The sequence below is a fragment of the Pseudomonas sp. BF-RE-22 genome, assembly GCF_019956155.1.
Lineage (GTDB): Bacteria > Pseudomonadota > Gammaproteobacteria > Pseudomonadales > Pseudomonadaceae > Aquipseudomonas > Aquipseudomonas migulae.
In genome coordinates this window covers 1-48,892 of the sequence record NZ_JAHBDD010000031.1, presented here as the reverse complement: position 1 = coordinate 48,892, position 48,892 = coordinate 1, and the positions used below count along the sequence as shown (strand labels likewise).

The window sequence follows — 48,892 nt, the reverse complement described above, 5'->3', positions numbered from 1 at the left end:
ACCGAAGCAAATACCCGCCAGAAGTCAGCCGGCGCGTACTGCACAAACCCGCCCACTTCGCCCATGTCCGGCACATCGCGCAAGCCTTGCAGCTCACCGTTGGAGGTCCGTCCCGGCAGGTAATTCAGGAACGGCCCGGCGCTGAAGCCACTTGCGTTGAACGCGTCCCAGGTCAGCCCGTCATCGGTGCTCAGGCTGACATCGCCCCAGTCCAGATCGAGGTACGGCACGGGCCGGGTTTCGTAACGGCTGCCGGTTGGGTCGTGCGGCTGATAGCTGAGGCCAACCCCTGCTTCGCCGGTGATGCCGTCTGCTGAAACGTTGGCCGAAAGGCACGTCAGCGCGGCGAATAGAGCAACTGTAATCCTCGACATGAGGCAATTCCTTGAACGGGACATGCGCGCATCAATCCCCGGATCGCGCTCCCGGCGCAAGCACTCATGTTGTTTGTAGCGACCTACAAAAATTGTAGCTTCGCCGCCACGAACACACGCCATAACCCCAGCCCCGCTGGGCCAAACCCGGTTGGCACAGTCCCTGCTTTACCCCCTGTGCAGCGCAGACAGCACACCCGGCGCACACTTTTTACAAGATAGGTAACGCAGATGATTGACTGGCATATCGTGTGTGATTTCGACGGGACCATCACCCGCACCGACGTGATCGACAGCATCCTCCAACGGTTCGCCGACCCGAGCTGGGAAGCGATCGAAAACGAGTGGCTGGCGGGCGACATCGGTTCCCGTGAATGCCTCAGCCGCCAGCTCTCGCTGGTCAAGGCCACACCGTCCGAGCTGCTCGGGTTCTTCGACACGGTCGAGATCGACCCGGACTTCCCCGACTTCGTCGACCATGTGATCGGCCTCGGCGCCTCCCTCGAAGTGGTCAGCGACGGCATCGAGCAAGGCATCGCACGGATCCTGGCGCGCAACTACGTCAGCCTCTTGCCGATCCTCGCCAATCGCCTGCGCCAACTCGATCACGACAGTTGGCGCATCGACTTCCCCCATGCCAGCGACGCCTGCCGCGCCGCCTCCGGCAACTGCAAATGCAAGTCCACCCCCAGCGCCAAACGGGTGCTGGTAATCGGCGATGGCCAGTCCGACATGTGCGTGGCCGCCACCGCCGATTTCGTGTTCGCCAAGGATCGCCTGGCCGAGCACTGCGAGCGCAACGGCATCGCCTATGCGCGCTTCGACAGCTTCGCCGAACTGCCTGCGTTGCTGGCCTTGCTGCCAAGCGCCAACGCCGCCAATGCCACCTCTTTCAACGTTGAAACACAGGAACTCCTCCACCATGTCTGATATTCGAATCGCTACCGCAGAAGACCAGATCCTTCTGGATAAAGAAGCCAAATACTGCTCCTACGGCGACACCGTTCACTACATCGACCCGCCGCGTATCTTCAGCCGATGCGAAGGCTCCTACGTCTGGGACACCGAAGACCAGGCCTACCTCGATTTGCAAATGTGGTACTCGGCGGTCAACTTCGGTTACGCCAACCCGCGCCTGAACAATGCGCTGAAACAGCAGATCGATACCCTGCCGCAGATCGCCAGCCAGTACCTGCACAAAGGCAAGATCGAGCTCTCGGAAATGATCGCGGTCGACGCGAAGAAAAAATTCGGCCTCGACGGTCGCGTGCACTTCAACGTCGGTGGGTCGCAGTCCATCGAGGACTCGCTGAAAGTCGTGCGTAACGCCACCAACGGCAAGAGCCTGATGTTCGCGTTCGAGGGCGGTTACCACGGGCGTACACTCGGCGCGTCGTCGATCACCTCCAGCTACCGCTATCGCCGCCGCTACGGCCACTTCGGCGAGCGCGCCAATTTCATCCCGTTCCCGTACCACTTCCGTGGCCCGAAAGGCATGACCAAGGAAGAATACGGCAGCCATTGCGTGCAGCAATTCGCCCGCCTGTTCGAGACCGAATACAACGGCGTCTGGGACCCGAAAGTCGGCCAGAGCGAATACGCCGCGTTCTACGTCGAGCCGATCCAGGGCACCGGCGGCTACGTGATTCCGCCGATGAACTTCTACAGCGAACTCAAGCATGTGCTCGACCAGCACGGCATTCTGATGGTGGTCGACGAAATCCAGATGGGCTTCTATCGCACCGGCAAGCTGTGGTCGATCGAGCACTTCGACGTAAAACCCGACGTTATCGTCTTCGGCAAAGCGCTGACCAACGGCCTCAACCCGCTGGGCGGCATCTGGGCGAAAGAAGAGCTGATCAACCCGAAAATCTTCCCGCCAGGCTCGACCCACTCGACGTTCGCCTCCAACCCGTTGGGCACGGCGGTGGGCCTGGAAATGTTCAAGATGACCAGCGAAGTCGACTACGGCGCGATGGTCATGAACAAGGGCAAGTACTTCCTCGAAGGCTTGAAAGACTTGCAGAAACGCTACCCGATCATCGGCGACGTCGACGGCCTGGGCCTGGCGCTGCGCTGTGAAATCTGCGGCCCGGACGGTTTCACGCCAGACAAGGCCACGCTCGATTTCATGGTCGAAGAAGGCATGAAGGGCGACATCGAAATCGACGGCAAACGCCTGGGCCTGATTCTCGATGTGGGCGGTTACTACAAGAACGTCATCACCCTCGCGCCGTCGCTGGAAATCAGCTATCCGGAAATCGATTTGGGCATCGCCCTGCTCGACCGCTTGCTGCATCGGGCGATGACACGATGAACGAGCAAGAGATCGACATGGGCGAAGGCAGCGCCGGTTTCGTTCTCGGCAGCGGGGAGGTCGCGGTGTTGTTGATCCACGGCCTCACCGGCACCCCGACCGAGTTGCGTCGGGTCGCCATCGGCCTGGCCAAGGCGGGTTGCACGGTGTACGTGCCGACGCTGGCCGGACACTGCGGAGACAACGCCGACCTGCAAGCCACCGGTTGGCGTGACTGGTACGAGAGCGCACGCAATACCTTCATCGGTGTGCGGCGCAAACACGAGCACGTGTTCGTCGGCGGTTTGTCGATGGGCGCGGTGCTGTCGATGTACCTCGCCGCCGAGCATCCGGGGCAGATCGAAGGCTTGTTGCTGTATTCGACGACCCTGCGCTACGACGGCTGGAACATGCCCAAGGTCGCCGTGCTCACGCCGTTGCTGATGGCGATTCCGTTTGGCGTGCACCTGTGCCGCTTCAACGAAAAATCACCTTTTGGCATCAAGGACGAACGCTTGCGAGCAATCGTCGAGCGGCAGATGAAGGCTGGCGAGAGCAGCAATGCCGGGCTGCTGACCATGTCCGGGGTGAGTGTCCGGGAACTGCATCGACTGGTGGCGGCGGTGAAAAAACGCATGCCGCAGATCACCACGCAAACGCTGGTGCTGCACTCGCGCGAAGACGACATCACCAGCCGCTGGAACGCCGATTATGTGGAACGCAAACTCGGCGGTCCGGTGGTGAAGGTTCTGCTCGACGACTGCTACCACATGATCACCGTCGACCTGCAATACCGCCGCGTGGTGGAGCTGAGCGCGGACTTCATCCAGCAACGTTTCATTCAACAGCGCTGCGCCCCCAAACCCATGCGCCAGGACTATCGGCAACTGGCCTGACTCAAGGAAACGATGTGATCACAGCCCTTGCCTTTTCGACGATCGAGGCCATCGACCGCGATGCCTGGAATGTCTGTTTCCCTGCCGAGCTGGAGGATTGGAATTACTACCGGGCGGTTGAACGGGCCGGCATCGCAGACTTTCAATGGCGCTATCTGGCGCTGTACGAAGACGAGGTACTGATCGCGGCGGCCGTGGCGTTCACCACCGCTTACTCGCTGGACACCACGGTTCAGGGGCTGGGCAAACGCATCAGCGAACGGCTGCGCGGTGTGTGGCCGGGGCTGTTCGATGTGCGCCTGTATGCCCTCGGTTCGCCGGTGGCCGAGCAGTGCCATGTCGGGACCGCGCCGCACATCGACCCGGCCCGGCGCGTGGACCTGCTTCTGCAATTATTACGGCTGGCGCGCCACGATGCCGATCAGGCCGGGATCGGTTTACTGGCCGTCAAGGATGCCTCTCACCGCGACCCGCAATGGTTGCAGGTGTGTCAGGACGCGGGTCTGCAAAGCATGCCCGGCCTGCCCAGCGCCGAGCTGCCGATCCGTTTTGGCTCGGTGGACGCCTACCTCGGCACGCTCGGCAAATCCACCCGCAAAGACCTGCGCCGCACCCTGCGTGGCCAGGGGCCGCGCATCGAATGGCGGCGCTCGGTCGATGACCTGCTGCCGCGCATGATGGCGCTTTACGAGGCCACGCTGAGCCGCAGCGACCTGACCTTCGAGCGCCTGCCGCCCGGCTACTTCCGCCAGGTCCTGGAACACCTCGATGAACGTGCCGCGTGCGTGTTGTATTGGGTCGGCGAAGAGTTGGTGGCGTTCAACCTTGTGCTGTTCGACGAACTGCGACTGGTCGACAAGTTCTTCGCCCACGACCTGGCCCGGACCCGCGAACACAATCTCTACGTGCGCAGCTGGCTGGCCAATGTCGACTACTGTATTGAGCACGGCATCCCGATCTACGCGTGCGGCCAGGCCGGTTATGCCAGTAAGCTGCGCCTGGGTTGCTCGTTTACCGGCAACACCGTGTTTTTCCGCCATCGCAACCGCTTGCTCGACAGCCTGTTGCGCGTGGTGAAACTGTTTATCCGACCGGACCGTTCCGACCCTGCCATGGCCGCCGCGATCAGCGAGCAGCAATAAGCGAAGCACAATGACCAAAGACTCACGCACCAACGCTCGACCTTTCGCCCTCTCCGGCTGGAGCCTGCAGCGCAAACTGGTGCTGGCGTTCTGGCTGGTCAGCGTCATTCCGACGATGATCGCCGCCGAACTGGCGGCCACCACGCTGTCGCAGATTTTCGACAGCAACGTGCGCATCTGGCTGCAGGAATCGACCAAGATCGTCGAGGACGAGATCAGCGAAATCCTGCGCGACAACGCCCGGGTCGCGCAGCTGTTCCTGCGTTACACGCGCCCGCCCACCGATCGGCTGGCGAACAAACACGACAAGCTGACCACCGACATCGCCGACTCCATGGGCATCGACGTCGTGGCGCTGGTGCGCGCCAGCGATCACAAAGTGGTGTTCAGCACCGCCGCCGACGACATCGTCCGCCAGATCAGCACCGCGCCCAAGGCGGTGCTGCAAACCCTGCAAGTCGGTGGCGTGGCGACCGGCACGGTGGTCTCGACCTTCGAAACGGATCAGGACGGCGTCGAGTACAAACTGGTGATTGCCACCTACCTCGACAACAGTTTCCTCACCAGCGTGGCTGACGTGCACTCGCTGGACCTGCGCCTGTATCTGGCCAAGGCCAATGACTTCTCGGAGATTTTCTCCACCCAGCGCTTCGAGGATCATCCGGCAGCCGTGCCGGAAAAAATCGAGCAGATCCTGCGCAGCACCAAACAGCCAATCGAACAATTCACCAACCGCTACAGCGGTATCTACCGGCCGATACTCAACGAGAACGGCGAGCTGCAAGGGGTGATTTTCAGCGGCCTGCTGCGCCACTCCAGCCTGGTCGGGCTGGTCAATCAGAGCAACCTGTTCATCCTGATTTTCCTGCTCAGCTCGGCGGCGTCCCTGGCGGTCGGCTGGCTGGTTTCGCAGCGCCTGACCAAGCCGTTGCGCGGGTTGTCCAAAGGCGTACAAGCGGTGATCGCCGGGGATTATCGCCAACGCCTGCCGGTCACCGGCGGCGACGAACTGGCGGAACTGAGCAGCACCTTCAACCACATGAGCGAACGCCTCGGCGAGTTGCAGCATCTGGAATCGCAACTGCGTCGGCGTGACCGCCTGCATGCGCTGGGCGAAGTGGCGATGGGCCTGGCCCATGAAATCCGCAACCCGCTGGGCATCATCAAAACCGCCACGCAACTGCTGCACCGGCGCGCCGATTTGCCCGAAACCGACAAGCGTCATCTGGAATACGTGGTCAGCGAAGTCAGCCGGATCAACGACCTGATCACCGACTTCCTCGACTTCGCCAAACCCAGCGCACCGATGCGCTCGACCCAACTGGCCCGCCCGCTGGTGGATGAACTGGTTGGCTTCTGCGCGCCGGAGCTGGCCAGCCACAACATCGATGTACAAATCGATGATCAATCGCCCACCGCGACGCTTTACGCCGACGCGCGGCAAATCAAGCAGGCCGGCCTGAACCTGATCGTCAATGCCATCGACGCCATGCCCGACGGCGGGCGGCTGACCCTGGGCATCAGCAGCGACCGGCATTACACGGTGATCAGCATCAGCGACACCGGCCAAGGCATCGAACCGGACATGCTCGAACGGATCTTCACACCGTTCGTCACCACCAAGGCCTCGGGCACCGGGCTGGGTCTGGCCAAGGTGTTCTCGATCATGGAGAGTCATGACGGGCGCATCGAATGCGTCAGTGAAAAAGATGCCGGGGCCACATTCACCCTGTACATTCCGGCCAACGGTGAAGACTTCGACGAGGGCAGCGATGACACATAACGTACTGGTGGTCGACGACGAGCCCAAGCTCTGCGACCTGCTGGCCTCGGCGCTCAGTCAGAACGACATTGTGGTGTTCACCGCCGGCAACGGCCTGCACGCGCTCAAGGTGCTGGAGTGCGAAGACATCGACCTGGTGATCAGCGACTGGCGCATGCCCGGCATGGACGGCCCGCAACTGCTGGCGGAAATCAAAAGCCGTTTTCCGCAGTTGCCGGTGATCGTCATGACCGCCTACAGCACGGTGAAAAACGCCGTGCAGTCGATGCGCAACGGCGCCTTCGACTACATCGCCAAGCCGTTCGACATCGATGAGCTGGACATCACCGTCAACAAGGCCCTGCAATTTCGCGACATTCTCAAAGATAACCAGCGCATGCGCGCCGAGCTCGACGAACACCGGCAGATCGACAGCCTGATCGGCGACAGCCCAAGCTTTCGGCGGGTGCTGCACGCCATCGACTCGGTGCGCGAAAGCAACGCGACCATTTTGCTGACCGGCGAAAGCGGCACCGGCAAGGAAATGGTCGCCCGGGCGATCCACACCCACGGCAATCGCGCCGACAAACCTTTTGTCGCGGTGAACTGCGCGGCAATCCCCGAAGGGCTGCTGGAAAGCGAAATGTTCGGCCACCGCAAAGGCGCATTTACCGGCGCGGTGGCGGATCGCGTCGGGCGCTTCCAGCAGGCCGACAAGGGCACGCTGTTTCTCGATGAAATCGGCGAAATGCCGCTGGCCTTGCAGGCAAAAATCCTTCGGGCCTTGCAGGAGCGAGTGATCGAACCGGTGGGCGATCCCCGCGAGCGCAAGGTCGATGTGCGGGTGATCGCGGCGACCAACAAGAACCTGCTGGACGCGGTGGCCAACAAGGAGTTTCGCGAAGACCTCTACTACCGCCTCAACGTCTTCCCGATTCCGCTGCCGGCCCTGCGCGAACGGGTTGAAGACATTGCGCCGCTGGCCCGGCATTTCGCCCATACGCTGGGGGCTGCGGCCGGCAAACGCTTCAGCGGTTTCAGCCCGCAGGCGTTGCAGGCCATGGCCCGGTATTCATGGCCAGGGAATATTCGCGAACTGCAGAACTGCGTGGAACGGGCGACCATTGTCGCCTCAGGCGCGGTGATTGAAGAGGAAGACCTGCCGGCGTACCTGTTTGCTTCAAGCTCCGCCGACGGCGGCACGTTGATCGCTGAGGGCAGCGTACCGGCAGACCTGGAAGCGGCGCTGGCCGAGGTGGAAAAAACCTACATTCTGGCGGCGCTGGCACAGAGCAACGGCGTGCAGGCAGCGGCGGCGCAGTTGATCGGGATTTCCGAACGCAGCTTTTGGTATCGGTTGAAGAAGCTGGGGATTCATGTGGACAAGATTGTGCGCTGACCATCATGCCCACAAACAGCGTGGGCATGACCTGCGAGGCTAGTGCGCATAAACCTTCTGCAACTGCGCTTGCGTCAGCGCATCTTCGAACGGTACCGGGACTGATTTCACCGCGCCATAGAGGTTGCGGTAACGCCAGTAATTGCCGTTGTTGGCCAGTTGGTAACCGCGCTCGACCACGCGCTGACCATCCAGCACATACCGCAAGGTTTCCTGGGCCGCTTCCGGGGGAGCCGGCAGCATCAGGTCAGCGGCCAGCACGCGCATGGATTCATCGATGCATTCGTCGAGCACAGCGGTGACCTTCGCCAGATCCAGGCTGCCGTCGTCGATGCATTGCTTGCCGCAACGGCGTATCGGCTGACTGGCCACTTCGATGCGCATGCGGTACAGCGCCATCCCGGCAATGTCCTGAACCTGCACCTGATTGATCAGCACAAAACTGCCGCGATCGGGGGTGAGCATCAGTTTGGGTTCGATCACCAGCCGCCCGGTGACTTGCCCTTCGCCCTGCTTCAGTCCTGCCGAGTGCGATGCCTGTTGATAACGCTGTTGCAGACGTTCCTGCAACGGCACGCCGGCGAGCAGATCGGCCATTGGACGTGAATCCTTGAGCGCAACCTTTTCCGCATCGCGCTGCAAGCTGCCACTGCCCATTTGGGTATTGATCAGGCTCGCCACCAGCAGACCGGCCAACCCGGCCGTGTTGCCGGAACTCGCCACCAGGTTATGACTCGACTGTGCAGCCTCCTGCGCCGCCTTGGCGTCAATCACGGTGCTCGCACCGACAAACGCCTGGGGCAACTGCATGTCCACTTTCAGCCCGTGGGCCTGAACGTAGGACGCGGCACTCTGCGACTTGAAACCGGTCTCGGGTGCCGGTTTCTGCGCGCAACCGGCAAGCATCAGCAGGGCCAGCGCGCAGGCCCCCGTAATCGCACACTTCATTGTTCGAACGGCGTGATCATTTGCTGACGGCTATTGTCCATGGCCTGGTAGAAGGCGTTGGACAGGTTGGTGTAGGTCGGTTCATCCCACTCGCCTTGGGCGGCTTGCACTGCAGCGAACGGTTTGAACCACAGCAGTTTGTTGTCGGCCAGATCGACCACCATGCCCTGCCCGCTCACCTGCGCCATCGGCACGCTGGTCGGCACGATGCTGTAATAACTGCGGGTGGCGCCGGTGGCGAAGACATTTACCAGCAGCAGACGATCGACGCCATAAGTGGCTTTGATCGGGGTCAAATCGCGGACCGTGTAGCCTTCACGGAAACTGGTTTCCTTGTAGACCTTCAGGTCTACCGGCTCATTGATGCGCTTGACCTTATAGCCCTTGGCCTGGAGCTTGGCGACGATGGCGTCGGGCAAAGTGTTCAGGTCGCGCACTTGCCACTTTTCAACGTTGTCACTGAGTTTGCTGTTTACGCCCCGATTGATCGCGTAATCGAGAATCCCCTGGTTGCCGGTCAGAGCCAGCACCGGCTCCGGTACCACGGTGATAGCCACGCCGATGGTCGGCTCTTTGGCATCCCAGAATTGTTTATCCAGCGGAACAGGCGGTTGAACGTGGGCGCAGCCGGTGAGGGTCAGGCAGGCAAGCAGTGTCAGCGCCGCCCAAGTGCGAAAAGCATGAAAAGTCATGGATCATGTCCCTATCAATGAAAACGTTGCTGTTTTTGTCGGCAGCAACGGCTGAAACAATAGTGGCACATTGATATATTTGTTTTCAACTGGCGCCGATCAACTGACCTTTCCGCCCTTGACCTCAGTCAAGATCTGGCGGATCGCACCGACAAATGTCTCCATCGGTTGCCCGCCGCTGACTGCGTATTGCCCGTTGAACACCACCGTCGGCACCGAACTCACCCCGCGCGACAGCCACAACTGCTCTTCCTCACGCACCTCTTTGGCGAACTCGTCCGAGGCCAGGATCGCCTCGGCCCGCTGCCGGTCCAGGCCAACGCTTTGCGCGATCTGAGCCAGCTGCGCGTGGTCGGACGGATTGCCGCCCTCCGTGAAATACGCCTTGAACAACGCCTCTTTCAAATTGAACTGCAACCCTTCCAGCCCCGCCCAGTACAGCAAGCGATGCGCATCGAAGGTGTTGTAGATGCGGCTGTTGCCGTCGGTGCGAAAGGCGAACCCGACTTCGGCGCCACGCGCACGGATCATTTCGCGGTTCTTCTGCGACTGCTCCGGGGTCGAGCCGTATTTCTCGGTGATGTGTTCGGTGATGTTCTGCCCTTCCGGGCCCATCTTCGGGTTCAGCTCGAACGGCTGGAAACGGATCTCGGCCTGGACCTCGTCCCCCAGCAGATCCAGGGCACGGGTCAGGCCGTACAGCCCGACAACGCACCAAGGGCAGGACACGTCGCTGACGAAATCGATTTTCAGGGGGGTACTCATCACTCACCTCGCAGGCTGGATACGGGCCGGAAAAGTTGAACGATACACCTGTGGGTCTGAGTACATCTGCTAGAAATTGGTTGGTTGTCAGGCCGTCATCGCTGGCAAGCCAGCTCCTACAAGGTTAAGCGTGTGCACATAGATTTCGGTCAACCCGGTCTGTAGGAGCCGGCTTGCTGGCGATGGGGCCTTCAAACTCTGCGTCGTTGTCGAGGCCGCCTTCGCGGGCAAGCCTCGCTCCTACAATTACAAGGATTGGGGTTACAGGAGGTTGTGTTCGACCACCGGATCGATCTGCGCCCAATGCGAAGTGTCCTCGCGGTGAGCTTGCAAATAGGGCAGCACCGCCGCGAGCAATGGCGCTTTGAAGGCCTCCTGAAAACGATGGGCCAGCCCCGGAATCAACTTCAACTGGCTGCCACGAATATGCGCCGCCAGGTGCACGCCATGCATTACCGGCAACAGCGGATCGGCAGTGCCATGAACCACCAGCGTCGGCACCCGCAGTTGATTGAGCAGTGCCACCCGACTCGGCTCCGCGAGGATCGCCATGATCTGACGCTTCACGCCCTCGGGGTTAAACGCACGGTCATAGGACAGCGCCGCCTGATGCAGCAGCGCTTGCCGATCATCACTCACTGACGGGCTACCCAGTGCCGCCAACAAATCAGCTTGCTGCTCAAGCGCCACTTCACGATTCGGCGCGCCACGCCGCGAAAGCAGTTGCACCAGCGCCGCGTTCGGCGCCGGCAAGCCTTCGGCACCGGAACTGGTCATGATCAGCGTCAGGCTCTCAACCCGCTGCGGCGCCATGGCCGCCATGTGCTGGGCGATCATCCCGCCCATGCTCGCGCCCAGTACGTGGAATTGCTCGACGTGCAAGGCATCCATCAAACCCAGCGCATCGTCGGCCATGTCGGTCAGGGAATACGGCGCCGATACCGGCAAGCCGAGTTTGTAGCGCAGTACTTCGAAGGTCAGGTTGGCGTCGGCAGGCGATTGCCGCCAGGTGGACAGGCCGACATCGCGATTGTCATACCGGATGACCCGAAAACCCTGCTGACACAGCGCAACCACCACCTCGTCCGGCCAGTGAATCAACTGCCCGCCCAGGCCCATCACCAGCAGCAACGCCGGATCGGAGGCGCGACCGATGCTCTGGTACGCCAGGCTCACCTGCGCCAGATCGACCCGTTCGGTCGGAACATTGACATCGCATCGAGACGCCGCAAAGGACGGAAGGCCAAAGAACAACGCAGCCAGGAAGGCCGCCGTTGATAAAAATCGTGCACGCATGAAAAACACCGAAACGCAGAACCCCAGTAGAGCGCGAGTCTGATGAAGTTTGTTGAAGCGCGCTGCCACAGTTACGTGACAGTTTGATGAAGAGTGCTGAACGGTCGTATTCGTCGCGCAGGCAACGATCTGTAGGAGCCGGCTTGCCGGCGATGAACGATAACGCGGTGAGTGCTAATCATCGCGGTGCGGCCATCGCCGGCAAGCCGGCTCCTACAAGGACGGTGTCAGGCCAGCTGACTGCGCAACTGCCGCGCCGCCGCCACCATGTTCACCAATGCCGCTTCAGTCTCCGGCCACGCCCGGGTCTTCAAACCGCAATCCGGGTTCACCCACAACCGCTCTGCCGGAATGCGCTTCACGGCCTTGCTCATCAACTTGACCATCTCGGCCGTGTCCGGCACCCGTGGCGAGTGAATGTCATAGACGCCCGGACCGATGTCATTCGGGTAGTCGAACGCTTCGAAGGCTTCCAGCAATTCCATGTCCGAACGCGAGGTTTCGATGGTGATCACGTCGGCATCCATGTCGGCAATCGCCTTGATCACATCATTGAATTCGCTGTAGCACATGTGCGTGTGGATCTGGGTTTCATCGCGCACGCCGGAGGCGCTCAAGCGGAACGCTTCCACTGCCCAATCGAGGTATTCCTGCCATTGCGCCCGACGCAGTGGCAAGCCTTCGCGGAACGCGGCTTCGTCGATCTGCACGATCTTGATGCCGGCGCTTTCCAGGTCGACCACTTCATCACGCAGGGCCAACGCCAACTGCTGCGCCTGGACTTTGCGCGAAACGTCTTCACGCGGGAACGACCACATCAGCATGGTCACGGGACCGGTGAGCATGCCTTTCATGACCTTGTCGGTCTGGCTCTGCGCGTAGCTGATCCAGTCGACCGTCATGGCTTTCGGACGGCTCAGGTCTCCATAGATGACTGCCGGTTTGACGCAGCGCGAACCGTAGCTCTGGACCCAGCCGAAACGGGTGAACAGGTAGCCGTCCAACTGCTCGGCGAAGTACTCGACCATGTCGTTGCGTTCGGCTTCACCGTGTACCAGCACATCCAGCCCCAGACGTTCCTGGACTTGCACGGCATGGCGAATTTCGTGGTGCATGGCGTCGGTGTAGTCGTTGGCTGACAGCTTGCCTTGCTTGTAGGCCTGTCGCGCCAGACGAATCGAACCGGTCTGCGGGAACGAGCCGATGGTGGTGGTCGGGAATGTCGGCAGTTTCAAGCGTGCACGTTGTTGCTCGATGCGTTTGGCGAACGGCGATTGGCGTTGGCTGTCCGCTGCACTGATGGCATTGATGCGGGCTTGCACTTCGGTTTTGTGAATACGCGGCGACTCGACACGACTGGCCTGAATTGCTCGGCTTTGAGCCAGCGCGGTTTGCACTTTGGGCGATTGCGGATCGTTGAGCGCGTCGCGCAGCACGGCGATTTCGCCACACTTCTGCACCGCAAACGCCAGCCAGCTTTTCAGTTCCGGATCGAGTTTGTCTTCGCGTTCCAGGTCTACCGGGCTGTGCAGCAGCGAGCAGGAACTGCTGACCCACAGGTTGTCGCCGAAACGCTCCTGGGCCAATTGCAGTTGTGCGAGCACCGGTTCCAGTTCGCAGCGCCAGACGTTGCGGCCGTTGACCAGGCCCACCGAAAGAATCTTGTAGGTCGGCAGACGATCGAGCACGTGCAGCAGTTGGTCGGGGGCGCGCACCGCATCGATGTGCAAACCTTGTACAGGCAAGCCGACGGCCAGGCCGAGGTTGTCTTGCAGGCCACTGAAGTAGGTCGCCACCAGCTTTTTCAACGGCGAATACTGGAGGATGTGGTAGGCGCGTTCGAAGGCATTTTTCCATTCTTGCGGCAGGTCGAGGGTCAGGATCGGTTCGTCGATCTGCACCCACTCCACGCCTTGTGCGGCGAGGCGGCCGAGGATTTCACCGTAGATCGGCAGCAGGTGCTCCAGCAGGTCGAGCTTGTCGAAGTCGTTGCCTTTGGCCTTGCCCAGCCACAGGTAAGTCAGCGGGCCGATGATCACCGGTTTGACGTTGTGGCCAAGGGCCTTGGCTTCGTCGACTTCGTCGAACAGCTGTTCCCAGCTCAGCTTGAACTGCTGGTCAGCGCTGAATTCCGGGACCAGGTAGTGGTAGTTGGTGTCGAACCACTTGGTCAGTTCCTGGGCGTATTGCGCTTTGCTGTGTTCGCCACCGCAGCAAGTGGTGGTGGCGCCACGGGCCATGGCGAACAGCGTGTCGAGGGTCGGCAGGCCCCTGGCATTCTTGGCGCTGTCGAAACGCTCCGGGATCACACCGAAGGTCAGGGAATGCGTCAGGACCTGGTCGTACCAGGCGAAGTCGCCGACCGGCAGCAGGTCGATGCCGGCGTCTTTCTGTAATTGCCAGTGGGTGGCGCGCAGTTGGCGGCCGACGCTCTTCAGCGCGTCCTGATCGAGATCGCCCTTCCAGTAAGATTCGAGGGCTTTTTTCAGTTCGCGGTCAGCGCCGATGCGTGGAAAACCAAGTGTGTGGGCCAGAGCCATGGTGAGTTTCTCCTTGTAAAAGATGGCGCTATTGTCGACAGCCAACCCAACATGAGACAAACTCAACCTTTTCGTGTTGATCACAAGTTTTCCTCATGGAGCCCTCCGGTGCTTGAAATCCGTCACTTGAAGACCCTGCACGCCTTGCGCGAAGCCGATAGCCTGGTCGATGCCGCCGACCGCCTGCACCTGACGCAGTCGGCGCTGTCCCACCAGTTCAAGGAGCTGGAAGAGCGCATGGGCATGCCGCTGTTCGTGCGCAAGACCAAACCGGTGCGCTTCACCAGTGCCGGTTTGCGCCTGCTGCAACTGGCCGACGCCACCCTGCCGCTGCTGCGCGGCGCCGAGCGTGATATCGCGCGGCTGGCCGGTGGCACCGCCGGGCGCTTGCACATGGCGATCGAGTGCCACAGTTGCTTTCAGTGGCTGATGCCGACCATCGACCAGTTCCGCGATGCCTGGCCGGAAGTCGAGCTGGACCTGGCCTCGGGCTTCTCTTTCGCGCCGCTGCCGGCGTTGGCCCGTGGTGATCTGGATCTGGTGGTGACCTCCGATCCGCTGGAACTGGCCGGGATCACGTATGTGCCGTTGTTCACTTATGAAGCCATGCTCGCGGTTGCCAATCAGCACCGTTTGGCGAACAAGGCGTACATCGTTCCGGAGGATTTGCTCACGGAAACCCTGATCACTTACCCGGTGGAACGTGACCGGCTGGACATCTTCACCCGCTTCCTGGAGCCGGCCGACATCGAACCGGCCCAGGTCCGCACCTCGGAACTGACGGTGATGATGATGCAGTTGGTTGCCAGCGGTCGTGGCGTGTGCGGCATGCCGCACTGGGCGTTGCATGAATACAGTTCACGGGGCTACGTGAAGGCCAAGCGGCTGGGCGAGAAGGGATTGTTTGCGACGTTGTACGCGGCGGTTCGTGCGGACATGCTGGATGCGCCGTATATGCGCGACTTCCTGCTGACGGCAAAAGATACGTCGTTCTCGACCTTGGACGGGGTCAGCGCCGTCCGCTAGCACAACACGGACTTGTAGGAGCCGGCTTGCTGGCGATGGCGGTGTATCAGGCGCCATTGATATTGACTGATCCACCGCCATCGCCAGCAAGCCGGCTCCTACAGGGGATCGTGGTGTATTCGGATTTCGTGTCGCATATGGATCGTGGTGGATTCAGATTTCGCGTCGCATATGGATCGTGGTGTGTTCAGATCTCGCGCCACATATGAATCTTGTCGAAGTAGTCCTCGCCCACCCGCACCGCCAGCGGTTCGAGGCCGAACTGGATGAAGCCGCATCGCTGGTACAGGTTGAACGCCGCGTCATTGCCGGCGGTAACGGTCAGTTGAATCAGCCTCAAGCCCGGGTGGGTTTGCGCTTCGGCCAACGCTGCCTGCACCAGTTGATAACCGAGCCCGCGCTGGCGGACCTGACTGGACACGTACATGCCAAACAGCGTCGCCTTGTGCCGGGCCTTTTCCCGAGGATCGAAGGCAAGGCCGACGATGCCCGCCAACTTCCCCTCCTCAAACGCCCCGAACACCACATCGAGCTTGCTGGTCAGGCGCGACTCCCACCAGCTCAGCGGCATCGTGGCGCGTTCGCGCACGGTGGAGGTAAACGCCTGGGGATGCAGGTCGTAGGCTTCGAGCATCAACGCCCGATAGTCCAGGGCATGGCTGGCATCAAGCCGTTCAATCCACATGTTCACGCCGTCCGTCGTTGCTCAAGCATCAGCCGTACGGCCAGCGCCGCCAACACAAACCCCATGAAGTAACGCTGCACCGCCAGCCAGGTCGGGTTGTTGACGAACCACGACGCGATGCCGGCGGCGAACACCGCGATCAGCAGGTTGACGCTGAAACTGACGCTGATCTGGGTCAGGCCGAGGATGATGCTTTGGTTGAACACCGAACCGTGTTCAGGGGTGATGAATTGCGGAAACACCGAGAGGTAAAACACCGCGATTTTCGGGTTCAGGGCGCTGGTCAAAAAGCCCATGGTGATCAGTTTGCGCGAGGAATCCGGCGGCAACTGCTGTGCCTCGAACGGCGAACGCGCGCCCGGTTTGACCGCCTGCCAGGCCAGCCACACCAGGTACAGCGCGCCGGCCCACTTCAACACTTCATAAGCCATCGGCACCGCGAGGAACACCGCAGTCAATCCCGCTGCCGCAGCGAACAGGTGCACAAAAAAGCCCGCCACCACACCGAGCAACGAAGTGACTCCGGCCTTGCGCCCCTGGCAGATCGAACGAGAGATCAGGTAGATCATGTTCGGTCCCGGCGTCAGTACCATCAGCAACGCGGCAGCGGCGAAGATCAGCAAGTCTTGAAGCGGGATCATGGCGGTTCCTTGGCGTGAATGATCAGGCGATTGCGCTCAGCGAGGCTCGATAAAACGGCAGGATCAGGTCGCGTGTCAATGGCGCCAGCGTCACATCGCCGTCGGTGGCGGGGTCGATCCAGCGCACCTCTTCGATTTCCGCCGCAGGCGATACGTCTGAATCGATGGTCAGCAGAAAGAGTTCGGCCTGTACGACAAAACCTGGCTCGTTGGCGGCCGGTGCCGAGAACTGCCCCAGATAAGTGGCGTGCGCCGGATCGATGGCCAATCCCAACTCTTCTTCCAGCTCACGCACCAGGGCGTGAACCGGTTGTTCATGGGCTTCGATCTTGCCGCCCGGTTGCATGAAAGCTTCAGTGCCACGTTTACGCACCAGCAGCGTGCGACCGTCAGGGCCGATCAACAGGGCGGCGGCGATGTGGATGATGCGGGGGGAAGTGGCGGATGCAAGCGTCATGAGTGAGGCGTGGCCTTGGCTGAAAGGTGCAAGCATCACATGAGTGGCGGGACATCGTCACGCCGAAAAAACCTCTGGCAGAGCATACCCGCCCCTTGTAGGAGCGAGCTTGCTCGCGATGATCGTCAACGATAACGCGGTAGGCCTGGCAGCCCGCAGCGTTCTCAGGTTCATCGCGAGCAGGCTCGCTCCTACAGAGGGTCAGTGCTGAGCCTGGGGAACCTGTTCCATCTCGAGAATCGCGCCGTTCACTTCTTCCGGCACCTTCACGAAAATGCTGTATTTCGCGCCCTCCATGGCCTCGAAGGCGATCAGCTTTTCCACCAGCGGTCCGTTCAGCACCTTGCCGGCGTTGAGCAACAGCATGCCGTTGTCGGCGTTGAGGTTGCGCGCCAGGACCATCCCTGCCGCCAATTCCCGGGTGGTCATGACCTTGACCATCGGATCGGCCAGGGACACATCGCTCAGGTACGCGGCACACACCTTGATGAAATCCTCCACCATCTCGGGGTCGTAGAGTTTTCCGGCATAGCTGCGGATATACACCAGCGCCTCATCGCTGTTCATCTGCCGTTCCAGGATCAACCCGCGCTGCAACTCGATGAAATCCACTGCCAGTTTCAACAGCCGGGAACCGATCGGTATCGCCTCGCCCTTGAGCCGGTCGGGAAAACCGCTACCGTCCCAACGCTCCTGATGGTGAAGAATCAGACGGGCAGCGTCCTTCATCGGGTCGAGCGTCATCAACAGGGATTCGCTCTGCTTCGGGTAATTGCGATAACGCTCGCGATCATTGTGATGCAACAGGTCCGCGGGGGCGGTCATCATGCTGTCGGTCCAGCTCAGCTTGCCGATGTTGTAGAGCGCCGCCGCCATGGTCAGGTCGCGGCTGGTGCCTTCGTCCAGGCCATGAAGTTTGCAGTACACCCGCACCAGCTCGATGATCTGGCGGTTGGTCTGCTTGGCCGGCGGCATGCGCAGGTTGGCCAGCAGCGAGAACATTTCGGTGCCGGTGACATAGCTGTGCTTGAGCTCTTCATAGGCCAGGTCGAGCATGTCGGCGGTCTGCTGCAGCTCAGCGGTGCGGGAGGCGACGCGTTTGTCCAGGGTGATGTTGAGCAGCTTCAATTCCTGGTTCTGATCCCACGTTTCCTGGACCAGACGCAACCGTTCACGCTCGGAATGCTGATACGCGAGTGATTGTCGCAGTACCAGCAGCATTTCCTCATCGTGCCAGGGCTTGCTGATGTAACGGTGAATCTGCCCGTCATTGATGGCTTTGATAATGGCTGACGGATCGGCATAACCGGTCAACATGATGCGCACGGTATCGGGGTAATGCTGATGGATGAGGGCCAGCAGCGTGGCGCCGTCCATGTTGGGCATGCGTGCGTCACTCATCACCAGGTCGATGGGCTGCTGCGCCATGATTTCCAAGGCCTGGGCGCCGCTGGTGGCCAGCAACACGTCGTAGGGCTGGCCGCGCAACAGTCGACGCAGGCTATTGAGGATGGACTCCTCATCGTCGACCAGCAGCACTTTGGGTTTATAGGTGGACCTCGTGGGGAGTTGCTCTTCCATGGCATTACCTCGGGCGAAAACGGTTACAGCGATATGTCGGGAACCGGGCAAACATCCCCTATTGCCGGATCCTGACCTACAGGCTAGATGATTTTCGACCCACCACTGCAATGATTCGTTTCAGTCGGTTGCGCGAAGTCTGATCCGGGCGACTATGCTCACGTCACTCGGATCCATTATCTGTACGCTCGGCCAAGTGGTCAGGGAAAGGATGCCCCTTATGAACACGGTGTATCAAAACGCTGTCGGTCCCGGCATATGGCGATGAATACGCTGTTGTCGCGGACCAATCGTCGGATTCTTATCGTCGACGACACCGCTTCAATCCACGAGGACTTCATCAAGATCCTCAGCCCGCCTTCGTTTGACGACGACAGCCTGACCAGCGCTGAAAATGCCCTGTTCGGCACCACGGCGGCCATCACGTTGCAGAGCTTCATCCTAGATTCGGCGTTTCAGGGCCTTGAAGCACTGGACAAGGTCGAGACGGCCCTGGCCAACGACCTGCCTTATGCGATGGCCTTCATCGACATGCGCATGCCGCCGGGCTGGGACGGCCTGGAAACCATCGAACGGCTGTGGCAGGTCGATCCGAAGCTGCAAGTGGCGCTTTGCACGGCCTACTCCGACTATTCCTGGGAAGACATCGACGAGCGCCTGGAACTCGGCGACCGCCTGCTGATTCTCAAGAAACCGTTCGATGCCATCGAAATCCGCCAGATGGCCAGCGCGCTGACCGCCAAGTGGCAAATGACCGAAGACGCGGCGCTGAAGATGTCGCTGCTCGAACAAGCGGTCGAGGAGCGTACCCGGGAACTGTCCGATGCCAACATCATCGTGCAGAACAGCCCGACCATTCTCTATCGGTTGCGGGGCGAACCGTCGTTTCCACTGATGTACATCTCGCACAACATCACCAAATACGGGCATGTCGCGGCGAAACTGGTGGCCTCGGCCAACTGGGCCCGGGAGCTGATTCATCCTGACGATCAAGCGAAGGTCGACACGGCGATGGCGCGGGTGCTGGACCGCCATGCCGCCGGAGCGTCCATCGAGTTTCGGATGCGCACTGGCGAAGGGGCCTGGCGTTGGGTGGAAAACCGCTACATCCCGGTGCGCGACGATGAAGGCCGCCTGCTGGAAGTCGAAGGCATCATCATCGACATCACCGAGCGCAAGCTGGCCGAGGAGAAAATCTTCCTGCTGGCGCGCACCGACGGGCTGACCGGGCTGGTCAACCGCGCGACGCTGATCGAACGGCTGCACCAGGCTTTCGCCGCTGCGCGTCGTGGCGCGACCCCGTTTGCCATCTTTTATCTGGACCTGGATCACTTCAAACGCATCAACGATACCCTCGGGCACCCGGTGGGCGATCTGTTGCTGCAAGAAGTCGCCCGTCGGATCAAGGCGTGCGTACGTGAGAACGATATCGTCGCCCGCCTTGGCGGCGACGAGTTCGCGATCCTGCAACTGGACGTCAGCGACCCGACCCACTCCGCGTCCCTGGCCACCAAGGTCCGCGACGCGCTGGTGCTCCCCTACTCCCTGGCCGGCAACGATGTCCGGGTGTCGGTCAGCATCGGCATCAGCAGCTACAGCCCTGCCTGCACCAGCGCCGACGGCCTGCTGACCCAGGCCGACATGGCGCTCTATCGCTCCAAGGAAAAGGGCCGAAACCAGTACCACTTCCACTCCGAAGAGATCAATCAGGAGATGGTCGAGCGCATGACCATCGCCAGCGAATTGAGAGAGGCCATCGAGCACGATGAACTCGAACTGCGTTACTGGCCGGAAGTGGACCTGAGCAGCGGCAAGATCCTCGGGATGGAAGCGCAGGTCACCTGGAATCACCCCGGGCGCGGCTTGCTGGAAGCCTCCGCGTTCCTGCCCGCCGCCGAAAAGACCGGCACCATCATCGCCCTCGGTCACTGGGTACTCGATCGCGCCTGCCGGCAAATGCGCCAGTGGCGGGATGAAGGTGTCGCGCCACCGGTGATTGCGATCAAGCTGTCCCTGGCCCAGCTCAAGAGCGGCCCGGAACTGATTTATGACGTGCTGCGCACCACCGCGCGCTGGGAGCTCTGCGCCTGGGACCTGCGCTTCGACGTCACCGAGGCGACGCTGGCCCAGACCAAATGGACCCACAACGATGTGCTGCCGCGCCTGCGGGAGCTGGGGGTGAAGATTGCCATCGACGACTTCGGCACCGAGTATTCGTCGTTCGATTACCTCAAGACCTATCAGGTCAATCACCTGAAGCTCGCTCAACCGTTCATCGATACCGCCGCCCGCGACCCGGCCAGTGCCAACACCTTGCGCGCCATTATCAATTTCGCCCGGGAGGTAGGGATCGGAATCATCGCCGAAGGTGTCGAAACCCAGGAACAGCGCAGTTCATTGATGGCCACCGGGTCGCCGATGAACGCCCAGGGTTACTTCTTCAGCAAAGCGGTCAGCAGCCAGCAGGCCGCCGAGCTGCTGAAAGCCGGAAGCATCGTGCCGATCCGGGACAACCCGCACCGGTCCACGGAGGACAAAGGATGAAAGTGCCTTGCGTGCGGACCAACCGGCGCATCCTGATCGTCGACGACACGCCTTCGATTCATGATGACTTCCGCAAGATCCTCGGCCCCGAAACCGACGATGAACAGACCCTCGCTGGCACAGAAGCCGCACTGTTCGGCACGCCGCACACGGATCGCCTGACGTTTCAGCTCGACTCGGCGTACCAGGGCCAGGAAGCCCTCGAACTGGTCAAACACGCATTGGCTGAAGGCCGCCCCTATGCGCTGGTGTTCACCGACATGCGCATGCCGCCGGGCTGGGACGGCCTGGAAACCATCAAGCAAATGTGGCAAGCCGACCCGCACCTGGAAATCGCGCTGTGCACCGCTTTTTCGGATTACACCTGGGAAGCCATGACCGAACGACTGGAGTTCGGCGACCAGATGCTGGTGCTGAAAAAGCCCTTCGACAGCCTGGAAATCCGCCAGATGGCCAGTGCCCTGACCTGGAAATGGCAGATGGCGCAGGACGCGGCGATGAAAGTGCTGAGCCTGGAGCAAACCATCGAGGCGCGGGTTCACGAGCTGCTCAAGGTGTCGCACTTGCTGCAGTACGACGTGTTGACCGAGTTGCCCAACAGCACGTTGCTGGGTGACCGGTTGAACCAGTCGCTGGCCCTTTCACGACGCAATGACAAACAACTGGCGGTGATGTTTCTGGGGCTCGACCGCTTCAAGCGCATCAACAATGCGCTCGGCCATCCGGCCGGAGACGAGATGTTGAAACAGGTCAGTCGCAATCTGGTGGCCACCGTGCGCGAGTCGGATTCGGTGTTTCGCTATGGCTCCGACGAGTTCGTGGTCATCCTCGCCGACATTCGCCACCCTCAACAGACCAGGGGCATCGCCGAAAAACTCTTGAACGCCATTCGCATCCCCCTGCATATCGCTGGCCACGACTTGAGCGTGACCGCGAGCCTGGGCATCAGCATTTATCCCGATGATGGCCTCGAAGCGATCGAGCTGATCAAAAAAGCCGAGACCGCGATGCGCAACATCAAGGAAATCGGCCCGAATGATTTCAGCTTTTTCATCGATGAAATGAACCAGCGCGCCAGGGATCAGCAAAGTATCGAAACCGGTATTCGCCTGGCGCTGGAGCGCAACGAGTTTGTCCTGCATTACCAACCCAAACTGGACCTGAGCAGTGGTCAGGTGGTTGGCGCCGAAGCGTTGATCCGCTGGCAGAAACCGGGGCACGGGTTGATCTACCCATCGGAGTTCATCGGTGTGGCCGAAGACAGCGGTCTGATCGTGCCGCTGAGCAAATGGGTGCTGGCCGAGGCCTGCCGGCAGGCCTGCGCCTGGCAAGCCGAAGGGCTGCCAAAAATATGCATGTCGGTGAATATGTCGGCCATCGATTTCCGCCAGCGCGACTTTGTCGACGGCATCGGACTGACCCTCGAACAAACCGGCCTGGAACCGGCGTTGCTGGAACTGGAAATCACCGAAGGCGTGTTGATGCAAAACATCGACACCACCGTCACCGCCCTGACCCGACTCAAGGTCATGGGTATCCGGCTGGCCATTGATGACTTCGGCACCGGCTACTCCAGCCTCAGCTATTTGCGGCGTTTTCCCATCGACGTGTTGAAAATCGACCAGTCGTTCATTCGCGGTTTGAGCACCGACAGCAACGACGCCGCACTGGTCAGCGCCATCATCAGCCTGGGCCGCAGCCTCAAGCTGACCATCATCGCCGAAGGGGTGGAAACCCTCGAACAGCTGGATTTCCTCAAGGCCCATCGATGTGAAGAAGGCCAGGGTTACTACTTCAGCAAAGCCGTCGAACCGGACGCCTTCGCCCGATACCTTGAGTCGGTGAAACCTGCTCCATTTACCGCCACGTGAACGATGCGCAACGACACACGGGCTATCAGCCAAGGAATTATCAGATGTCGCCGTCCATTCACTACCTGCTCCTGGTGCCGCTGCTCGGGTTCTGTCTGAGCACCGTCGCCGCGCCGCTGGACGAACCCCTCAAGCCACTGCCAACGGCGCCTGCACAGAATCCTCTGCGCGTCGAACTCGGTCGCCAGTTGTTCAATGAAACACGGTTGTCGGTCAACAACACGCTGTCCTGCGCCAGCTGCCATCGACTGGAAAACGGCGGGGCCGATACCCAGGCGTTTTCCATCGGCTTCGCCGGTCAGCCAGTGACGATCAACACCCCCAGCGTGTTCAACGCCACCCTGAATTTCCGGCAGTTCTGGAACGGGCGCGCCGACACCCTGGAATCCCAGGTCCATGAAGTGGTGAAAAGCCCCAGCGAAATGGGCAGCAACTGGGAGCACGTAGTGGAAGTGCTGTCCGCAGACACGGGTTACCGCAGCGCATTTACCAACGCCTACCCGGACGGCGTGACCATGAACAATGTGCAAAACGCCCTGGCCACTTACGAACGAACGCTGCTCAGCAGCAACTCGCGGTTTGATCAGTATCTGCTGGGTAACACCGACATCCTCACGACCGAGGAAAAGTACGGCTACCAACGCTTCAAGGATTATGGCTGCATCGCCTGCCATCAAGGCGTGAACATCGGCGGCAACATGTTCCAGAAGTTCGGCGTCATGGGCGATTACTTCAAGGTTCGCGGCAACCCGACCGACTCCGACCTGGGTCGCTATCTGGTGACCAAGGATGAAGAGGACCGCAACGTGTTCAAGGTACCGAGCCTGCGCAATGTCGCGGTGACCGCACCGTATTTTCACGACGGCTCGGCCAACACGCTGGAAGAGGCGGTGGACGTGATGTTCAAGTTCCAGCTCGGTCGCATTCCTTCCGCCGAGGACAAAACCCTGATCATCAAATTCCTCAAGACCCTGACCGGTGAATGGGGAGGCAAACCCTTATGAAAATGTCCCGCCGTCGCAGCCTCGCACTGCTGGGCGTCGTCGCTTTGTTACTGGCCTCGACGCTGCTGTTCCTGTACCTCAAGTCGAATTCGAACGAGACGTCGGCCTACGCCGAATCCCGGGACCTGATCGGCCGGATCAAACAGCTCAACGCGCAATGGGAAACCGAGATTCTCAAGGCCAGGATCGCCACCAACCACAACTACGATCCGTTGGTCGCACCGCTGACCGAGATGACAAAGCTGTGGGAGCGGTTCGACACCATGGAGTCGAACCACGGCCGCAACGACTCGCCGATCTGGCGCGCCAGCCATGATGCGTACCTGGCCGCCATCGAGGAAAAGACCCGGCTGGTGGAGCAGTTCAAGTCCCACAACGCGCTGCTGCGCAACTCACTGGCGTTCCTGCCCACCGCCGAGGACGACATTCAGGAGCCCTTGGCCCGGTTAGTCGATGGCGACAAACTGCAACTGCAGAACATCGCCACCGACACTTACGATTTGCTGCTCAGCAGCCTGGAGTTCGCCCAGGTCACTTCCGACGACAAGGCCGCTGACATTCTGGTCGGGCTGAACAAGCTAGGGGTGAACAAGCTGCGCCTGCCCGAGCAGTTTCACAGCCCGATCGATATTCTGAGCACCCACATTTCACTGATTCTGCGCGAACAACCGGTGGTCAACCGCTTGCTGGGAAATATCGAAGCGATTCCCGTCGCCGAGCGTCTGGACGACATCACCAGCCTGTTGAACAAGGACCAGCAACAGGCCGATGTGGTCGAGCAGCGTTATCACTTTTACATGCTGGTGTTCTCGGTGTTGCTGGTCCTGTTGCTGGTGTACCTGGCCATTCACTTGATGCGCAGTTTCAGCATCATCAATCGCGTCAACAGAGCCCTGAAAAACGCCAATGACGAACTGGAATTGCGGGTAGAAGAACGCACCCGAGAACTCAAGGATACCCAGAGCGAGCTGCTCGACACCGCGCGCCAGGCCGGCATGGCCGAGATCGCCACCAACGTGCTGCACAACGTCGGCAACGTGCTCAACAGCGTCAACATCTCGGCCGACCTGGTCTCGCGCAAACTGCGCGCCAGCAAGGCCCAGGGGCTGGGCAAAGCCATGCAATTGATCAACGAACACCCCGGCGACCTCGGCACCTTCCTGACCCAGGACGAGAAAGGCAAGTTGCTGCCCGGCTACCTCAACCAACTGGTCGAAGCCATCGCCCTCGAACAGCAAGGCATGAGCGACGAACTGGCCCAACTGAGCAAAAGTGTCGACCACATCAAGGACATCGTCGCCACCCAGCAATCCTACGCGGGCGCCAACAGCCTGGTGGAGCCGCTGCACATCAGCGAATTGCTGGAGGATGCCCTGCGCATGAACTCCGGCGCGCTGACCCGGCATCACGTCACGGTGGTCAAGGAGTACGGCGAGGTGCCGCAGGTCATGGGCGACAAGCACCGGTTGCTGCTGATCCTGATCAACCTGATCAGCAACGCAAAGTACGCGATGTCCGACCTCAGCAACCGCCCGCGACAGATGACCCTCGGGGTCAAAGTGGTCGACGACGCCACGCTGCAAGTCAGCGTCAAGGATGACGGCGAAGGCATCGCCCCGGAAAACATGACGCGCATCTTTGCCCACGGCTTTACCACCCGCAAGGAAGGTCACGGCTTTGGTCTGCACAGTTGCGCACTGGCAGCCATCGAGATGAATGGCCACCTCACCGCCCACAGTGACGGGCCGGGCAAGGGCGCACTGTTCACCCTGCAGATCCCGCTGAAAACCGTCATGGAGGAGGCATGAGCGAATTGTCGAACCGCCGCATTTTGCTGATCGATGACACGCCGTCCATTCATGTGGATTTCCGCAAGATCCTCACGCCGACGCCCGTACAGACCGTCGAGCTGGACGAGATGGAGGCCGCGCTGTTCGGCAGTGAAGTGAAATCCGCCCGCGCGCTGTTCGAGCTGGATTCGGCGTATGGCGGCCAAGAGGGTCTGGGCAAACTCCAAGAAGCCTTGCAGCAAAACCAGCCCTACGCGCTGGCCTTCGTCGACATGCGCATGCCCGAAGGCTGGGACGGCGCACAAACCATCGAGCATCTGTGGCAGGAAGACCCGCGCTTGCAAGTGGTGGTGTGTACCGCCTACTCCGACTATTCCTGGGATGAACTGCTGGACCGTTTGCAGGCGCACGACCGTCTGCTGATTCTGAAAAAACCGTTCGACAACATTGAAGTCCAGCAGATGGCCAACACCTTGCTGACCAAATGGGACATGACCGAACGGGCCTTTGTGCAGATGAGCCACCTGGAGCATCTGGTGGACCAGAGAACGACACAGTTCAAACAGGCCAGTGAGGCATTGCAACGGGAAATCGACGAACGCAAACAGCTTGAATCGCAATTGGTGCAGTCGGAAAAACTCGCGTCACTGGGGCAACTGGCGGCCGGCGTCGCCCATGAAATCAACAACCCCATCGGCTTCATTTCCTCCAACCTCGGCACCCTCGATGGCTATTTCAAACAGCTGCAGGAAATGCTCGACGCTTATCGGGATGCGGAAGAGGCAATAGGTTCCAGCGAGCTGGTCGAGCGCTTGCAACAGCTGCGTGAGCGGATCGAACTGGAATTCCTGCGCGACGACATCCCCTTGCTGATCAAGGAATCCAAGGACGGCATCAGCCGCGTCGGGCAGATCGTCAAAGACCTGAAGGAATTCTCGCGGGTGGACTCCAACCAGGAATGGCAGTGGGCGAATCTGCAGCAAGGCATCGAATCGACGCTGAACATCGTGGCCAATGAACTGAAGTACAAGGCCGATGTGGTGAAGGACTATCAAACGCTTCCCGACATCGAATGCCTGCCCTCGCAGATCAACCAGGTGATCATGAACCTCATCGTCAACGCCTCGCAGGCCATCGGCCCGGAACGCGGCACCCTCACCCTGCGCACGGGGATCGACGGTGAAAAGGTGTGGATCGAAGTCGCCGACACCGGCACCGGCATCCCGCCGGCCAGCCTGCAAAAAATCTTCGACCCGTTCTTCACCACCAAACCGGTGGGCCAGGGGACCGGGCTGGGGTTGTCCCTGTCCTATGGCATCGTGAAGAAACACCGGGGGGATATTTCGGTAGTGAGTGAAGTCGGCGTTGGCAGCACTTTCCGCGTCGAATTGCCGATCCACCAATCAAAACCCACTGCCTGAACACGCCCCCCTGTAGGAGCTGGCTTGCCAGCGATGGCAATCTCAAGACCTGCGTAAATGTTGAGACCGCCATCGCCGGCAAGCCAGGCTCCTACAGGAATTCGGCGTACCTCAGGTGGCTTCCTGAAAATCCATCTCCGGTGGCTGGCGACGGAATCCGCCGGTCAGCACCGCCAGGTACACCACGCCAATCGCCAGCCAGCTCAGGCCCAGGTAAATCGCCAGGTGATCGAGGCTGACCATCAGCCACAAATCCGCTGCCAGGCCAATGAACGGGAAGATCAGGAACAACACCAGCTCACGCAGCCCCTTTTTCTCGCCGCCAATCCAGTAGTGAAAAATCACCGACAGGTTCACCAGGCTGAACGCCAGGAACGCGCCGAAGTTGATGAACGAGGTCGAGGTGGTGACGTCCAGTTTCAGCGCCAGCAACGCCACCACTGCGCACAGCAGGATGCTGTTGATCGGCGTCCCGAAACGTTCATGCAACGTACCGAAGAAGGATTTCGGCAGCACACCGTCGCGGCCCATGGCGTAGAGCAGGCGCGAACCGCTGGCCTGAGCCGACAGCCCCGAGGCAAATTGACCGACGATCAGACCGATCAGGAAGATCGACACGAACAGGTCGCCACCGATGTTGCGGGCAATTTCATAGGCCGCCGAATCGACGCTGTCGAACTGGAACGACGGGTGCGCGATCTGCACGAAGTACGACACGCCGACGAAGATCAGCCCGCCGATCAGGGTGATCAGCATGATCGCCCGCGGGATGGTGCGGCGCGGGTCGCGGGTTTCTTCGGTCAGGGTACTGACCGCGTCGAAACCGAGGAACGAGTAACAGGCGATGGCGGCACCGCTCATGATCAGTGGCATCTGCATGTCGCCGTTGAAGAACGGCTTCACCGACCACAACGGCGTGCTCGCATCGCCGCCAACGTAGTGGACGCACAGCGCCACGAAGGCAATCAGCACCAGAAACTGCACCAGCATCAGCAAGGCGTTGATGCCGTTGGCCAGTTTCAGGCCGACGATGTTGATTGCGCTGGTGATGCCGATGAACGCCAGCACCCAGATCCATTGCGGCACGGCCGGGAATGCGGAGTTGAGATAAGCCGCGCCGATCAGCCAGATTGCCATCGGCAGGAACAGGTAATCGAGCAGCACCGCCCAACCGGCGATGAAACCGAGATTCGGGCTGATCGCCTTGCGCACGTAGCTATAGGCCGAACCAGCGACAGGGAATGCCGAGGCCATCCGGCCATAACTCATGGCGGTAAAGAACATCGCCACCAGCGCCGCGAGGTACGCGGCCGGCACCATGCCAGCGGTGGATTGAGCGAGGATGCCGAAAGTGCCGAGCACAATGATCGGCGTCATGTAGGCGATGCCAAACAGCACCACCGACCCCAATGACAGGGTGCGTTGCAAACGAGCCATGAGCGACTACTCCGAATTTTATTGGATTTATGGCAGAGCCGAGTTCGGCGCAAATTACGGGTGTTGCGTTTGTTGTTCTTGGGTCAAACAGGTGTGTTGCCTAGGAGGGCCCCATCGCGAGCAGGCTCGCTCCCACGGGGATCTTCAGTGATTACACAATTTGTGAGCGCCCGCGATCCTGTGGGAGCGAGACCGGCTTGCCGGCGATGGCGTCAGCCCGGACAACACGAAATCCGGATCAGCCCTTGGGAATCAGCAGCTCCCGCAACCCTGATGCATGCTCAACCATCTCCCCCGGCAACTTCAGCCGCTGATCATCCAGGTAGCGATAATCCTGCCGCGCGGAGGTCAGCTGATTCAGATCCAGCTCCACCGCAAACTGCCCCTCCTCGCGCCCGGCCTCGAACAACAGCGTGCCCAGCGGATTCACCAGCGCACTGCCGCCGGCGAACAACAACCCGCCATCGCCCTCTTCCACCCGGTTGACCATCAGCGCAAACGCCTGGTTTTCCTGGGCGCGGGCCATGATCGCGGTGCGGTGCGTCGGGCCGTAAGGGTCCATGTTGCCGTTGGTGACGATCAGCAACTCAGCGCCCAGTTGCGCCAAGGCGCGGGCGGTTTCCGGGAATTCGATGTCGTAGCAGATCAGCAGACCGACCCGCACGCCGTTCCACAGGCACGTGGCGTAGCGGTCGCCCGGCTCGTACACGCCGCGATCCGACGCCCACAGGTGCGTCTTGCGGTATTTCAGCGCGATGCCTTGCGGGGTGATCAGCAGCGTGGTGTTGAAAAAACGACCGTTGTCGTTTTCCGCCGTACCGATCACCACGGCGATGTTGCGCTCGCGGGCAGCGGCGACGATTGCGCTGACGGTTGGACCGTTCAGCGGTTCGGCAACGGCTGCCACGGTCTCGGCCGACGGGAAGCCCATCAAGTGGCTTTCGGGAAACATGATCAACTGCGTGTCGGCGGCGCAGGCACCAATCGCCGCCAGAGCGCGTTCGAGGTTGTAAGCCGTGTCGTTGTCACGGCCCGCCAGTTGGGCGAGTTCGACCTTCATGGGTATTCCTTGTTCTAGTGGCCGGGCGGCAGAAAGATTGCCCGGTCGTTGTCTGTGCGCCAGTATGCGCAGCAAGCAACCGGCCAGGGAATCACGCGGCTGGGGTAACCCGATAGGGGTAGATGCATGACACTTTCGTTAGACGACATCGCCTGGCACCGTTCGGTCGGGCAACTGATCGACGCCCTCGACAAGCCGAATTTCTGGACGCAGCTTGTCCGGTTACTGGATCAATACGTGACCTTCGACAGTTGGGTGGCGCTGCTTTTCAGCGCCGATCAGCACCCGCAAGTGTTCGCCGAATGTCCCGGTGAAGACGGCAGCCCGGATCAGTTGTTCCAGGATTACCTGCGCGGTTTGTACTTGCTCGACCCGTTCTACATTGCCTGTCGCGAGCAATCGCGCACCGGGCTGTATCGCCTGTCGGAAGTGGCGCCGGAGCACTTTGAGCTGACCGAGTATTACCAGCGCTACTTTCGTCTGAATGTGGTGGCCGATGAAATCCAGTTCAATTGTCAGCTCGAAGGCGACCGCACGTTGTGCCTGTCACTGGGCAGCAAACAGCGTTTCAGCGGCCAGCAGATCGCTTTGCTGTCGTTGATCCAGCCGTGGGTGCTGGGTTTGTTGCGTCAGCGCCTGCCCTACGAAATCAACGAAGTCGTGGCTCTCGCGCCGGCACCGGTCCAAGGTGACTGGCGCGTTCAGCTGGAAGCCTCGGTGCAGCAACTCAAAGGCGCGCAATTGACCGCCCGGGAGCTGGATGTCGGGCGTTTGATGCTCAGCGGTTGCTCCAGTAAAGAAATCGCCCGTAAGCTGGAAATCTCTGTCGAAACCGTGAAAGTCCATAAGAAACACATGTACAGCAAGCTGGGGATCAAGTCCCAGTCCGAGCTGTTTTCGATTTTCCTCCAGGCGCAGAATGCCTGACACAACACGGTCCCGTAGGAGCGAAGCTTGCTCGAGAAGAGGCCATCACATTCAACATTGATGTTGGCTGAAATGTCGCTTTCGCGAGCAAGCTTCGCTCCTACAGGGATAGGTGTGCCGAACACAACCGAGTCCGAACCCAAGGAAACCGTATGAGCCTGTCACTCCTGAGCCGCTACGCCTTCTTTGCCGTCTGTGTGATTTTCACCCTCGCCAGTCTGCCGTTCCTGGAACACGACTGGCTCTGGCCGATCACCGCTGTCACCGGCGTCCTGAGCCTCGTGGGCCTGTTTGATCTGCTGCAAAGCCCTCACGCCGTACGCCGCAACTACCCGATCCTCGGCAACATCCGCTATCTGGTGGAAGGCATCCGTCCAGAAATCCGCCAGTACCTGCTCGAATCCGACAGCGACGCCCTGCCCTTCTCCCGGGCCCAGCGTTCGCTGGTCTATTCCCGCGCCAAGAACGAAAGCGCCGACAAACCCTTCGGCACGTTGATCGACGTGTATCAGTCGGGTTTCGAATTCATCGGCCACTCGATGCGCCCGGCACCGTTGAGTGACCCAAACAGTTTTCGAACCCTGGTCGGCGGCCCGCAGTGCACGCAGCCGTACTCGGCATCGGTGTTCAACATCTCGGCCATGAGCTTCGGCTCCCTCAGCGCCAACGCCATTCGCGCATTAAACCAGGGCGCCAAGCTCGGCAACTTCGCCCACGACACGGGTGAAGGCAGCATCAGCGCGTATCACCGGGAAAACGGCGGCGACCTGACCTGGGAACTCGGCAGCGGCTACTTCGGTTGCCGCACCGCAGACGGTCGCTTCGACCCGGAACGCTTCGCCGCCCAAGCGCAAACCCCGCAGGTGCGGATGATCGAAATCAAGATGAGCCAGGGCGCCAAACCCGGCCACGGCGGCATCCTGCCCAAGCACAAGGTCACCAAGGAAATCGCTGAAACCCGTGGCATCCTGATGGGCGAAGACTGCATCTCGCCATCGCGGCACAGTGCGTTTTCCACGCCGATCGAACTGATGCACTTCATCCAGCAATTGCGTGAACTGTCCGGCGGCAAACCGGTGGGCTTCAAGTTCTGCCTCGGCCATCCGTGGGAATTCATGGGCATCGCCAAGGCCATGCTGGAAACCGGCATCCTCCCGGACTTCATCGTCGTCGATGGCAAGGAAGGCGGCACGGGGGCAGCGCCTGTGGAGTTCACCGACCACATCGGCGTACCGATGCGCGAAGGTCTGCTGTTCGTGCACAACACGCTGGTGGGCCTGAACCTGCGGGACAAAATCAAACTCGGCGCCAGCGGCAAGATTGTCAGCGCCTTCGACATCGCCAGCGTGCTGGCCATCGGCGCCGACTGGGCCAACTCGGCGCGCGGCTTCATGTTCGCCATCGGCTGCATCCAGTCGCAGTCGTGCCACACCAACAAATGCCCGACCGGCGTCGCCACGCAGGACACCCTGCGCCAGCGCGCCCTCGTCGTCCCGGACAAGGCCCAGCGGGTGTTCAACTTCCACCGCAACACCCTCAAGGCACTCGCGGAAATGCTCGCCGCCGCGGGCCTGGAACATCCGTCGCAGTTGTCGGCCAAGCACCTGGTGCGGCGCATGTCGGCGACCGAGATCAAGCTGTTCTCGCAGCTGCATGTGTTTTTGAAACCGGGGGAATTGCTAACAGGGGAAGTGAACGGCGAGTTCTACTCACGCATGTGGCAGATGGCGCGGGCGGACAGTTTTGAGCCCAATGAGTTGGCTGCGGCGTAAACACTGTTTGAACGCCAGTCTCGTAGGGAGGCTGGCTTTACACCAAGGAAGAACATTTTGCTGAAAGTAATCGCTCAGGATTTCATCAAACCCGAATACATTGAAACGGTTCGCCCGTGGTACACCGAACTGGTCGAGAAGACTCGACTGGAGCCCGATTGCATCGCTTACGACCTGTTCATCGATCAAAAAGACCCCGGCCACTTTATCTTCGTCGAACAATGGCCGAATCAGGCGGCGCTGGATGCTCATTGCCAGTCTGAGCACTTTCGGCGGTTGGTGCCGCAGATCAACCGTTTCCAGGCCCGGGATTGCATTATCGTGCTGATGGATGCGTTCTGAGGCCCGTCGTCACCAGCGAAGCGCCTTGATCGGGGCCGGTTCTTTCATGACGATAAAACCGTAGTCCCCCAGCAGGTAAATCCTGTAGTACGGGCGCTCCAGCAACGGCGGATACCCCAGATAACCCACCCGTGTCGCATTGCGGCGCTCCTTCTCCGCGACCACGTTGGTGATGCCGAGCTTCGGCAGATTCTCGGCCAGCATGAAAAAGTCGATGTTCAGCAGATAGTGCAGCACCGGCATTTGCTTGAACGAACCTGCGGCCCCCGACAGCCAGTGATCGGAATACGTCACCGACATGTAAATCCGCTTGGCCTCACGCAATTCCCGATGCGTCGAAATGTCGTGCTCAAGGCTGAACAGTGCGCTAGTGCTGAAGGCTTTCTGCACCGTCAGCACCCGACCGTAAGCGAACGACAGCGACAGCATCGCCAGCAGTGGCACCGCCAGCAACAGCGTCAGTCGTTCATGGAGTTGCGCCAGCGCCAGATGGCTCAAGTAGAACAACAGCATCAATAAAACCGCGAAGCCCATCAGGGTTCGAGCGCCCTCGTTGAAGTCGCGGAAAAACAGCGCGACGCCGGATACCAGCAGCGTCACGACCGGCAAGGTCAGCAGACACAACAGGCCGATCAACGCTTTCTTCGGCCCACTGTCCTGACGCTTCCACACTTTAATCCCCAATTGCACAGCACCGACGATGGCACACAGCAACAGCGCGGCGAACACCCAGACCAATCCGCCATGAAACAGCAGCACGACTTTTTCCAGCACTCTGCCGATGTTGATCTGCAGTTGCAGCAGCGGCGCGGCGGTCCAGTTCAACAGCAGCGCGCGATCCTGCGCCATGAACGCCACGGCGCTGACGCAATACATCAGCCAACCCATGGTGACCTGCGCCAGTTTCCAGCCGATCAGCCTGCACAACTGCGGCCAGGCCAAACGGTCATTTACGCCGCGCAGCAGTTCCAGGCAACACAATCCCACAAACACATTGAGGCTGATCTGATACAGCCCCAGCGCCAGCGCAATCAGGAACGAAGGCACCAGCCATTGCAGGCTGCGCGAAGGATGACGAAAGGTGATCGCGTAGATCACCGCCACCAGGCTCAGCGCCATGGCGGGACCGTCATATTGATAAGACAGGTTCTGCAGAAAAAACGGGTTGTACCAGAGGGGCAACGGCACCAGGCAACAGGCGAGCGTCGGTTGCGCAAAGTAATGAAACGTCAACCGGGTCAGTGCCGAGGCCATGGCCAGCGTGGCGATCAATAGCGGCAAGGGAAAGATGTTCGGCGCCGCGCTGCCGAAGGTGAGCAGGTTGTAGAACAGCTGGGTAAACAGGCGCCCCTGCTCCGCCCAGGCCATGCCCGCCGACAGGGATCGCCAGTTATCATCGATGTACGGGTAGTCCGCAATAATCAGCGGCAGCACATACAGCAACGTCGCGAGCAGAAAAAACAACCAGACCTGTCGGCCGCCGAGTTCCTTGCCGAGCACATCGCGAAATCGGCCCATGCTAAAGCCCGAGCCGGTCTTTGCCGCCGACGATGTCTTTGACCACGTAGCGCGGCCGGTGCTTGGCCTCGATGTAGATCCGGCCGACGTACTCACCGAGGATGCCGATACCAATCAACTGCACACCGCCAAGAAACAGAATGGCGGTCATCAACGATGGGTAACCGGGTACGCTGTTGCCGAAGAAAATCTTGTCCAGCACCATGTACACCGCGTAAAGCACCGCGAAAATCGAAATGCCGCCGCCGACGTACGTCCACAAACGCAGCGGCACAGTGCTGAACGACGTCACCCCTTCGAGTGCCAGGTTCCACAGTTTCCAGCCATTGAACTTGCTGCTGCCGGCCACGCGCCCGGCGCGCTCGTACTCCACCACCGCGGTGGTGAACCCGGCCCACGACAACACACCTTTCATGAACAATTGATGCTCGGGCAGTGCGCGGATCACGTTGACCACCTTGCGATCCATCAACCGGAAATCGCCGACGTTCTCTTCGATCCGGGTGTACGCGATACGGTTCAGCACGTGGTAGAACAGCGCCGCGCTGTGGCGCTTGAGGTAACCGTCGGTGGCCCGGTTGCGGCGTTTGGCGAGCACCACGTCCGCGCCCTTTTGCCACTCGTCAATCAACAGCGGAATGACGCTGATCGGGTCCTGCAAGTCGACGTCCATGGGGATCACCGCATCGCCAGAAGCGTATTCCAGGCCGGCGAACAACGCCGGTTCCTTGCCGAAGTTGCGCGAAAAGTTGATCAACAACACACGCTCGTCGACCTGCGCCAGGGCCTTGACCTGCTCGGCCGTCCGGTCGGAGCTGCCATCGTTGATGAATACGATCTCGATCTCATCGCCGCCCAGCCTCAACTCGCGCTGCACCGCCTGATAAAACAGGCTGATCGCTTGCTCTTCGTTGAAGACCGGAACGATCAGCGAAACCTTCACGTTTCACGCTCCTGAACCATGCTCGGTAAAGATTCGACAGCTGCCGTGCACCGTTATTCGGGCACGCCATCGCGCGGGCAGACCAGCGGATGGATTCGTTCAGCCAGTCACATCTGAGACATTCAGTAATAGCGTGTTTTTTGCAATTGTCGTCGAATCGCGCCACCCTGCGCGCCGCCGATGCGCGGCGCGCACCTTTTGCCGCGCTGACCACTCCTTATTCAACACCCGTTCACGAGCCCGCTGTCATGACGTTTGAACGCGATCACCGAATCGACTTTTTTCGAGGCCTGGCGCTGATCTTCATCTTCTGGGATCACGTGCCTCACAACCCCCTCGGTCAAATCACCCCGCGTAACTTCGGTTTCAGCGATGCCGCGGAAATTTTCGTGTTTCTCGCCGGTTACGCGGCCGTCCTGGCCTACGGGAAAATCTTCCGACGGGACGGTTATCTGATTGCCTGCGTGAAGATTCTGCGCCGCGCCTGGGTGCTCTACGTGGTGCATATTTTCTTGCTGGCGATGCTGATGGGTATCGTGTTCTTCGCCAACAGCCACGTGGAAACGAGGGATCTGGTGGAGGAAATGGGCATGCACCACTTCATCACCAACCCGCAGCAAGCGCTGGTCGACGAACTGCTGCTGCGCTTCAAGCCGAACCTCATGGACCCGCTGCCGCTGTACATCGTGCTGCTGGCCGGCTTGCCGCTGGCGCTGCCGATGCTGGTGCGCAAACCATGGGCGGTGGTGGCCGTGTCGTTGACCGTGTACCTGCTGGCGCCGTGGTTCGGCTGGAACCTGGCGGCCATCAAGGATGGCGTGTGGTATTTCAATCCCGTGGTCTGGCAGCTGCTGTTTGTGTTGGGCGGCGCGGCGGCGACTTACGGGCAGCGCCCCCGGTTGCCTGACGCGCGCCCGTTGCTGCGCCGGCCGTTGTTTGTCAGTGCCGTGGTGTATGTGGTGGTTACTGGTGTGCTGACCGTTTCCTGGCGATGGCCGGAAATTCATGATGCGCTGATGCCTGCGTGGCTGAGTAACCTGTTGTACCCGATCAGCAAGACTGATTTGTCGCCGGTGCGGTTGCTGCACTTTCTGGCGCTGGCGTATGTCACGGCGAAGCTGTTGCCCGATACCGGCTGGACGCAAAACTGGCTGGCGCAGCAAAGTTGTCGCATGGGGCGTTATTCGCTGGAAATCTTTTGCCTCGGCGTGTTGTTGGCGCCGTTGGCGGACATGGTCAATGCCATGACCGACGATGCGTTTGCCATGCAGATATTCACCGCCTTGGTGGGGGCGGGGTTGATGGCGTTGTTGGGGGCCTGGCTGGAGTTCAATAAACGGTTGAACCAGCCGGTCAACAGGTCGCAGCGTTCGGTAGCTGAACGGATCCCGCTGTAGGAGCTGGCTTGCCAGCGATGGCGGCCTGACAGCCGACCAATCTCTTGCTGGTGTACATATCCGTTTCTGCGGTAACGGCCTCTAATGGTTTCGCCCTTACGGCGAGTCACTTGGAAAAGCCCCAAGTAACCAAGGGCTCTTGCCCCTTTCGTTCGGTGGCTCGCTAATGCTCGCCATGCCCTCGCTCCGGTCCTGCTCCGTGGGCCCGCCGCCATCGGCCATCCCTGGCCGGGGGCGGCTAACCCGGCATCCATGCCGGGTTGCCCACTACGCAGAACCTGCGCTCGGCCTCTCGAGGGGGCGCTCAGATCAAAAGCTGAAGGCGAGCTAACGCTCGGCCTGATGAGTGGTGGAAATCAAAAGCAAACGCGATTCCCTGTAGGAGCCGGCTTGCCGGCGAAAAACGTCCGGACGACGCGTTCATTCAGACAGCCCGCGTTATCGTTTACGTCCATCGCCGGCAAGCCGGCTCCTACAAGGGAAATGCGTATGTGTTTAGATAAATACGATCAACTGTAGGAGCCGGCTTGCTGCGGGCGGCGTTCCGACGATAACGGTGGGTCAGTCACCCTCCTTTTCGACTGGACGGACGCCATCGCCAGCAAGCCGGCTCCTACAGGGGAATGCGTACGCTCATTGAGACAGGTCGGCTGGCAGGCCGCCTCGCTTTGGCTTTTGCTTGGCTTTTGATTTTGATCTGCCCCGTCGGGAGGCCGAGTGGAGGTTCTGCGCAGTGGGCAACCCGGCATGGATGCCGGGTTAGCCGCCCCCGGCCAGGGATGGCCGATGGCGGCGGGCCCACGGAGCAGGACCGGAGCGAGGGCATGGCGAGCATTAGCGAGCCACCGTACGTCAGGGGCAAAGCCTTTTGGTTCCTTTTCGGCGTTTGGAAAAGGGACTCGCCGTAAGGGCGAAACCGCCAGCCGCCGTCACCGCAGCAACGGATATGCCCCCATCCAACCCCTATGAAGCCGAACGCACCGAACCTTGCGACACACCAGTCGGCTGCAGCTTGAACACATAAAACAAAACCGTCAGCAGCACCAAAAACGCCGGCCCCACATACAGCGCCACCCGAGTGTCCGGAAAGTACGCCATCAACCCAACCACCAACACCAAAAACGCCAGTGCCAGATACGAACTCACCGGGTACAACCACATCTTGTATTTCAACCCGGCCCGCTCGCTGGCGCTCAGGCCATTGCGAAACTTAAGCTGAGCCAGCAGGATCATCACCCAGGTCCAGATCGCGCCGAAAGTAGCAATGGCCGTCACCCAAACGAAGACTTTTTCAGGCACCAGGTAATTGAGCAGCACCCCCAGCAACAAGGCGAAAATCGACAGCAACAGCGCACGACGGGGCACCCCGTTGTTCGACGTCTTGGCAAAACCGGCCGGAGCCTGGCCATTCTGCGCCAGGCTATAGAGCATGCGCCCCGTACTGAAAATGCCGCCATTGCAGGACGACAGTGCAGCGGTGATCACCACGAAGTTGATGATGCCAGCAGCGGTCTTGATACCCAGACGCTCAAAGGTCATCACGAACGGACTGCCCTGGGTGCCGATTTCATTCCACGGGTAGATCGACAGAATCACAAACAGCGCGCCGACGTAGAACAGCAGAATCCGCCAGAACACCGAGCCGATCGCGTTTGGAATGGTCTTCTGCGGGTTCTTCGCTTCACCGGCGGTCAGGCCGATCATCTCGACGCCGAGGTAGGCGAACATCACCATTTGCAGGGACATCAACACGCCTTGCACGCCGTTCGGCATGAAGCCGCCGTGAGCCCAGAGATTGGAAATCCCCAACGCCACGCCGTCGTTGCCGAAACCGAATGCGATCACGCCGACGCCGCCGATCACCATCGCAATGATGGTGACGATCTTGATCAGGGCGAACCAGAATTCGAATTCACCGAAGGCTTTTACGGCGATCAGGTTGATCGAGCCCATGCTGACCAACGCGGCGAGTGCCCAGATCCAGCGCGGTACCTCGGGAAACCAGACGCCCATGTACACCGCCACTGCGGTGATTTCCGCGACACAGGTCACCAGCCACAGGAACCAATAGTTCCAGCCAGTCAGGAAGCCCGCCAACGGGCCAAGGTAGTCTTGGGCATAACGGCTGAAGGAGCCGGCGACCGGGTTGTGCACAGCCATTTCGCCGAGGGCGCGCATGATCACCAGAATCGCCAGACCGCCGATGATGTAGGACAGCATGATGGCCGGGCCAGCCATTTCGATGGCCTTGGCCGAACCGAGAAACAGACCGACACCGATACAGGCACCGAGTGCCATCAAGCGAATATGCCGTTCGCCGAGTTCGCGTTTAAGCGGGCCGCCCTGAGCGGTCTCGCCGTGGGGCAGGTGATTGCCGACTGGCATAGGGGTACAACCTCGTCTTGTTATTGGATATGACCACCGAGTGTCGAAGCGCTGACCGATAAGCCATTGCTTGCCTGAAACCGGACCTGCTTCGTGGGCAGAACCGTCCTGCAGGGCAAAACCCTCCAAGATCAGCGGGACGTGCAGTCTAAAAACCTTCTTGCAGGATATTTCACTCTACAACCCACAATATTCAGCGAGAACTCTCGGCAAAAGCGCGGTTTCTGGAGGTGCATTACCTGACTTTTTGTAGGAATTTTTACCGCTAAAGCGGCGCGGAGTATTGCACAGCATTGGTGCATCGTCATGCCCCTACCTAGGCAGCATTTACGTGGCGATGGCTCTAGTACGGCCATCCTGTAGGAGCCGGCTTGCCGGCGATGGCGTCCATGAAATCGCCATCGCCGGCAAGCCGGCTCCTACGGATCGGGGGCGCTGTCCAAAATATCGGGCTCACCTCCCCCCTGTAGGAGCCGGCTTGCTGGCGATGGCGTCCATGAAATCGCCATCGCCGGCAAGCCGTCTCCTACGGATCGGGGGCGCTGTCCAAAATGTCGGGGTCACCTCCCCCCTGTAGGAGCCAGCTTGCTGGCGATGGCGCCCGTGAAACCGCCATCGCCAACAAGCCAGCCCCCTGCAAAGAGAACATTCGCTCACTTCCCGTCAGGGTGAATATTCGATATCCGGGTGTTCACAATTTTTTCACCGGCAGCATCCACCGTCTAAGCTTCAAACAAGTCCGATCAATCTGCGTGAATGGATCAGTCGACTATGGGCGCGTTATGGCAAACCGATACGAGTAAAACTGTGGTCCCGACTGAACGTGTGGATGAAGCGCCTATCCCCGAAAAACCCCGTCGTAGTCGTACCAAACACGGGTGGAAGGCGTTTTGGTTGCTGGTGTTGATTATCCTGATTGCTCTGGGGTTGGCCGCTGCCAGGGAAATGCGTACCTCGAAGTTTCAATCCCGGGAAGCCAGCAAATATGCCGCTACCCTGAGTTACGAACTGAAGCCAGGCCCAAGCGACTCCATTCGATATCCAGGGGCCGGCCCTTTTGATTTGCGACTGGGCTACAGCTCTCTGGGTGAATTCCTGCCGCGCCTGATCAAGCGCGACTACGTCGTTGCGGCACAGACCCGCTTCTCCCAACCGTTGATGGACTACACCGACAAAGGCTTTTTCGTGCCCTATGCGGAAAAGATCCAGGCAGGATTGTCGATCACCGATTGCCATGCGGCGCCGCTGTATCAGTACAAATACCCGCAGCAGCTCTATTCAAGCTTTGACGCGATTCCGCCGGTGGTGGTCAGCAGTTTGCTGTTCATCGAAAACCGCTTCCTGCTCGACCCTCGTCAGCCCCGGGCCAACCCCGCCGTGGATTGGCCGCGCTTCGGCATGGCGGCGTGGTCACAGGTCGCCAAAATGCTGCACATGCCTGGCCAATCGGCGGGCGGCAGTACCCTCGCGACGCAACTCGAGAAGTATCGACACTCGCCCGACGGCTTGACCGTGTCCGGCGGGGAAAAAATCCGCCAGATGATTTCCGCCAGCGTGCGCGCCTATCAAGCGGGGCCGGAAACGCTTGCGGCGCGCCAGAACGTGGTGCGTGATTACCTCAACAGCGTGCCCCTGTCCGCCGTGCCCGGCCACGGGGAAGTGCACGGCATGGCCGAAGGTTTGCGTGTCTGGTACGGCGCCGACTTCAACAAGGCCAACGAACGGCTGGCCAGTACCGACACGGATCCAAAGACCATGGCGGAAAAAGGCCTGGCCCTGCGTGAAATGCTGTCGTTGATGATTGCCCAGCGCCGCCCTTCCCACTACCTGACCAAGGGCCGCGATGAGCTGGCCGACCTCACCGACAGCCACATTCGCCTGTTGGCGCAAAACTTTGTGATCGACGCGCCGTTCGCCGCCGCCGCATTGGCCAGCAAAGTGACCTATCGCGACTGGCAGACCCAGCCGACCATTCAACCGATCGAAACCAACAAAGGCATCAGCGTGGCGCGCAGTCGCCTGGGCGGGTTGCTCAATCGTCCGCTGTACGACCTCGACCGCCTCGATCTCTCCGCCACCAGCACCCTGCAAGGCGAACTGCAAACCCAGGTCACCGAGTACCTCAAGCACTTGGCCGACCCGGCGTTTGCAACGCAGATCGGTTTGATGGGCGAACGCCTGCTCACCCCCACCAGCACCACGCAAGTGCGCTACAGCTTCACATTGTTCGAACTGACCCCGGACGGTTCGCGGGTGCGCGTGCAGACCGACAGCACCGATCAGCCATTCGATATCAACGAAGGCAGCAAACTGGAACTGGGCTCCACCGCGAAAATGCGGGTGCTGACGACTTATCTGCAAATCATTGCCGAGCTGCACGACAAGTACGCCGAAATGACCGTCCCGGAACTGAAGAAAGTCGACGTCCCGGATCAGGACCGCCTGAGCCGATGGGCCGTCGATTACCTGATCGAGAACAAGGACCACAACCTGTCGGCCATGCTCAGCGCCGCGCTGGACCGCAAATACTCGGCCAGCCCCGGCGAAGCCTTTTTTACCGGCGGCGGGTTGCATACCTTCGTCAACTTCCGCAAGGAAGACAACGGTCGCATACCGACCTTGCGCGATGCCCTGCGCGAATCGATCAACCTGCCGTTCATTCGGCTGATGCGCGATCTGGTGCGCTACACCACCTATTCCGGCCCGAACAACAGCGCCGCCCTGCTCGGGGACGACCGCGATCCTCGGCGCCAGGAATACCTGGCCGAGTTCGCCGACCGCGAAGGCACTTCGTTCCTGCTGAAGTTCTGGAAGCGCTACAAAAACAAGGACACCCAGGCACGGCTCGAAACCTTCCTCGACAGCATGCGCCCGACGCCGATTCGCATGGCTGCGGTGCATCGCTATCTGTTGCCGCAAGCCAGTCAGGAGAGCTTCAACACTTTCGTGCGCTCGCACCTCTCAGGCGCCAAGCTCACCGAGAAACTCACGGACGAACGCCTGCAACGGCTTTACGAAAATTACAGCCCCGGCATCTACGATTTGCCGGACCAGGGCTTCATCGCTAAGGTGCACCCGCTGGAATTGTGGCTGATCGGTTATTTGTTGAATCATCCTGACGCCAAGTGGAGCGAAATCGTCAAGGCCAGTCAGTTTGAACGCCAGGAAGTCTATAGCTGGCTATTCAAAAGCAAACATAAGGGTGCCCGTGATGGCCGCATCCGCACCATGCTGGAGATCGAGGCGTTTCTCGACATTCACGCGCGCTGGCAGAAAGTCGGCTATCCGTTCGATCACCTGGTGCCCTCGCTGGCCACCGCCATCGGCAGTTCCGGCGACCGCCCGGCCGCATTGGCGGAGCTGATCGGCACCATCCTCAACGACGGCGTGCGCATGCCGACGTTGCGCATCGACAGCCTGCACTTCGCGGCGAATACGCCCTATGAAACCAAGCTGATCAACGACCCGGATGTGGGTAAACGGGTGATGCCGTCCGAAGTGGCCACGGCCATGCGCGAGGCCTTGTCGCACGTGGTGGACGCGGGTACGGCCAAACGTGTTTCCGGCAGTTTCATCACCCCCGATGGCAAGCCGCTGGCCATGGGCGGCAAGACCGGGACCGGTGACAACCGCATCGAAGCCATTGGTTCCGGTGGGCGAATCTTGAGTTCGAAGTCGATCAACCGCACGGCCACCTTTGTGTTTTATATCGGTGATAGCCACTTCGGTACGTTGACCGCATTCGTACCCGGTCGCACAGCCGAAGCCTTCAAGTTCACCTCGGCCCTGCCGGTGCAAGTGCTCAAGGGCATGGCACCGATTCTCACGCCGTATCTGCAACCGGGCACGCATACGCAATGCCTGCCCGTGGAGGTCGCACGACGCTGAAAAACGATGGCGGTAAATAACTATTTTCGGCATTGAAAATTCCAATGCGTTACCGGGAAGAACGCTTTTCAAGCAGCGGGAATTCAGACTTTTACTTTGAACCTCGGGCGTTAGGCTGGTCACTCCACTTAATGCTCAAGGTTTATTGAAAGCATGACTGACTTACACGGACGTATATCAGCGCTACCGTCACCCGTGGCCGACGACAATAAAGGTCACCACTACGCGTTCATCAAGAACCGTATCCACCCCGTTTTCAAAGGCGCTTCAGTGCGACGGGCTCAGGAACTGAGCCGCACACAAACGGCTTCAGGACATTGGGTCCGAAGCGTCACAGACTTCGACCATGCGCCGTTACAAAAAGCCAATCTTGACCTCTGGTCCGCGCAGAATGCAGTCGACCGGTTCATGGATGAAGTGCTGGACGTTTACACGTTCGCCAAACCGTTACTCACCGACGCACTGCAAAAAAAATTCAACGTCGATGTCGATGTCACCCGCACGTTCCTGCATCTGTACTTACCCAAAGCACGCCCGTGGTATGTCTTCGACGTCTCCGGCGGTGTTGTTACCCGAACCGTCTCATTGCTGGACGCCGCCCTGCACAACTTCGCACGTCACGAAACCTGCGAACCCGACTCGGACTTCATCAGCCAACCCGATGCACGCGGGCACTTCGACGTCCTGCCGATCAAACGCAAAATGTCCATTGCCCAGTTCCAGAACCTCTGCCGCGAACTGGACATCGGCGCGCGCTACACGAAATACCTCGAAGAACAGTTGCTGCCCAGTGACGGCCTCGCCCAAGGTTTTTTGAAGTTCAAAATCGTCGAGAGCGAGAAAGCCGCGTTCAAAGCCGCCGTCCAGTTGGCTGTTCTGAAGGGCGACATCGACGCCGAGGCCAGTGACCTGATCCTGAAAATGCTCGATGGCCAGCGCAACCTCACCCGTAAAGGCCGGGTGATGCAATTCGCCGAACTGTCGATTCTCGACAGCCCGATGAGCGCAATCGTGTTGATCACACCCAGGCCGGAACAACACATCCGTGGGGTGACGCCGGTGATTGTTTACGTCCCGCAGGACCCAGAACACCCACTGAAAGAGTACCCCTCGACCGTCGCGTTCATGAATGAACTGACGCGCCAGCTGCGCGACAACAACGTCGTTTCATCCACCGGCATGACCTATCAGCAGTACTTCAGTCGGTTCGTCGATCAATCGGAGCGCGGGCATTTTTTCGGCGGGCTGCAGCAGCGTCTGTTCGAGGTGAAATGGCATCAGAAAGCGCCGCTGGAGCAGGGCCCGAGCTGGCGGGAAGTGCCCGTCGACAAACCCAATCTGCATTTCAAGGCGGCACCGATCCAAGGCGAACTCTGGGAATACCTCTTCCAGCAGAAGCTCAATAAAGTCCTGAATGACGCCCGACACATTGCCGTGTCCACCGCAGATAGCGATAGCGATGCCCGATGGGCCTGGTGGGAAAACTTCAAAAAAATAGTCTCGGACATCTTCAACGTCGCGCTGATGGTCGTCACGCCGTTCGTTCCGGGGCTGGGTGAATTGATGATGGTCTACACGGCGTATCAGATGGCCAGTGACGTCATCGAAGGCATCGTCGATATGACCCTGGGGCTGTGGACCGAAGCTGCCGAACACATCATCGGCGTGGTGACTGACGTCATTCAGTTGGTGGCATTCGCCGCCGGGGTGAAGATCGGCAACGTTGCGCGCCTGAAGCTTTCGCCGCTGATCGAAGGCATGAAACCGGTGAGTCTGCCCAATGGCGAACCTCGACTGTGGCATCCCGATCTCAAGCCTTATGAGAGGCCGGATGTAAAACTACCCGCTGAAGCCAAACCTGACGCACTGGGACTTCATGCCCACGAAGGCCAGGACATTTTGCCGCTGGATGACAAACACTTCGCCGTGCAAAAAGACCCACAAACCGGCAACTACCGCGTCAAGCACCCGCATCGCGACAACGCCTATTTACCCGGGTTGAAGCATAACGGCCAGGGCGCCTGGACCCACGAAGCCGAGAACCCGCGAGCGTGGCAACGCCAGACGTTGATGCGTCGCCTCGGCCATTCCGTGGACGGCTACAGCGACGCAGAACTGAACCATGTGCGCATCGCCAGCGGCACCGACGACGCTGCGCTGCGCCGGATGTACGTCGACAACACGGCCCCGCCACCGCTGCTGGACGACAGCCTCACACGCTTGAAAATCCAGCACCGGACACGTGAGGCCATTGAACGGATTCGAACCGGTCAACCTCTGGACCCTGCCTCCTGGTGGTTTGAACCCTTGGCGACTTACCTGGACGGCTGGCCTGTGGATAAAGCCCTGAAGGTTTACGAAAACGCCGACATGACCGGGCGCTTTCGCCAGTACGGCAATGCCGAGGCGAGCGAGGCACAGACGTTGTCCACCAGTCAGTCGCAGCTCATGAGCGAGCAGTTTGCGCCGAGGCTTGTCGAGTTCCTCGGCGAAGAAGAGCTGCAAGCGATGCTCGGTCGGTCAACCGCCAAAAGTGAACAGGTACAAGCCCTGCGCAATCAACTGGCGGACGAAGCCAATCGACTGAACGCAGACATCGTCAATCAGCTTTACCAAGGTGCGGAAGCGTCCCACGACCCGCAGGTCCGACTCATTCGCCAGACTTTCCCCGAGCTGCCGACCCGCACGGCACAGACGCTGCTGAACAGTTCCGACGCGGCCGATCTCACGCGCATGAATCAGGAGCAACGCCTGCCGTTGAACCTCAAGAGCCGCGCCCGTGAAGCCGCCTTCGAAGCCCGAACCAACCATGCGTATGAGGGGTTTCATGACGGCGCGCAGTGGGTGGCGCAAACCGAAAGCCTGGTGCTGAATGCACTGAGGATTCATACCGACACCTTCGCGCAATTGCGTATCGAGGTGCGTGAAGGCAACGATGCCGGACCATTGCGCGGCAGCGTGGGTGCACACGATGCGGCGACGGTGCGGGTGCTGGTCAAGGACGACGCCAACCTGTTCGAAGTCTGGGACGCCGACAACCATAAACTGCACGACGCCGCTGATTTTTTCGAAGCAGTGCTCACGGCGTTGCCGAAAAACAAACAGGCGCAGTTGGGCTATCGGCCAGGCCAGGGGGCGTTTTTCAGGCAATGGGTCATGGTCAAGACCGAGACCCCGGCCGAACGCCGCGCCGCGCTTGCAGCCCCGCCGATCCGCCCGATGGCGAACCACGAAGACATGATGCTGTTGCGCGGTCCCGGCTTCTCCACCACCGCCGCCACGCTCACCGAACGGGTGCAGGATTTGTACCCGCACTTCAACGAACGAGAGGTCGACACCTTCGTTCGATCCCTGGGTTCGCAAGAGCAAGGGCATCAGACACTGACGAGGCTTGACCGAGAGCGGTATGACCTGCGCAAGCTGCTCAACCGGTGGCAACATCAGCGACCCGATACGTGGGGGGCCGACCGACAGGGGTTCGTGCGCGGCGGCGGGCTGCACATTGCCGAGCGGCTCATCGATTGTTTCTCAAGAAAACCCACCGTGTTCGGTGAGCGCAGTACCACGGTCGACGGCGGTTATGCGCTGGACCTGTCTGTTGAGTTCGATGTGCCCAACCTCGAGCGCTGGTGGAAGGAACTGCCGGATATCAAGCATTACCTCGACCAGATCAGCACCTTGAACCTGGACCGCACGAACTTTTCCGAAACATCCTCCGGCCTGTTGAGCGACTTCCCGCATCTGCGTCAACTGAGTGCCCGCAACTGCGGGTTGACGCGACTTCCCGAGACCATCGGCAAGATGCACTACTTGCGTACGTTGCGGCTGATGAACAACGACATCACATTGACCCCGTCGGCCGTCGAGCAACTGCGAAACCTGACCCACATGGAAACCATCAGGCTCGATGACAACACGCGGCTGGGCATGCTGCCGAACGTCGGACGCATGCCCAAACTGAGAATCCTGAGTTTGAGCAATACCGGAGCAACCACCTGGCCCGATGGCCTGTTCGGGCCCTTCAGTAAACGTCGACCGCGTGGCTTTTTCCTGGATTTGCAGGAGAACCCGCTCAGCGTCATTCCGACCGTAGTACCCGGCTCGGAGGACGCCTTCATCGTGGCGCGGACTCGCTTGTTTCCAAAGAGGCTTTCGGAGGCAAACCTGATCACGTTCAAAGCCTATCGACGCTCGGTCGGCCTCGCGCCCGATCAGATCTATGCCGAAGCTGCCGCCGACGCGATGCTTCAATGGCCGACAAAGGACGACTCTGTGTGGTGGAGTGCGGAGGTCGGAGGGTTGGGTACTTTCCGCGAGGACGCCTGGCACGATCTGATAACCGAGCCTGGCTCCGAAGATTTCTTTGCCTTGATCCAGAAACAGACACTCTCCGCCGATTACCGGGCCGGCGGTGAATTGCGCCAACAGCTCAGCAGTCGGGTATGGCGCATGGTCGAAGCCATCGACCTGGACACCCCGTTGCGCAATGAACTGTTCGAAATGGCCAAGGCGCCCACCACCTGCGCCGATGCTGGCGCTCAGGTGTTCAATCACATGGGCATCAAGGTGCTCGCTTCCGAAGCCTATGCCTTGTCGACGTCCAACGCCGTCCTTGAAAACAAACTGGTGAACCTGGCAAAAGGCGCCGCTCGCCTCGCGCGCGTGGATGACATTGCCCGTGCCGATTTCGGCGGCCGTGAAGGCACTCCCGATGAGGTGGAGGTTTACCTTGCCTACGAAACCGGGCTGGCTCAACGTCTCGGTTTACCGTGGCAATCGGAGTCGATGTTGCATCGCCCCTTGGCCGGCGTGAGCGCCAGGACCCTCGACACGGCCTTCGATACGGTGATGTCGATGGAGGCCGGTGACGGCTTGATCAACGACATGCTCGAACAGCCGTTCTGGGAGAAATACTTGCGTGACACTTACCCGAACGAGTTCAGGCGCAATACCCGTCTGTACGAGAGCAAGAGCGATTTGCTGGATGAGTTACGCGAAGCTCAGCACGCCTGGGCCAGCTCCAAAAACCAACAGATTGCGCAACGACGCGCACTCAAACAGCGCCTGCAAGACCTCGCCCGGCGACTGAATGTCGATGACAGTGTGGTGCTTGTCGATGAAGACATGAGCGATGAGATCTACGGCCGATTGCTTCAGGACATGGGCTACGAAGAAAAAGAGCTGAGCAGAAAGCTGACCCGCGCAGCGCTGCAAAAAGCCGCAGGGCAATAATCGGGAAACCCTGATGCATCGGGTGATGCATCAGGGCTCAACCCTAACCCACTTCCGAATCCCAGATGACGGTGACAAGGCCGGAGTAGGATCGGGCGACACCGGGCTTGAGCATTTCGCCGACTTCGTCCTGCGCAATTTCGAAGTGCAACGCTCCCGGCTTGCGATCGACATAAAAGCGTGGCTGGAAAAACTCGGTGCCACTGCCGTCGCGCCGCAACGGCCGGCGATTGACCGGTTGCGCGGCGGCATCGACCAGGCCACTGGGCAGGGTCACGCTGACGTCGAGCGGCACGGCATGTCCTGAAACCGGCTCGCGCACCGCGCAGCGGTTGCCATCCAGGCTGTACTGGCAGTCCAGGTTCATTTTGAAGCGGCTTGACGAAGACACATTGAACGTCTGATCGCGGAACAGTCGTGTCGGCTTGCGCCCTTGCGTCAGCCAGGCCTGCCAGCCGCCCTGCGGGACCAGTTCGATGTGATTGCCACCGGGGGGAATCTCGACCTTGAGGGTATGCCGCACGTCCAGAGAGAAGTTGAGAGTCAGCAGATTGTCATCGGGAATCATCACATCACCCATATCGAAATCTTGATGTGGGCCAACCGTGTAGGTAATGGAACCGTTGTATTTCCCTGCCACCATGTTCAGCGGATCGGGTGTCCGCAGTTCATAGGCGAACACGAAATACAGAAACCGGAAGGACATCGGGATGTCAAACAGTGCCCTTTTGCTGCACACGCCAGCACCGGCAGGGACTCTCCAGAAACTGTTGTAACCCTGGGCGCTATAGGAATACCAACCAACACCCTGGCAAGGACGCGGGGCATAAACCCAGCCCCCTCCTGCCCAAAGTTGATCCC

33 protein-coding genes and 1 pseudogene are annotated in these 48,892 nt (G+C 60.1%); 18 read left to right on the top strand and 16 right to left on the bottom strand.

Annotated features, from left to right (window positions below):
- Positions 1 to 374, bottom strand: a 374-nt coding sequence (locus KGA82_RS16455; RefSeq protein WP_223451286.1) for a MipA/OmpV family protein, incomplete at its 3' end; no start/stop codon positions are given.
- Positions 375 to 605: 231 nt separating this feature from the next.
- Between KGA82_RS16455 and KGA82_RS16450 the strand changes: the two genes are divergently transcribed.
- The 6 genes from KGA82_RS16450 to KGA82_RS16425 are packed head-to-tail and all read left to right on the top strand — an operon-like array spanning position 606 to position 7,869.
- Positions 606 to 1,304, top strand: a complete 699-nt coding sequence (locus tag KGA82_RS16450; protein WP_223451284.1) for an MtnX-like HAD-IB family phosphatase — start codon at positions 606 to 608, stop codon at positions 1,302 to 1,304.
- Positions 1,297 to 2,691 carry an aspartate aminotransferase family protein gene (locus KGA82_RS16445; protein ID WP_008032198.1) on the top strand — a complete coding sequence of 465 codons (1,395 nt, stop codon included), beginning with the start codon at positions 1,297 to 1,299 and terminating at the stop codon, positions 2,689 to 2,691. The genes KGA82_RS16450 and KGA82_RS16445 overlap by 8 nt, the downstream gene beginning before the upstream one ends.
- Positions 2,688 to 3,566, top strand: coding sequence for an alpha/beta hydrolase (locus tag KGA82_RS16440; RefSeq protein WP_207286770.1), 879 nt, complete (start codon positions 2,688 to 2,690; stop codon positions 3,564 to 3,566). The genes KGA82_RS16445 and KGA82_RS16440 overlap by 4 nt, the downstream gene beginning before the upstream one ends.
- A 14-nt stretch (positions 3,567 to 3,580) precedes the next feature.
- A complete protein-coding gene (locus tag KGA82_RS16435) occupies positions 3,581 to 4,708 on the top strand; it encodes a GNAT family N-acetyltransferase (RefSeq protein ID WP_223451282.1) in 1,128 nt (375 codons plus the stop codon).
- Positions 4,709 to 4,718: 10 nt separating this feature from the next.
- The gene (locus tag KGA82_RS16430) at positions 4,719 to 6,491 is read left to right on the top strand and encodes a sensor histidine kinase (RefSeq protein WP_223451280.1); all 1,773 of its coding nucleotides are present in this window, start codon (positions 4,719 to 4,721) and stop codon (positions 6,489 to 6,491) included.
- Positions 6,481 to 7,869, top strand: coding sequence for a sigma-54-dependent transcriptional regulator (locus KGA82_RS16425; RefSeq protein ID WP_223451278.1), 1,389 nt, complete (start codon positions 6,481 to 6,483; stop codon positions 7,867 to 7,869). The genes KGA82_RS16430 and KGA82_RS16425 overlap by 11 nt, the downstream gene beginning before the upstream one ends.
- A gap of 39 nt (positions 7,870 to 7,908) precedes the next feature.
- Here KGA82_RS16425 and KGA82_RS16420 read toward each other — a convergent pair whose 3' ends face one another.
- From KGA82_RS16420 to metE, 5 genes are all read right to left on the bottom strand, one after another.
- Positions 7,909 to 8,817 carry a hypothetical protein gene (locus KGA82_RS16420; protein WP_223451276.1) on the bottom strand — a complete coding sequence of 303 codons (909 nt, stop codon included), beginning with the start codon at positions 8,815 to 8,817 and terminating at the stop codon, positions 7,909 to 7,911.
- Entirely contained in the window at positions 8,814 to 9,509 is a 696-nt protein-coding gene (locus tag KGA82_RS16415; protein ID WP_223451274.1) for a hypothetical protein, read from the bottom strand. Before KGA82_RS16415 ends, KGA82_RS16420 begins: the two co-directional genes overlap by 4 nt.
- Positions 9,510 to 9,608: 99 nt before the next feature.
- Entirely contained in the window at positions 9,609 to 10,274 is a 666-nt protein-coding gene (locus tag KGA82_RS16410) for a DsbA family oxidoreductase (protein WP_223451272.1), read from the bottom strand.
- 261 nt (positions 10,275 to 10,535) lie between these two features.
- Positions 10,536 to 11,570 carry an alpha/beta fold hydrolase gene (locus KGA82_RS16405; protein ID WP_223451270.1) on the bottom strand — a complete coding sequence of 345 codons (1,035 nt, stop codon included), beginning with the start codon at positions 11,568 to 11,570 and terminating at the stop codon, positions 10,536 to 10,538.
- Between the two features lie 227 nt (positions 11,571 to 11,797).
- On the bottom strand, positions 11,798 to 14,110 hold the full coding sequence (gene metE / locus KGA82_RS16400) for a 5-methyltetrahydropteroyltriglutamate--homocysteine S-methyltransferase (protein ID WP_223451261.1): 2,313 nt from the start codon (positions 14,108 to 14,110) through the stop codon (positions 11,798 to 11,800).
- A 108-nt stretch (positions 14,111 to 14,218) separates the two neighbouring features.
- Here metE and metR point away from each other — a divergent pair, with 108 nt between their 5' ends.
- Complete coding sequence (metR, locus tag KGA82_RS16395) at positions 14,219 to 15,136, top strand: transcriptional regulator MetR (protein ID WP_008032216.1); 918 nt, start codon at positions 14,219 to 14,221, stop codon at positions 15,134 to 15,136.
- A 187-nt stretch (positions 15,137 to 15,323) separates the two neighbouring features.
- Here the strand turns inward: metR and KGA82_RS16390 are convergent, their stop codons facing one another.
- From KGA82_RS16390 to KGA82_RS16375, 4 genes are all read right to left on the bottom strand, one after another.
- On the bottom strand, positions 15,324 to 15,821 hold the full coding sequence (locus KGA82_RS16390) for a GNAT family N-acetyltransferase (RefSeq protein ID WP_192228626.1): 498 nt from the start codon (positions 15,819 to 15,821) through the stop codon (positions 15,324 to 15,326).
- A gap of 2 nt (positions 15,822 to 15,823) precedes the next feature.
- Positions 15,824 to 16,462, bottom strand: a complete 639-nt coding sequence (locus tag KGA82_RS16385) for a LysE family translocator (RefSeq protein WP_008032220.1) — start codon at positions 16,460 to 16,462, stop codon at positions 15,824 to 15,826.
- A 22-nt stretch (positions 16,463 to 16,484) separates the two neighbouring features.
- A complete protein-coding gene (locus KGA82_RS16380) occupies positions 16,485 to 16,919 on the bottom strand; it encodes an NUDIX hydrolase (protein WP_008043577.1) in 435 nt (144 codons plus the stop codon).
- A gap of 201 nt (positions 16,920 to 17,120) precedes the next feature.
- A complete protein-coding gene (locus KGA82_RS16375; RefSeq protein WP_223451259.1) occupies positions 17,121 to 18,500 on the bottom strand; it encodes an HD domain-containing phosphohydrolase in 1,380 nt (459 codons plus the stop codon).
- A gap of 258 nt (positions 18,501 to 18,758) precedes the next feature.
- Between KGA82_RS16375 and KGA82_RS16370 the strand changes: the two genes are divergently transcribed.
- Genes KGA82_RS16370 through KGA82_RS16350 form a run of 5 tightly spaced genes read left to right on the top strand, consistent with a single transcriptional unit; the run spans position 18,759 to position 27,130 of the window.
- Positions 18,759 to 21,044, top strand: a complete 2,286-nt coding sequence (locus tag KGA82_RS16370; RefSeq protein ID WP_008043573.1) for a putative bifunctional diguanylate cyclase/phosphodiesterase — start codon at positions 18,759 to 18,761, stop codon at positions 21,042 to 21,044.
- The gene (locus KGA82_RS16365; protein ID WP_008043572.1) at positions 21,041 to 22,915 is read left to right on the top strand and encodes a putative bifunctional diguanylate cyclase/phosphodiesterase; all 1,875 of its coding nucleotides are present in this window, start codon (positions 21,041 to 21,043) and stop codon (positions 22,913 to 22,915) included. Before KGA82_RS16370 ends, KGA82_RS16365 begins: the two co-directional genes overlap by 4 nt.
- Before the next feature lie 44 nt (positions 22,916 to 22,959).
- The gene (locus tag KGA82_RS16360) at positions 22,960 to 23,919 is read left to right on the top strand and encodes a cytochrome-c peroxidase (protein ID WP_207286683.1); all 960 of its coding nucleotides are present in this window, start codon (positions 22,960 to 22,962) and stop codon (positions 23,917 to 23,919) included.
- Positions 23,916 to 25,727: a DAHL domain-containing protein gene (locus tag KGA82_RS16355; protein WP_223451251.1), complete on the top strand. Its 1,812-nt coding sequence runs from the start codon at positions 23,916 to 23,918 to the stop codon at positions 25,725 to 25,727. Before KGA82_RS16360 ends, KGA82_RS16355 begins: the two co-directional genes overlap by 4 nt.
- Positions 25,724 to 27,130: an ATP-binding protein gene (locus KGA82_RS16350; protein WP_223451249.1), complete on the top strand. Its 1,407-nt coding sequence runs from the start codon at positions 25,724 to 25,726 to the stop codon at positions 27,128 to 27,130. The genes KGA82_RS16355 and KGA82_RS16350 overlap by 4 nt, the downstream gene beginning before the upstream one ends.
- Before the next feature lie 111 nt (positions 27,131 to 27,241).
- On the opposite strand, the gene KGA82_RS16345 is transcribed toward KGA82_RS16350, so the two are convergent.
- Together KGA82_RS16345 and KGA82_RS16340 are read right to left on the bottom strand one after the other, a co-directional pair.
- Complete coding sequence (locus tag KGA82_RS16345) at positions 27,242 to 28,567, bottom strand: APC family permease (RefSeq protein WP_223451247.1); 1,326 nt, start codon at positions 28,565 to 28,567, stop codon at positions 27,242 to 27,244.
- A gap of 238 nt (positions 28,568 to 28,805) precedes the next feature.
- Complete coding sequence (locus KGA82_RS16340; protein WP_223451245.1) at positions 28,806 to 29,627, bottom strand: carbon-nitrogen hydrolase family protein; 822 nt, start codon at positions 29,625 to 29,627, stop codon at positions 28,806 to 28,808.
- A 126-nt stretch (positions 29,628 to 29,753) separates the two neighbouring features.
- On the opposite strand from KGA82_RS16340, the gene KGA82_RS16335 reads away from it, so the two are divergent.
- The 3 genes from KGA82_RS16335 to KGA82_RS16325 all read left to right on the top strand — a co-directional run bounded on the left by KGA82_RS16335 (position 29,754) and on the right by KGA82_RS16325 (position 32,668).
- On the top strand, positions 29,754 to 30,554 hold the full coding sequence (locus KGA82_RS16335; RefSeq protein WP_008032237.1) for a helix-turn-helix transcriptional regulator: 801 nt from the start codon (positions 29,754 to 29,756) through the stop codon (positions 30,552 to 30,554).
- Between the two features lie 152 nt (positions 30,555 to 30,706).
- The gene (locus KGA82_RS16330; protein ID WP_223451243.1) at positions 30,707 to 32,326 is read left to right on the top strand and encodes an FMN-binding glutamate synthase family protein; all 1,620 of its coding nucleotides are present in this window, start codon (positions 30,707 to 30,709) and stop codon (positions 32,324 to 32,326) included.
- 57 nt (positions 32,327 to 32,383) lie between these two features.
- Positions 32,384 to 32,668 carry a putative quinol monooxygenase gene (locus KGA82_RS16325; protein WP_192228554.1) on the top strand — a complete coding sequence of 95 codons (285 nt, stop codon included), beginning with the start codon at positions 32,384 to 32,386 and terminating at the stop codon, positions 32,666 to 32,668.
- Positions 32,669 to 32,677: 9 nt separating this feature from the next.
- Here the strand turns inward: KGA82_RS16325 and KGA82_RS16320 are convergent, their stop codons facing one another.
- The gene (locus KGA82_RS16320) at positions 32,678 to 34,186 is read right to left on the bottom strand and encodes a glucosyltransferase domain-containing protein (RefSeq protein ID WP_223451241.1); all 1,509 of its coding nucleotides are present in this window, start codon (positions 34,184 to 34,186) and stop codon (positions 32,678 to 32,680) included.
- 1 nt (position 34,187) lies between these two features.
- Positions 34,188 to 35,129 (bottom strand): glycosyltransferase family 2 protein, encoded by a 942-nt coding sequence (locus tag KGA82_RS16315; protein ID WP_008043559.1) that lies wholly within the window; start codon positions 35,127 to 35,129, stop codon positions 34,188 to 34,190.
- Between the two features lie 248 nt (positions 35,130 to 35,377).
- Between KGA82_RS16315 and KGA82_RS16310 the strand changes: the two genes are divergently transcribed.
- The gene (locus tag KGA82_RS16310; RefSeq protein WP_223451239.1) at positions 35,378 to 36,526 is read left to right on the top strand and encodes an OpgC family protein; all 1,149 of its coding nucleotides are present in this window, start codon (positions 35,378 to 35,380) and stop codon (positions 36,524 to 36,526) included.
- Between the two features lie 963 nt (positions 36,527 to 37,489).
- Here the strand turns inward: KGA82_RS16310 and KGA82_RS16305 are convergent.
- Positions 37,490 to 38,911, bottom strand: coding sequence for an amino acid permease (locus KGA82_RS16305; RefSeq protein WP_223451238.1), 1,422 nt, complete (start codon positions 38,909 to 38,911; stop codon positions 37,490 to 37,492).
- 771 nt (positions 38,912 to 39,682) lie between these two features.
- Here KGA82_RS16305 and KGA82_RS16300 point away from each other — a divergent pair.
- On the top strand, positions 39,683 to 42,799 hold the full coding sequence (locus tag KGA82_RS16300; RefSeq protein ID WP_223451236.1) for a transglycosylase domain-containing protein: 3,117 nt from the start codon (positions 39,683 to 39,685) through the stop codon (positions 42,797 to 42,799).
- Between the two features lie 408 nt (positions 42,800 to 43,207).
- Positions 43,208 to 48,031, top strand: coding sequence for an NEL-type E3 ubiquitin ligase domain-containing protein (locus tag KGA82_RS16295; RefSeq protein ID WP_411737692.1), 4,824 nt, complete (start codon positions 43,208 to 43,210; stop codon positions 48,029 to 48,031).
- A 43-nt stretch (positions 48,032 to 48,074) separates the two neighbouring features.
- Here the strand turns inward: KGA82_RS16295 and KGA82_RS16290 are convergent.
- A pseudogene (locus tag KGA82_RS16290) lies at positions 48,075 to 48,892 on the bottom strand (hypothetical protein); the annotation flags it as partial.

Coding starts and splice junctions, on each gene's coding strand:
- KGA82_RS16425 (WP_223451278.1), top strand. CDS start 6,481: ATGACACATAACGTACTGGTGGTCGACGACGAGCCCAAGCTCTGCGAC.
- KGA82_RS16355 (WP_223451251.1), top strand. CDS start 23,916: ATGAAAATGTCCCGCCGTCGCAGCCTCGCACTGCTGGGCGTCGTCGCT.
- KGA82_RS16330 (WP_223451243.1), top strand. CDS start 30,707: ATGAGCCTGTCACTCCTGAGCCGCTACGCCTTCTTTGCCGTCTGTGTG.
- KGA82_RS16420 (WP_223451276.1), bottom strand. CDS start 8,817: ATGAAGTGTGCGATTACGGGGGCCTGCGCGCTGGCCCTGCTGATGCTT.
- KGA82_RS16350 (WP_223451249.1), top strand. CDS start 25,724: ATGAGCGAATTGTCGAACCGCCGCATTTTGCTGATCGATGACACGCCG.
- KGA82_RS16345 (WP_223451247.1), bottom strand. CDS start 28,567: ATGGCTCGTTTGCAACGCACCCTGTCATTGGGGTCGGTGGTGCTGTTT.
- KGA82_RS16305 (WP_223451238.1), bottom strand. CDS start 38,911: ATGCCAGTCGGCAATCACCTGCCCCACGGCGAGACCGCTCAGGGCGGC.
- metE (WP_223451261.1), bottom strand. CDS start 14,110: ATGGCTCTGGCCCACACACTTGGTTTTCCACGCATCGGCGCTGACCGC.
- KGA82_RS16360 (WP_207286683.1), top strand. CDS start 22,960: ATGTCGCCGTCCATTCACTACCTGCTCCTGGTGCCGCTGCTCGGGTTC.
- KGA82_RS16380 (WP_008043577.1), bottom strand. CDS start 16,919: ATGACGCTTGCATCCGCCACTTCCCCCCGCATCATCCACATCGCCGCC.
- KGA82_RS16375 (WP_223451259.1), bottom strand. CDS start 18,500: ATGGAAGAGCAACTCCCCACGAGGTCCACCTATAAACCCAAAGTGCTG.
- KGA82_RS16410 (WP_223451272.1), bottom strand. CDS start 10,274: ATGAGTACCCCCCTGAAAATCGATTTCGTCAGCGACGTGTCCTGCCCT.
- KGA82_RS16310 (WP_223451239.1), top strand. CDS start 35,378: ATGACGTTTGAACGCGATCACCGAATCGACTTTTTTCGAGGCCTGGCG.
- KGA82_RS16450 (WP_223451284.1), top strand. CDS start 606: ATGATTGACTGGCATATCGTGTGTGATTTCGACGGGACCATCACCCGC.
- KGA82_RS16300 (WP_223451236.1), top strand. CDS start 39,683: ATGGGCGCGTTATGGCAAACCGATACGAGTAAAACTGTGGTCCCGACT.
- KGA82_RS16430 (WP_223451280.1), top strand. CDS start 4,719: ATGACCAAAGACTCACGCACCAACGCTCGACCTTTCGCCCTCTCCGGC.
- KGA82_RS16335 (WP_008032237.1), top strand. CDS start 29,754: ATGACACTTTCGTTAGACGACATCGCCTGGCACCGTTCGGTCGGGCAA.
- KGA82_RS16445 (WP_008032198.1), top strand. CDS start 1,297: ATGTCTGATATTCGAATCGCTACCGCAGAAGACCAGATCCTTCTGGAT.
- KGA82_RS16295 (WP_411737692.1), top strand. CDS start 43,208: ATGGATGAAGTGCTGGACGTTTACACGTTCGCCAAACCGTTACTCACC.
- KGA82_RS16370 (WP_008043573.1), top strand. CDS start 18,759: ATGGCGATGAATACGCTGTTGTCGCGGACCAATCGTCGGATTCTTATC.
- KGA82_RS16390 (WP_192228626.1), bottom strand. CDS start 15,821: ATGTGGATTGAACGGCTTGATGCCAGCCATGCCCTGGACTATCGGGCG.
- KGA82_RS16385 (WP_008032220.1), bottom strand. CDS start 16,462: ATGATCCCGCTTCAAGACTTGCTGATCTTCGCCGCTGCCGCGTTGCTG.
- KGA82_RS16365 (WP_008043572.1), top strand. CDS start 21,041: ATGAAAGTGCCTTGCGTGCGGACCAACCGGCGCATCCTGATCGTCGAC.
- KGA82_RS16320 (WP_223451241.1), bottom strand. CDS start 34,186: ATGGGCCGATTTCGCGATGTGCTCGGCAAGGAACTCGGCGGCCGACAG.
- KGA82_RS16405 (WP_223451270.1), bottom strand. CDS start 11,570: ATGCGTGCACGATTTTTATCAACGGCGGCCTTCCTGGCTGCGTTGTTC.
- KGA82_RS16340 (WP_223451245.1), bottom strand. CDS start 29,627: ATGAAGGTCGAACTCGCCCAACTGGCGGGCCGTGACAACGACACGGCT.
- KGA82_RS16415 (WP_223451274.1), bottom strand. CDS start 9,509: ATGACTTTTCATGCTTTTCGCACTTGGGCGGCGCTGACACTGCTTGCC.
- KGA82_RS16440 (WP_207286770.1), top strand. CDS start 2,688: ATGAACGAGCAAGAGATCGACATGGGCGAAGGCAGCGCCGGTTTCGTT.